The sequence below is a fragment of the Legionella maioricensis genome (assembly GCF_023618015.1).
GTDB classification, from domain to species: domain Bacteria; phylum Pseudomonadota; class Gammaproteobacteria; order Legionellales; family Legionellaceae; genus Legionella; species Legionella maioricensis.
In genome coordinates, this window is the sequence record NZ_JAJKBJ010000023.1 from 1 (window position 1) to 48,956 (window position 48,956).

The window sequence follows — 48,956 nt, forward strand, 5'->3', positions numbered from 1 at the left end:
AAATCAATTAGTTAGAATGCCTTAATTTACATGATGTTATAGAAAAATTAGTGACTAACAAAAAAATCGATTTATTGGCTACAGCCTAGTCTAGTAAAGGGTTTTATGGGTGTGCCGGGAAATTTCGTACCTTCCTGAAAAGAACCCCGTTAAGGGAGAAGGGTTGGGGATCAAGTGACACTTTCTCGAGTGAGTCCGCGGGATCCAGAGCTTTAGTATAGAGCTAGATCAGTGGATCCCTCGGACCGTACAGCGTTGTTAGAAGAGCATTTCCGCATTAATGGCTTTATTAGAAACTATTGTTGCATCGAGGGTGTATCACATTCTATTGACGCTTCAAAAGGATCTAAATTGCAGTTATCGAGTTGGGCCTGTTCAAGTGGCCTCTCAAGAGGTTTTTCTTTATTAAAAAAGTCATATTCATTCCATAATGATTCAAATTCACAGCTTTGGCGAGGTCGTTTGTTATTACCTTGCAAAAAGAAGTTGCTTTTTACAGAGGAAGAATAATTATTTGCACTTTGATCTAAACCTTTATTTATTGCTATAACTCTTAGTTCTAGCTTAGGTAGTATGATTTTGAGTATAACTTCATGATAGTTTGCTTTTAATGCATTGATTAACTGATCATACTTTTCTGCCTTAATGGTTGTTAGATGATAACTTTCTTTTATAGTAACCCCCTCAACTTTAATGATTTTATTGGTTAGTTTAAACAGTGTTAGCGGACTATAACCCGTGATCTCATGGCGACATATTTCCAGGCAAAATAGGTTATGTAATATTTGCAGCTTGATATTATTTACCCAACGAAGGTCTTCCATAGTAATTTTCCGGGCTTTTTCGACATAGGGTTTTACCTTTAGGGCTTCATTAGCATAAATGTTTTTGTTTTTTATAAGTGTATTATAAAAGTTATTTTTATAGGCTGTTGCTATGGGTTGATTGAGATTGACATTAATCATATGGCGATAAGCACTATTTGGAGTGGATATGATTTTAAATAACGTATCAACGGCTTCATCCATAAATTTTGTTTCAAATTCCTGCAGTTGTAATTTTGAAATTTCATTAGGGAATAATTCTGTTTGCAATACTTCTGCTAATTCCGATTCAATATATTGTATTTCTTCTTCTTCTCCTGCTGTTCCTATTAATTGAAGTGGGTATGTCCCTAGGATAGGATGCTCTAATATGTGCCTCACATGATCCGGGTTTAATTTTAAAAAATTAGGACCCCAGCAGCACTCAGTATCGATTTGAACAACTGTGGCTATTCCCTTCTCGGGGTCAATCGCCACACCCCAATTACCTGGATTATTATCTGTATTAACCAGGAAATGATTTAACATGTTTGCTGCCCCAAATCCTTTGAGAGTATATTTGGTGGACTCAGGGGTGTGGCCTCCGTTTGATGTTACAATTTCTTTAATTTGCTCCTGACTGAGATGTAATTGAGTCTCATCCTTATTTTTAATGGCGTTTATTTTTTCTTCAAATAACTTGAAATCAACAATTTTTGCTTTTTCATATTCCCCATCATGCTTAATATAATACAGTTCCTGAGTATCGTTCGTTTTAATAAATATATAGCTGTTTTTGTATTGTGCAGGAGATTCAGGTAGTTTGGACATCAAATGGAAGTCACACCCTACAGGATAAACCAATTGATTTTCATCAATATAAAAACCGTTATCAATTAAAATATCAGCGGAATTAAAATTGGGTATATTTTTTGATGCTGTATAAAAATTGAGAGATAGGTCAATCGCATAGGTCACAACAGGTTGTAAATCATTACCTAATTTGTGATATAAAGTTCCTGCAAGAGACGTTAGCATGGCGTGTAATTTGTTTTTAGAATGATTGCTCTCAAAACCAAATAATTCATTTTTATGGAACAGTTTAGGTATAGATCGTATACCCTCTTGATCATTTTTGAAGGTTACAATAGAAAAGTGCCATGCCCCATCTTTATCGGCTACCAAAAAATTAATTTTTCTACCGGAGTCTAAAAATTCAGCATATTCTTTTGGGTTAAGATCTGTTTCATAATTTTCAGGTAGTACATTTTCGTTAAATTGGAGTTTTATTAACATATTATTCATTCAACACTGATTAGAGGTCTTTAGATAATTCAAGTGAATTGTTAACAGGCCATGATATTAATAAGAGATTATACATAAGAACTATTATTTCCTATATTGATTCAAATAATATCATACTATCTTTTTTATGTTAATATTTGATTTATTTTATTCAACTATGTGCTTGATTAAGTGTAAAAAATAGTGGCTTTAATCATTATTCTTATTTGAGAATTTTATATTCCATCAGAGTCAATAGTCCCGAGGTGGGATAAGTAGATGTTAGTTTAAATCCACTGGATTCAATCAATTCTTGCCAATTGGTAAGGGTTCGTTGACGTCCGCCAACCAGTACCATCATGATAATATCCATTGTTTTATTCGTATGGGGTAAGGGATCATTGGGTATGATTTGTTCGGCAATAATTAACGACGAATGGTTAGGCATATGAGTATAACATGCGTGTAAAACTTGTTTGATGACGGTTTCACTGTAATCATGCAATAGTGCCTTTACAAGATAACCATCGATGTGTTGTAAATTTTTAAGTTGATCATTTAATTCCTGGATGTTCAATTGAAAATTAATATCCAGATTGTGAATGAATACAGCAGGGTAGCGTGTATTTATTGCGTTGGTTAAGCCAGCGGTTTTGTTTCCAATATTGACCAGATGTTGATGCTGACCAAAATCATATCCCTGTGTTATGGCTTTATCATCGAAGGTTGAAAGTACGGCCAATCCTTTTTCATAATTTGTTTTAGTCTCCGCATGCTGGTCAAGATAATTAAAAAAATCGATTCCATGTTGAAGTTTGAAGGCTGAAACCCCTGTTTTGAGCTCCGTATCAAGATGAGCAAATGCTTGCCACCAGGATTCATCAACCATGCACAATACCTCTTTGATTGAATGAGCGTTATCTTGTTGTAAGGGATAAGATAATGAAGTAAGCGCATAAGAATCGTCAACTTTGGTAAATAAACCATATGCAGATAAGAAACTAAGGAGCCGGTCAAGCAACTCTGGGATTGTAGATGTTTTTTTAGCGATAATCCCTACGGGAGTTAGCTTATCAGACATATGATCTGCAATACCGAGTTTTGCAATCGCTTGTATTGATCTTGATACCACATAGTCACGCGACATAATGGCCAGTTGGATATGAGCTGGGGTTGATTCGACGTCCATATCTAGTATCCTTATGAGTAAAAGAGAACTTCTTTAACGAGGCTTTGGCCATTATCATAAATGACCGCAAAGACGAGTTATTAACCATTCTTATAAAAATGACTAAAGTCCAGTTTAATTTGCCAAGCATTTTCTGGTCACAAATCGGGTAATTAAATATTAAAATTGGCCAATTAATGACATCCGTACTATGTGATTTATTTTGCGTGCAACTCATTGTTTGAATCCGCCTTGAGTGCCCCACCCTCTTAATTAGTAAAGCAAAGTGTAAATATGATTACTTTTCTGGAACCCCTAGGATCTCATTAGCTATAATTAAAAGAATTAGAAATTCGCATTTTACGTTGCTACTGCTGAATAAGGAAATATCATGCAATATATAACAGAAGAGAATATGCCGATTTTTCAGGAGGCGACACGGCTTAGAGATGAATCCATACGTCTGCATAAAGAATGGCTTGCTGAAGTTGAAGAGTCAAATAAAGGTAGAACTTCATTTGAAGATACCGAACCCAAATTTAATGAATATCTTGCTGCAACAAAGAAATGGAAGGATTTTCAAGATGTGCATGCTGAAATACTTTTAGCAAAAGTGCAAAATTAAATTAGAGGGAATAACTTTGGGTCTAATTAAAAAATTTACTAGGTTTAGTAATTCAGACTTAGGTTTTGGGTTCAAACAATAACTGTTACTAACTTGTTTTATGCAGCGCATTAATAACAGCCGTAGGGTTACTCGCAATAACTGTTAAATAGGCTCTCGCGGATGATTCTGGTGTGCGCTCGCCCCGCTCCCATTTTTCTAATGTCCTCACACTAAACCCAAATTCTTCACAAAATTTTTGTCGGCTCATATGCATTTTCTTTCTAATAGCCATAACATCTACTTGAGTAGGAACTAATACTTCATGTGTAACCGCGCCTTTTTTGTTCCCTTTAGCGTACTCAAGAGCCTCCATTGCCCCACGGATTAAACTTTCACCCAAATCACTCATGTTCATTCTCCCCATAAACCTTAACAATAGTTTTGATAATGGTTTTCAATATATTCTTTTCACTTTCGGTAATATTTTCCTTTTGATTTTTTCCGTAAGCGGTAAACAAAAAAATAGGCATATTTTGATTATGGTAATAATATATAACTCTTGCACCACCACTCTTACCTTGATTACTATCAGCTGTCCAACGAATCTTTCTAGCCCCGCCAGTTCCAGAAATAAGATTTCCTTCTGTCGGATTTTGAGCAATATGACTTATAAAGTCATCTCTGCTTTTCTTATCCATACAAGATTCAGCCTGCTTTATATATTCTGCTGTTTCAACAACAACTTGGGCTTTTTTTATTATTTTCATAATTAAATTATGACCCCAATAGGGTTGTTTGTCAACCCCAGTAGGGTTGACAAACCAAGAGCGTGTAATATATCATTTGTATTACGTAAATAAGGATTCCCTGCTTTTGAAATAGCAAGCGTAGCCTTGATGCAGCGATAGCGTAATCAAGGTTTATTTATTTCTCTTTCTCAATTAATATTTCTACTCCAACCATTCAGGGAAATATATAAAATGGTGAATTACCGAAGAAGCTTCGTTCCGGGAGGAACGTTTTTCTTTACAGTGACCTTGAGAAATAGAAAATTAAGCGTGCTTGTAGACCAAATTCATTTATTAAAAGAAGCGGTTCAAAGGATTAAAACGCAACATCCTTTTCTTATCAAAGCTTATGTAATTTTACCCGAACATCTTCATATAATTTGGCAGTTACCGCATGGGGATTCAAATTACTCTCAGCGATGGAAGAAAATCAAAGCGCTATTCTCAAAATCTGTAAATAAGTCAACTTTTCCATTGATTAAAACACGACACAATGAATATTGTCTTTGGCAACGTCGGTTTTGGGAGCATACTATTAAAGACGAAACAGATTTTGAACATCATGTGAATTATATTCACTATAATCCGCTCAAACATGGTTTGGTTGAATCCTTGCATCATTGGCCTCACTCTTCTTTTCATCATTATTTACGAATTGGAAGATTACCCAAGAATTGAGCTGATTCAAGGTTTGAAGCTAGCCGAGGATTTGGAGAATGAAACCTTGATTTCGCTGCGCTGCATCAAGGCTACATTGGCTTGAATCCTCCTTCTATAGCTTTTAAGTGCCGCTGGCAATATTTTTTGTTGGGTCAAAATGACCCAACCTACTTGCTACCCAGGATTTAATTTATCGCCATGAGATCGGAAGGCTCTTTTACAATCTTGTAAACTATACGATGAAACAGATAGAATCACCGAGACCAGGTTTTCTTGCCAACAGGGATTTTGCACCACTGGAAGCCATTGGGGAACGTGATTTTTTAGAGACCATATGAATAAAGTTAATAATCAAATGAGTGGATATATTGATGCAATGCTCTATGTGATGCTTGCATCAATTGCCTTTGTCTTTCTTGATGATCTCTGTAGTGATGTTGAACCATTGACAGCTTTGTTTGTGATGAGTGGCATTGCAATATTTTGCTTCAATTTACTCTGTTTAAGAAATTTAAAAACGGTTTACGACGCTATTTTACAAAACCCATTTTTATTTTTAATGATGTCTACGGCTCTGGGATTAGATTGGCTATGCATGGTTTATGCGACCTATCTCTCCGATCCTTTTATCACCATGACATCACTTTTTATTTCCTCAGCTTTTTTAGGGTTTTTCAGCCTTTATCGAAAAAGCGGCACGTCCTCATATCGCTGGAGCATGCTAATTTTAGTAAGTTCTATTCTAATTTTATTTTTTAAATATGAAATACAAAAGCCAGGAAGCACCCTCTTTGGAATCTTGCTAGGAATCTTGGCTGGACTTGCTTTTTACATCTACATGCTAACATCCGAACAGCTATGCGCCCGTGCTAAATTAACGTCCATTCAAGTTCTGGCAACACGCTTTTGGGTATTGTTTATTGGTTCATCACTATTTATACATCTTGATACTCTCCATGCCGCCCTCAAAGATAATGCCCGTCCATTGATTGCAGTAAGTATTGGTTCTTTAGTAATCCCTATTTTCTTTAACCAGCAGGCGATTCGGAAATTAGGAACTGCAACAACCTCTGTTATTATTAGTCTTGTCCCTATCACAACCTATTTAATCTATGCATTTTGGAATGGCAATTTAGTGTTCACAAATCTATTAATCGGCCTTGTTATTACCTCGGCCCTAGCGCTACCCCAAATAATTGGCGCACGTTCCTAACACTTTCTTTATTTCAAATAAATTTAAATCAAATCTTAGCAAGCGTAGCCTTGATGCAGCGATAGCGTAATCAAGGTTTATTTATTTCTCTTTCTCTATTAATATTTCTACTCCAACCATTCAGGGAAATATATAAAATTGGTGAATTACCGAAGAAGCTTCGTTCCGGGAGGAACGTTTTTCTTTACAGTGACCTTGAGAAATAGAAAATCAAGCGTGCTGGTAGACCAAATTCATTTATTAAAAGAAGCGGTTCAAAGGGTTAAAACGCAATATCCTTTTCTTATCAAAGCTTATGTAATTTTACCCGAACATCTTCATATGATTTGGCAGTTACCGCATGGGGATTCAAATTATTCTCAGCGATGGAAGAAAATCAAAGCACTATTCTCAAAATCTGTAAATAAGTCAACTTTTCCATTGATTAAAACACGACACAATGAATATTGTCTTTGGCAACGTCGGTTTTGGGAGCATACTATAAAAGACGAAACAGATTTTGAACATCACGTGAATTATATTCACTATAATCCGCTCAAACATGATTTGGTTGAATCCTTGCATCATTGGCCTCATTCTTCTTTTCATCATTATTTACGAATTGGAAGATTACCTAGGAATTGGGCTGATTCGAGGTTTGAAACTAGCAGAGGATTTGGAGAATGAAACCTTGATTTCGCTGCGCTGCATCAAGGCTACATTGGCTTGAATCCTCCTTCTATAGCTTTTGGTGCCGCTGGCAATATTTTTTGTTGGGTCAAAATGACCCAACTTACTTGCTTAACGATTGCAAAAGAACTTCCGGTCGAAAGGGCCCCTCCATAATTGAAGATAATTTCCTAAAACTCATTTGCGAAGCGTAAATCGATATAGTTCATGTTTTATATTTTGAGGTGGAACAGCATTTAAGTGTTTCAGGAAATGTTTTAAAAAGACGCTTTTTTTCTAATAAACGAAGCATATTAACTTTTATAAGCTTTCGACGCACGGCTACATTAGCTTCACACATATAAACTTTTATACCACGATTATGAAACTGCTCCACCAATTCGCGCAATATTGTCAATCCCGTCATATCCATAAAAGGAACGCTCTTTAAACGTAAAATAATCACTGAAGGATCGGTATGAGTCACTGCCAAGGCTCGTTCAATTTTCTCAGCTGCACCAAAAAATAGCGGTCCTTGAATTGTATAAACTAAAAGATCTTCGGGTAGTTTAATATCATGTTCATTGATTTCGTTTTGAAAATGTATCGAAGAATGAGTTTCTACAACAATAGCTTGGTTCATTCGTCGAATAAAAAGTAGAATGGCGAGAATTACGCCCGTATTAACAGCAACAACTAAGTCAGTGAATATGGTCAGAAAAAAAGTAACTAACAAAATTGTAACATCGTATTGCGGTGCACGCTTTATGGTGTAAATGAAATGTGGAATATCACTCATATTAAATGCAACTACAAACAAAATTGCCGCCAAAGTACATAATGGAATTGCTGAAGCAAATGGTGCTAAAAATATAATTATTAATAATAATGTTATCGAATGAACAATAGCGGCCAGTGGGCTATTTCCGCCATTTCGAATATTAGTAGCAGTTCTAGCAATCGCTCCTGTAGCGGCAAAGCCAGCGAATAGAGGTGCTATAAGATTCGCTAAACCTTGTCCAATAAGTTCTTGATTCGCATCATGGCGTGTATTAGACATGCCATCAGCAGCCGTAGCTGATAATAGCGACTCAATGGCACCCAATAAGGCAATAGTAAAGGCTGGACCAATTAATTGAGAAATTAATTGAATAGATAAGTTTGGCAATTGAAACGAGGGTAATGCCGATGAAATAGTTCCAAATGCACTTCCTAAGGTTGAAATGCCTTTAAATTGAAAAATTGTTTGCATCAAAGTAGCTATGACTAGCGCAATAAGGGGCCCTGGAATACGTTTTAAAAATCGAGGAGCTAGCAAAATCAATGCTAAGCTCATCATGGCCATTCCTGTTGTAGTCAAACTTAAATGCGGTAATGCCATTAAAAGTGAGTATATTTTCTGATAAAAAGGGGCATCCAAGGGTAATGAAACCGATAACCCAAAAAAATCTTTCCACTCGCCAACAAAAATAATAACACCAATTCCAGAAGTAAATCCTACAATCACTGGATCAGGAATAAATTTAATGACATCACCCAGTTTTGTTAGCCCCATGAGGATGAGTATTCCTCCAGCCAAAAGAGTAGCTATTTGTAACCCACTTATCCCATATTTAGCAGTAATGCTCGCTAAGATAACAACAAATGCTCCTGTGGGGCCTGCAATTTGAACGCGTGTACCTCCAAATAATCCAACAATAAAACCAGCAATGATAGCTGTATATAAGCCCTGTTGTGGTGGTACGCCAGAGGCTATCGCAAAAGCCATCGCTAATGGAAGCGCAACCACACCAACAATAAGTCCAGCGATTAGATTAGGCAGCCAATTTTTAAACCCTAACAAACCCGTACGATACGCTTCATAAATGGCAATCATATGGATTTACTGCTTTCAGATTTTTTTACAAAAACTGACTTTAACATCATTGAGCCAATACCCTCGTCAATATCGTGATCGCCATCAACCAATCGAAGTATTTTTACTTTGGTTCCTACTTTTATAATGGATGATGAACCCTTGATTTTTAAATCTTTAATAACCGTAACAAAATCGCCCTCCTTTAATAAGTTTCCATTCGAATCACGAACCGTAAACCTGTCGTTTTCGGTGTTTTCGTCTATTTCATTTTTTGACCATTCATACGCGCATTCTGGGCAAATATACAGCCCGTTATCTTCATAAATATATTCAGATTCCTGCGGGACGTTCATTCTATTAATCTCCATAGGGTATGTTATTAAGATTGCCTCAATTGGCATCGAACCAAAAAACCAGGGTGCTTATGGCTCGGTTCCAGAAACCAAATAACAAGGCTCCTGATCGACAGGCATCTCTTTTAGCTCTTCGGGCGTTAAGCGTGCATAGACTTCTATTCCCTATCCTGAGGATCACGCAGCCATAACTTGTGTAAAGGAGTGCCTCGCCAAGTCGTTCGTGGTGGTTTAATTATTTCCAGACCATTCGCCTTAGCACGAAAGTAACTTTCAGTAACTGTTGCTTTGTCGCTCACACCAAGCCTGATGTGATACATACTGTAAGTATCTAATGGCTTACCGCTGTCATTAACCAAGCGAGATGTGCGGTCTTTGGGTTCCGTTCCGAGAAACACCGAATAGAATACCGGGCTTTCGTCAAGATCAGATACGCGAACACTCAAATGAAATTCTAGAGGTGAACTATTCATGAGAAACCTCCTTTTAGTTAACCAGTCTGGAGTTATTAAACTAGTCAATATTAATTATTTACTGATTAAACATAGCCAACAGGCGTTCGATACCAATGGGTTCTTCCTTCAGTAGGGGAACAACTGCATACCGTGTAGCATACTGGTTAGCCACTTTATCAATTTGAATCAGTTCATTTTGTGCTCTTTGGCGTAATAGCACCGAATTTGTCTGTGTAGCTGCTATACTATTATTGATAATCCACGCCCAAGGTTCAATACCTGCACGACGCAAGTCTTCTTGTAAGTTAGCTGCCTCAAGTACTGGAGTCGTTTCCGCTAACGTGACGAGCAGCACTTTGGTCTGTTTGGGATCCTGTAATTGCATCATGGGCGTGGTAAAAGAGATCTTCTTACCACTCATCTGACGCTCAATTTCTCGGTGATATGAACCCGTAGCGTCAAGTAATAATAATGTATGCCCGGTGGGTGCTGTATCCATCACTACGAACTTTTTGCCCGCTTCACGAATAATTCTTGAAAATGCTTGAAAGACAGCGATTTCTTCAGTGCATGGTGAACGCAAATCTTCTTCCAAAAGAGCGCGATCTTGAGCATTGAGTTGTGCACCTTTTGTCTCTAGCACATGTTGTTTGTAGCGCTCCGTTTCAGCATGTGGGTCAATCCTGCTTATAGTTAAGTTGTCCAGAGCAGCAATCAAAGTTTCGCTCAAATGTCCCGCAGGATCAGAAGTGGTAAGATGCACTGGAAGTCCTCGATTTGCTAACTCAATTGCTACAGCAGCAGCAAGTGTTGTTTTACCGACCCCACCTTTTCCCATGACCATCACAAGACCATGACCACCATCTGCAATACCATCAATCAGGGTTATTAAGCGAGGATAATCGTGAGCGACATTATGCTCGCCTTGAGGAGACCATCGTTGCACAGAGAGGGTTAGTAATTGATGTAAGGATTCTAAACCCACTAAATTAAATGATTTAAGTTCCACTGTGTCACAGGGCAAATCATTAAGTACAGAAGGAATAGCCGTTAAGGCAGCCTGTTCACGAGAATAAATGGCTGCTGCTAATGCATCATGCTCCGCTTCGCTAGCTGGTAGTATGCCATTGATAATCGGAAATTGTTGCCTCATGCCAATAGCTGCCAGCTCTTCATGGGTTCTAGCAACTTCTCGCAAAGTCGCAAGCTGTGCCCTTGCCACTAGCACTAATCGTGTGCGTAATGGATCAGATAATGCTTCAACAGCCATTTTATACTGTTCACGTTGTTTTTCCAGTCCAGCTAAAGGCCCGAGGCAAGATGCATCTCCTTGGCCATTTTCAAGAAAACTATTCCAGGCACCTGGCAATTGTAACAACCGAATGGTGTGTCCGGTGGGTGCGGTATCGAAAATAATATGCTCGAACTCAGCTGTCAGTGAGGTGTCAGTAAGCAGTGCGGTAAATTCGTCAAAAGCTGCAATTTCCGTAGTACAGGCACCAGACAGTTGCTCTTCCATATCCTTGACTACTGTATCAGGGAGAACGCCACGAACCGGATTTATAATTTTATCACAATAAGCTTGCGCTGCCGATTCTGGATTAATTTCCATCGCATAGAGGCGTGCTACCGCTGGGATTGCGGTAATTTGGTTACCAATACTGACATCAAATACTTGCCCCACATTGGAGGCAGGATCAGTACTGACCAGCAATACACGCTTATTTGTTTCAGCCAGTTGAACTGCAGTAGCACAGGCTATTGATGTTTTGCCTACTCCACCTTTACCAGTAAAAAATAGGAAGCGCGGGGGTTGTTGTAGAAATTTCATCTTTTTGCATCCCTGTTTCAATAACCACTACTGAAGTAGCGACTGAGTGATTTCAATATTAGTTTCTAGCACCTACTTAATAGTTGCTCCTAAAAACCATCGCTTTCGTAACCAAAATGCTGCATTCACAAGTAAAATAAGAACCGGCACTTCAACAAGAGGACCAATTACCGTTGTAAAAGCTATGGCAGAATTAAGTCCAAAGGTGGCAATTGCAACAGCAATAGCCAATTCGAAATTATTACTGGCTGCAGTAAATGATGCTGCCGTTGTCTTTTCATAATTGGCCCCAATAAGCTTCCCCATCGCAAAACTGACAAAAAACATCACCACAAAATAAATGACCAGAGGTATGGCAATACGAATGACGTCTATAGGAAGTTGCAATACCATAGCGCCCTTTAAAGAAAACATCGCAAGAATCGTAAAAAGTAGCGCAATCAATGTAATGGGAGAAATCTTTGGTAAAAAAATGGTTTCATACCAGATTACCCCTTTTCTCTTTATCAATACAAAACGAGTCAGAAACCCTGCGAAAAAAGGTATGCCTAAATAAATAAACACGCTTTCGGCAATCGTCATAAAATTGATGTGGACTATTTGGCCACTCATGCCAACAAGTGGTGGCAAAACCGTTAGAAAAAACCAGGCGTAAACACTGAAGAACAGCAATTGAAAAATACTGTTAAATGCCACTAAGGCAGCAACATACTGATTATCCCCTTCTGCTAGCTGATTCCAGACAATCACCATGGCAATACAGCGTGCCAGACCAATAAGAATAAGCCCAGTCATATATTCGGGATATCCATGTAAAAATAAAACAGCAAGACCAAACATGAGGAAAGGACCGATAAACCAGTTTTGAATCAATGACAACAGGAGAGTTCGCCAGTCTTTAAATATCAGGGGTAATTCTTCATATTTTACTCGGGCTAATGGAGGATACATCATTAAAATAAGACCCATAGCAATAGGAATATTCGTCGAGCCAATAGATAAGGAATTTAAGAATTGCGGAGCGCTGAAAAAAAATGAACCAATAGCGATACCTGCAGCCATCGCTACGAAGATCCATAGGGTTAAATATTTATCTAAAAATGAAAGACGCCCTGTCCTGCAAGTGGTCATAACAATTCCTGCTCTATTCGTGATTTAAGTTGATTAAATATCGCCTCAAATGCAGCTTTGATTTCAATCTCGGTTCCTTTTGCTCCAATGAAGTTTCTTGGATTGACCTGGAAAAATAGGACAGCTCTCACTATTCGCCTGATCACACACCGTAACGACCAAATCAATAGCTTGTGATTTTAATTCATTCCAGGATTTACTGCGTGCCGCGTTGCATTTGATTCCATGATGCACAAGAGTTTCAATTGCTTTTGGATGCACGCTTCCAGTCGGAACGCTACCTGCGCTAAAAGCCAGATAGCGACCATTAGAGTATTGGTTAGTTATCGCCTCCGCCATAATGGAACGACACGAGTTACCGGTGCACAAAAATAGTAACTTAAGGGGTTTAGTGTTCATTATCCGCAACATCCAGATGTTTTTGATTTTGTATCACAGCAAGAGGTTGAGGTATTTTTATCAGGCATTGAACAAGAACCCTCTGCTACTTTTTCTCCAGAAAAAAACTGGGCATCCTCCATAGTATGATAGGCTTCCCATGCGATCCCTGAAGGATCACTTACCCATGATTTTTCCGATTTGGCATAACAACAGGTCGTCTCGCCATCACTATGGGTTGAAATATTAGCCTGAGAAAACTGCTTTCTCAGCGCTTCTAATTCCGTGGCATCATCCACCTGAATACCTAAGTGTTCTACACCCTGTTTTCCACGAGTTGAAATTGCAAAATTAATGCGTGGGTCATCTAGCATCCATTTGGCATAATCGGATTTTACTTTTACTGGATCAGCTCCAAACAGGGCATTATAGAAACGAATGCTATCAGCAAGATTGTCAACGCCAATATGAATATGAAAACGTTTCATGACTTACTCCTATTTAGAATTACAGCAATCAGTTATTTCAATAACCAGACAATTGTTTGTCCCGGGTTGTTGAATTTGAACTTGTTGTTTACTGCAACAGTCTTGAACCATGAATGAGATAAAATCGCGCATTAATTCAAAATTTGCAGAATAAAATACAAATCGTCCCTTACGATAAGAGGACACAATTCCGGCGTTAGATAAATGGCTTAAGTGAAACGATAAAGTATTGTGTAAAATACCTAACTCATCGCCAATCGCGCCAGCTGATAACCCTTCCGGCCCTGCTTGAACAAGCAATCGAAACACTTGTAAACGGGTTTCTTGTGAAAGGGTATCAAATATTTTTAGTGAGTTTTTTATGTCCATATTTCTAGAATAGTAGAACAATTGGAATGAGTCAAATGATAATACCAAGCTGTTTAAAATTAATTTTGCTTTCTGATGAGTACTCCACTTAATTCTGTTCCAGCCGAAACAGTATTAAGAACAGTTCCATATTTCTTAACGTTATCATGTAGTAAATCGAGTCGCTGGTCAGACTCCGTGGTATCAACGATGATTTCATACGTTATAGATCCAGGTATTTTTATTCTGCGATATTCCACTGATTAGACTTCACTTATAATTTCCTTGAATCCTCCTTCTATAGCTTTTAGATGCCTCTGGCAATATTTTTTGTTGGGTCAAAATGACCCAACCTACTTGCTATTTGAATAGATCTTCAATGAAGATAAAAACTAAAGGGGCATTAAATAAATGAACAAAATTCATTTATATTCCATTTTGGACGAGGTCATATTCCATATTAGACGGACTTACAATCCATATTGAACGAATGTAACCATATGTTTAATAATTATTTTGAAAAATTCACAACACAATAAACTACAATTTCCACAACATAATACACTATAATTTCCACAACATAATACACTATAATTTCCACAACATAATATACTATAATTTCCACAACATAATATACTATAATTTCCACAACATAATATACTATAATTTCTACTTAGACCTATAAATTGAAAATATTATGAAACCCTCAGAAAAACTGGCACAGTCACTAGAAGTTTTACAAAATCTACAAAAGCAAGGTAAGTACGCTATCCAATCAAAAGACATAAGTCGTACTCATAGGGAAAGACTTGTAGAAAATGCATTTTTAGAAGAGGTTGTAAAAGGTTGGTACGTACCTATAAAACCTGATGAACAAAAAGGCGAAAGTACGGCTTGGTATGCCTCTTTCTGGAATTTTTGCGCTTCATATTTAAATGAAAGATTTGGTGACGAATGGTGCCTTTCCCCAGAACAATCGTTACTTCTTCATTCAGAAAATTGGGCTGTGCCTAAACAACTAATGATACGCAGCCCCAACGGAACAAACCGTAATATGGAGTTGCCTCATAACACAGCCTTATTTTCAGTACAATACAAAATGCCAGCGCCTCAGGATATAGAGATTAAGCAGGACATGCGGGTTTATGCAATAGTGCCAGCATTGATCTATTGTTCACCTAAATTTTTTTCTCAATATCCTACTGAAGCACGTTCCGTTCTATCAATGTTTAATAGTGCATCTGATCTTCTGCATTATCTTTTAGATGAAGGGCATTCTTGGATAGCCGGAAGAATTTGCGGTGCGCTTCAAAATATTGGCAAATCTCACGTGGCAGAAGAGATCAAAAAAACCATGGAGAGTGCCGGATATCAAATACGGGAAGAAGATCCATTTTTAACAAATACACCGATAGATTTCTCCGCAACTTATAAGCCAGCGTATCGAAGTCGTTTGGAAGTTATGTGGCATGATATGCGCGAGACAGTCAGGGAACACTTTCCTAAACCCCGTCCGACGACAATTGATATTAAAGGATATCTAGAACAAGTTGACGAAAATTATGTCTCAGACGCTTATCATTCTCTATCCATTGAAGGTTATCAAGTAAGTCCTGACTTAATTGAAAAGGTTCGTTCTGGACAATGGAATCCTGATGCTACAGAACAGGATCGAAATCACCGTAGTGCATTAGCAGCCCGTGGATACTGGCAAGCATTTCAATCTCTGAAAAAAAGCCTTATAGAAATATTAAATGGAGAAAACCCAGGAAAAATCATACAAAAAGAACATGGAGATTGGTATAGAGAATTATTTCAACCTAGCGTTGCTGTAGGTCTTTTAAAACCAACTGATCTAGCAGGATATAGACGAAGCCCTGTATTTATACGTCAATCAAAACATATTCCTCCACGTTGGCAAATTGTTAGTGAACTAATGGAAGAATTTTTTCAGTTAATAATCCAGGAAAAGGAACCTGCTGTTAGAGTTGTTCTCGGGCATTTCTTTTTTGTTTATATCCACCCTTATTCCGATGGTAATGGCAGAATTGGACGTTTTCTGATGAATGTTATGTTAGCGAGTGGCCATTATCCATGGACTATTATTCCTGTGGAGAGAAGAAACGAATACATGGAAGCACTAGAACAGGCTAGTGTTAATCAGAATATTGTTCCCTTCACTAAATTTATTGCTAGTTGTATTTAGTACTATTGATTTTATATAAAGGCTTTATGGAGAATTACAATGGAATTTGCGAAACCAGTTAAAGTAGTGAATTATATTCACTATAATCCGCTCAAACATGGTTTGGTTGAATCCTTGCATCATTGGCCTCATTCTTCTTTTCATCATTATTTACGAATTGGAAGATTACCTAAGAATTGGGCTGATTCGAGGTTTGAAATTAGCCGAGGATTTGGAGAATGAAACCTTAATTTCGCTGCGCTGCATCAAGGCTACATTGGCTTGAATCCTCCTTCTATAGCTTTTAGATGCCTCTGGCAATATTTTTTGTTGGGTAAAAAATGCCCCAACCCACTGGCTATAGGGTTCAAAATTATCAACAGTTTATTGACAAAATAAACATTTTGACAGAAAATTTGCCCAAAAATTTTCTGGATATAAACAACGATGATATTAAAAACGATTACTATTACACTGGCGCGAATAGCCGTCTTAGCTTTATTGATGGTTAAATGTGTTGTTGCTGGAGATGTTGCGGTAATTGATTCACTGGAGCATTCCATTGGTCAGCCTAATCAGGGTCTTTCTTTAAAAAATAACAACAATGAACAAAAAATAATTCAACTCATGAGAATTCAGCTATCAGATGAGGGGAAGGAACTTTTGGCTGCGCGTATGAAGGAAATTGAGACTCATAGTGAGCAATCAACACTCACATCCAATGCAGCGCTCCCTAGTAAGGTTCAGATAGCTATGAATAATGTACCTGTACTTAATCAAGGAAGACATGGGACCTGTGTAACTTTTGCTATCACTGCAGCGCTTGACGCAGCAATGGGTAAGGGAGACTATATTAGCCAGCTTTGCAACTTGCAGTTAGGCTCTTATTTAGAAAATCACGGATATATTAAAGCAAGTGGATGGGATGGTAGCTTGCCTATTTGGGTAATCAATCAAATTGAACAGTATGGTGTAGTAAGCAAGGAAAAGCAAAAAGCGACTGGATGTGGCGGCCTAACCGAATATCCTACCGACACAAAAGATGCTCCTGCGTCTTTTATAGAGCCAGAACAATACTATCCAATGAGTGAACTCGTATTTGGTAAATCAATAACTTGGTCTAATATTTATTGGCGCATTAGTTCTTCCTGGACATTATCTGAAGTGAAAGAAGCGCTCAACGCAGGAGATAGAGCCGTTTTTGCAATCATTTTTCCACGCATCGATTTAGGTGTTGCTGGTGCGGTAGGTAGATATAAGAGCGAAAAAGATACCTGGGTGCTTACCTCAGAGATAGAAAAAGATGCCTCTGAGGCAAAAGCAGGCCATGAAATGATTATTACTGGTTATGATGACAATGCCATTGCAGTGGATAATAAAGGTAAAGAACATAAAGGATTACTTACATTGCGTAATTCCTGGGGAAGTAAATTCGGAGATAATGGAGACTTTTACATGTCATATGATTATTTTAAATTATTAATTTTTGACGTCAGACGAATTTCTCCAACTGCTCATTAAAACACTGAACTAGCAAGTAGTAGGTTGGGTCTTTTAGACCCAACAAAATCACCCTCAATTATTCCTCAAATTTTTTATTCTTAACGTCTTCCTCACATGCCCAATTGATGGGAACCATCCCTAATTTAATATCCCGATGAATACTTGAATATGGCCATTTATAGTAAATAAACCGCTCAGGGGATTTGGAGAGTGAAACCTTGATTTCGCTGCGCTGCATCAAGGCTACATTGGCTTGAATCCCCCTTCTATAGCTTTTAAGTGCCCTTAAGCAATATTCTTTGTTGGGTCAAAATGACCCAACCTACTGGCTTGCTAAGCAAACTCCGACTCGCCTGAAAATTCGGGTTTACGATACTTTGGATTGACTTTCACATGCCAGAGCGGAAGCATCAAAAAGAATGGAATCAAGCAGCAAATAAACAAGGTGAAGAAGAAATTATCCCAGCCGTAATTTTTGATAATTGCCCCCAAAGGAGCACCAGCCAGAACAGCACCTAAACAATAAGCAAAAAATCCGGCAAAGCCCGTTGCAGTCGCCGCTGCTTTTTTATGTGCTAATTCCGCACACGCCATACCAATCATCATTTGTGGTCCAAAAATAAAAAACCCAAAGAAAAAAAGAAACAACGAATCGAGGAATGGTGTATATCCTCTAGTCAACGTAAATAGCAGCAAAGTGGCAAATACCCCTGCGGTAAAGAGAACATTGATTGGATTGCGTTTACCTTGAAATATTTTATCAGAAGACCAGCCGGCAACCAGATTTCCAAAAAAACCACCAACTTCAAACCATATGACACAACTGCCTGCTGTGATTAAGGAATAATCCTTCACTTCTGTTAAGTACAGCATGCTCCAATCATTAATGGCCGTCCGGACAATGTAAATAAACAAATAAGAAATGGACAGTATCCAAATATAGGGGTTGCTTAACACATAATTCCAAAGAATTTCTTTGACTGAAAGTTCTGTTTTTTCTTGATGGTGATTTGATAAACCAGAAAAATCTTCTCGATATTGTTCTATCGCAGGCAAACCAAGCGACTGCGGAGTATCTCTTAAACGATTGAGTAGGAAAAAACCTCCTAAAATGCAGATAATCCCAGGCACAAACATGGCTGAACGCCAGCCGAAATATTGCGCGCACATAGCAACAATCAATGGAATTAATGCACCGCCCACGTTATGTGATGTATTCCAAATACTCCACCAGCGACCCCGTTCAGATTGAGAATACCAGTGTGTTAATAATTTAGTACATCCTGGCCATCCCCACCCTTGAAACCAACCATTCAATCCCCAAAAAATAGCAAATAACCACCAGGTGGAAGACAATCCAAACAAAATATTAAAAACACCTGTCAAAATCAGCCCAATGGCCATTAAATAACGCGGATTAGACTTATCGCCAAGAATTCCACTTAAAAATTTGCTGACGCCATAACTTAAACTCAGGATGCTAGCAATCATTCCCAGTTCAGTTTTAGTCATCCCCAAGGTGCTTTGTAATGCGGGCATCACGAAGGTAAAACTTTTTCGCGTGAAATAAAATAAAGCATACCCTATATACATTGCATAAAAGGTGCGGATACGCCAATAACGATATTGCTGTTTAACAATGGCTTTATCCTGAATTTCATTAAGATAAGGAGCTGGTTTTAAAAAATTTAAAAGGGCCATGATGGTCCATATCATGATAAAAAAACAGATTAGAATGTAACTCGCCAAGTATGTCAAATCTTTCTAATAAAAATGATAGCGATATCATGTCTATTGATAATTAAAAATTAAATGGAATTCTTGTGAAATTATAAATAAGCTACCACAGTTGCATTAAAAAGGGATTTATCGAAATGAAAGAAATAGTTAGTTTATTAGAACAAGATCACATTGATTTTGCTATTCATAAACGTCCTGAAGTCATAATGGTTTTAAAAAGAAAATTTCGTACTCAAAAAGATTGGATTATTGCGTCTTTCAACCAATATCAGTTTACTGAAGAAGAATCGCAAAAAGTCCAACAAGCCATTCTAAATGGTGATCTTCGAGTAACAGATCTTCTAGAACGTTCGTTTTCCCACTATTTTTGGAGTTTCCTTACTTTTAAGTGGGGAGAGATCCTTTCGGGGGGGAAAAGATTAGCTAAGGAAGAGATCTTACAAATTGCCACCTGCTCTAGCAATGGCCAAGAATTTGCAAGAACTCCCACTCAAAACAGAAACAGGCTGATAAAAGGAGTGCCATTAGTTATTGGTAAAGTCGTTACCTCCATGGCGCTTTGTATGGTATTTTGCCTGGGATTATTAAGTACTTTAGGAGCTCCCTTTGCCGTTTGCCTCGCCTTAGCGATAGTACTTTCCTTGTGTAACGGAATAGTATGTTTAGTAAGTCGTGGGCAAGCCATGCTTGATAGTGCTGGCTTTCAGCCTCAAAAGCAAAAAACGTTTAAAACCCTAGAAGAAAATATGAGAGAAAAAACCATATCCGATTATGGTCAGAAATTATTTTTTGGTGTCGTGACATTGTTGGCATGCATTTCTGCGGGCATTTCTGGATATTCGGGGCTCGTAGGACTTCTCTCTTTTTTAGGGGTAGGTATGCTCGCCTCTAACCCACTAGTTTTGACAGCAACGATTGGGTTATCTCTGGTAGCAGCTATCTCTTTTTATTCGTTTCAAGCTGTGGGCATACGTGAAAATTATGTAAAATTTAAAAATCTTTTTATTGAAGATTATAAAAAACCCTATGGTCTTTTGCGATGTGTCTTATTAGGGGCTGTCAGTACGGTCTTTTTAGCGGTCTATGCGACGCTAACTTGGTTTACTGCGGCATCAGGGGTTACTAAACTCTTAAATGCTTTTGGCGCGGATCCTAAAAACTTTTTAGGATACGCTCTTTCTATGATATGTACTTCGACAACCATGGTTGTTAATACCTTTTCACAAGTATATAAAGTTTTTAACCCGCAAACGTATCTCGATCTAAGAAAAAAATTTAAATCAATTCATCAACCGCCGGAAGAATGCCAGACCCGAGGACAAAAGATAAAGTATGTAGCCATCAATATACTCAAATTAGGTGCTTTGATAGGTGACTCTCTTGCTTATTCTGTTGCTGGTGGAATCCGAAGCGGAATTCATGTTGGTGAAACGCTGGGAGAAGCAATAGGGGCAAAACTTACATTAACCATTGTCATGGCAATATTGTCCCCAGTCATTTTAGTATTCGTATCGATAGCTTTTACTTGGCCTACCGTTTTTAATAGAAAACAATCGACTCAAAATCCTTCACAGATAGAGGAGTCATTGATAGAACCAGTGAGTCAAAGCCACACTTCCGATACACCTCAAAATAATACTCGATTACCAATATTAGAATCGCCCCCCCCTAATAATTCTAAAATTAGGCAAGCTGGGCTAAGATTTTTTGATGGAAGGTTGAGTGAAGAGGGTATGCTTACGCCCAATTGTAGCCCTACTTTAGAAAGCAGTACCGTTTTGACACCCTCATCGCCATAAATGATGTTTGGAGGCGAGCAAGGCATTGCTTTGTATTGGAATAGCAAGTGTAGGCTGGGCTGTTAAGCCCAGCGTGTTCTCTTATCTATGCCAAATTAGATTTTAATATCCTCAACACCAGCCTACTAGTCGATCACCCCGCTTCCTCTCGGCAAAGAAAACGATGAATGTTGGAATCAACCACGCTCGAGGGTTTAATACAAATTTTTGCTGGGCTTAACAGCCCTGCCTACGCTTACTAATGATATTCATGAATCAGCAAATCATCTTATGACATTTATATAAACTTGATTTTTATAGATATTATAATAAACGCTACTTGGATTGCTCAGGCTATCGTCTTAGTCTATAGTTTAATTTTTTAAATGAATAAGATATTGATAAAGGATGGCTATGGATGGGAAGGATCTGAGTACAACTGGTAAGTGCCCGGTAATGCATGGTGGTGTGACGTCTACGGGTGAGTCGAACAGGGACTGGTGGCCCAAAGCATTGAACATCGATATATTGCATCAGCATGATACCAAGACCAATCCGATGGGAAAGGACTTCAACTATCGTGAAGAACTCAAGAAACTGGATGTCGATGCGCTTAAGAAAGATTTGCATGCATTGATGACCGACAGCCAAGCATGGTGGCCTGCTGACTGGGGACACTATGGTGGTTTGATGATTCGTATGTCCTGGCATGCTGCTGGTTCGTACCGAGCCTCTGATGGGCGTGGTGGTGCTGGCACAGGTAATCAGCGTTTTTCCCCATTGAATTCTTGGCCTGATAATGTGAATTTGGACAAAGCTCGCCGATTGTTATGGCCTATTAAGAAAAAATATGGCAACAAAATTAGTTGGGCTGACTTGATCGCTCTATCAGGTACCATCGCCTACGAATCAATGGGACTTAAAACCTATGGTTTTGGTTTTGGCCGTGAAGATATTTGGCATCCAGAAAAAGACGTATACTGGGGCTCAGAAAAGGAGTGGTTGGGCGCCAAGCGTTACAATGACAACAGCCGTGAATCTCTGGAAAACCCACTGGCTGCTGTGCAAATGGGGTTGATTTATGTGAATCCAGAAGGAGTGGATGGACATCCTGACCCGCTTCGGACAGCTCAGGATGTTCGGGTAACCTTTGGGCGCATGGCGATGAACGACGAGGAAACTGTCGCACTGACTGCTGGTGGTCATACTGTTGGCAAATGTCATGGTAATGGCGATGCAAAGCTTTTAGGGCCTGCTCCTGAAGCGGCTGATATCGAAGATCAGGGCTTGGGTTGGATTAATAAAACCAGCAGAGGAATTGGTCGTAATACAGTTACAAGCGGTATTGAAGGGGCATGGACGACCCACCCCACAAAGTGGGATAACGGCTATTTCTACATGCTTCTTAATCATGATTGGGAACTGAGGAAAAGTCCGGCCGGTGCCCACCAATGGGAGCCGATTAATATTAAGGAAGAAGATAAACCGGTTGATGTCGAAGACCCCTCCATTCGTTACAATCCAATCATGACCGACGCGGACATGGCAATAAAAATGGATCCCGTCTATCGTGAAATTGCTGAGCGTTTTTCCCAAGACCCGGAGTATTTTGCCGAAGTTTTCGCTAGAGCCTGGTTCAAACTTACTCATCGTGACATGGGACCTAAGGCGCGCTACCTTGGTCCAGATGTTCCGAAGGAAGATTTGATTTGGCAAGATCCAGTTCCTATGGGAAATAAAAACTATGATTTTGTTGCTCTCAAAGCAAAAATCGCTGCCAGTGGTCTCAGTATCAGTGAAATGGTTTCTACCGCGTGGGACAGTGCGAGGACTTTCCGTAGTTCAGATATGCGGGGTGGTGCTAATGGAGCACGTATTCGATTGCTGCCTCAAAGAGACTGGGAAGGTAATGAGCCACAACGCCTTTCGAAAGTATTGCCGGTTCTAGAAGGTATTGCCGCTGATACAGGTGCGAGTGTGGCAGATGTGATTGTGCTTGCCGGAAATGTCGGTATCGAGCATGCTGCCAAGAAAGCTGGATTTGACATCACTGTTCCTTTCGCTCCTGGCCGTGGTGATGCAACTGACGAGATGACGGATGCTGCTTCTTTTGCTGTGCTGGAACCTCTTTATGATGGTTATCGTAATTGGCTTAAGAAGGATTATGCGGTGAACGCCGAAGAGCTTATGCTTGATCGCAGTCAATTGATGGGATTGACTGCCCCGGAAATGACCGTCCTTGTTGGAGGCATGCGCATGTTGGGCACGAATCACGGTGGCACTAAACATGGTGTGTTCACCAAGCACGAGAGTGTTCTGACCAATGACTTCTTTGTAAACCTGACTGATATGGCCAACATTTGGAAACCAATAGGCAATAATTTGTATGAAATTCGTGACCGAAAAACTGGTGCTCTCAAATGGACTGCTACCCGAGTAGATCTTGTTTTTGGCGCCAATTCGATTCTTCGTGCCTATGCGGAAGTGTATGCTCAAGATGATAACCAAGAAAAATTCGTGCAGGACTTTGTTGCTGCTTGGGCGAAGGTGATGAACGCAGATCGATTTGATCTGACGTAATGTTCTGCTGGTGATCACGCCATTTATAATAATGGCGTGATTTTGGATTTTGAATAAAGTCAGGCCAAGGGATCGACCTATGTTCAAGTGAAATACCATCCCGGTTGCAAGCAACCGGGCTACCTCGCTACATTGACATAGTTAAGTTACATTCCGCAGCAGTAACATTCTCCTTAAAATCTTTCAGGCTTTTACCGGTTGTATCTAAAAATAATTTTTCAAAATCAATATTAGGTTTTTTTTGCTCAATAATTTCATCCATAAAAGTAGTTTGAGCCTTTAATCTTCTCGAATCGTCCTCATCAGGTAAACTCATTGCTATTTTTTTTGTTTTATCGAGAACCGCTTGCTTAATTAATTTACTTAGCTCTGGGTCATACATATAAACGCCAGCTACTAAATCTTTATAAGATTTGGGAAAATCTGCGCCATAATTATTAACTAAAAGTTCCATTTTTATATTAAATGAAAAATCACCTATTTCAAGAATACTGTTAATGAGTTGTGCATCGATTTTGTTAGCTAGCGAAATTGCAGGAGCTATTACGTCATGAGTAACCTCAAATTTTTCTTTTACTGCCTTAACAATCACTCCTATCATTACGCTATATGAATCAAGAGTAAGTTGTTTTTTCCCCTCCCCTTGCCAACGTGACAAGTTATTTTTTACAAAAGCTTGAGATTCATCAATCATTTGTTGTGTTACTGTTTGTAACAAAAAATCATCAATTTCCTTTTCTTTCCCGTTTAGCCTATCAAGCTCTAATAAAGCTTTTTTGATCATTACTCGAACATCATCCCATTTACCCCATGTCGTGTAAGCCATGTTTTCTCCCACTAATTCATTTATAGGCGGAATTATTATTTAGTATAATAATTATGATGTCTATAAAAAAATAGACGGTCAAAATGACTGCATTAATGTTGATTTAAAAGGATTTTTTACCAAGATTTCAAAAGCTCTTTCAAGAGCTGAGGCTATTTCCGTATTACGACTTCGTCTAAGTGTCCCTTTAATTGGCGTAGAGCTATGATATGTAAATGGATGTAGAATATACGGCTCATCCCCATTTTCGGCCTCGTTAGAATAGAGTATGAAATTATTTAAAACAATAAATAACAATTTAGAGTTTAGCCTTGGTTTTTTACCCATTTTTTTGGGATACTATTTCCTGGTTCTATTTGCAATTATGGTTATAGCAATAAGTATGAACTAAATAAGGTATCAGAATACCTGTACACCAATTGGCACAAGAAGTTTAATACAAATCCGAGTTATATATGTCATTCAAACGATATAGAGGCGATCGCTGCAATAAAATTCATGCATGATATCTATGTAAAAACAAAACATAAGCACAAGATACACCTCATTTTAAATTGTAATTTTGATAAAAGGCCTGAAATAGATCTCAATGACGTGCGTGCAAAAGGTTTAATCACCTTCCGAGACCATGATGCTGAAATCGGCAAACAAATATTCGGCAGGGAGCCAATCTTCAACCAGACTTTGCAGGTAAATAAATACCCTAATCTGAAAGCCACAAAAAAACTGATCTTAATATTAAATTTTATGCTTGGAAGTAAACAGAAATTTAGATTTCTTAATACCATCAATACAAGCACACTAGTCACTCAAGCCCCCCCTTGGCAAAGGAAACGATGAGTTCTGACTCAGCCCAAACTAAAGGGGTTTTAATGCAAAGTCTCAAAGGAACTTGCTGGGCTTAACAGCCCAGCCTACACATGTTCTTGGTCGATTTTAAGAATGAAACCTTGATTTCGCTGCGCTGTATCAAGGCTACAACCGCTAATATTTCCTTAAGAATCAATATGTATAATTATCCATCGTTTGGATCATTAAAACATCTTTTCGTTTTTAATATGATATTTGAGGAGACATCAATTGGCGAAAGAGCACCTTCTTTTACTTTCGAAACTACTTACTGAATACCACCTAGAAATCCCTTTTGCTCGAGGCATGAGTGAAGAAATAGAAAAATTACTTACCCATGAAAAAATTAATTTTGATCTGATTTTAGCCTTTGCTATTCGGTATCCTGTAACGAATCTTATTCCATATTTCGTAGTGATGAAAAAGGAAGATGTTGATTGTCTCATACTTTGTGTTCGAAATATTTTCCAACAAGCAGTAGCTGAAAGAATGAATGAGCTAGAAAGCATGGACTCCTTCAGCTTGGCTCTCCTCTCTGCTGATCTTTCGCATAATAAAGAATTATTAAGGACCCAAATACTTCAACTTGATGTAGAAGAGCTGGATAAGGATCGAGAGAGAATATTAGCTGAAATTTATGAATCTTCTTATAGCCTGTTAGCCACTGGTCACGCTAAAAAGACTATGCAATTCTCAAGGATTACGAGTATGAGAGTACCCATAGACAAAGTTATGGATAATATGTTAGTTCAGTTTGCCAAATATAATACCTATTACGAAGATGCCTCGATAAAGACCAGCATTGAACAATCTGATAAGCGTTTTGATTACATCGCAGTTGGAACTGATCAAAGCGTGCAATATCATCCTGCCAGTTCATCATATTATCGATTGCACCCCCCTGTTTCTACCCTTGAAACCGATTCTCCCTGGAACTCCGCTAAAAAAGAAGTAGAGGGATTTGAACCCAAATTAATATCCGTACGTATCACTAATTGTCATAGTGTATTTATTCATGATATCGAAACCAATCGATTTTGGCTTTTACATGTTTCCCCTGGATCAATGACAGGATTAAATCCAATAGCAAGTTACCCCGTGAAAAATGCTTATATTGACTTACAACAGAACTACTTAGATAAAAATCTTGGTGTAGATCAAAACGCTAAATTAGAAGTTGTAGTTGTTGACAAACGAGGGCATTTTGATGAGGATTTATTACGAAGACGCCTACCGGGAACTATCACTTCTCTTAAGATAATAAAGCCAACTATTGAGCTACCTAATATAATTCCGGCGGGCGAAGAAAAACCATATATGTATCACGTATGCCTCAATCCCAAACAAAACCTGTTAGCTATAAAACAAAATGAGCATTATCTTGAATATCCTAATGTGTTTGATAGTTTATCTTTAGAAAATTCGATAGTAGATAATTATAGAGATGAAATTCGTTTTGCAACTTTAGCCCAAAAATTGGGGATTAATTCTGAGCGAGAGCGAGTCCGTTTATTGAAGGAAATAAATATTGGGGCAGATTCAGTAGAAAAAAGAGAAATGCAAATAGCAAACATGTAGATATAGTGGTTCACCCTTAATCTGGCATCCTGATTTTTAGAAAACGTCTGGCGTAGGTCTGGCCCCCCTGAGCCGACATTTGATCTTGTGCGCCTCAAACTTAAAAACCATTGGAAGTACTCAAGGAATTTAGTCCGCTAGCAACGTACGCTGGGCTGATAAGCCCAGCGTATTCTCATATCTATGCCCAATTTAGATTTCTTCATAAACTCTCAAGGGAACTTGCTGGGCTTAACAGCCCAGCCTACACATGCTCTTGTGCGGTTTAAGCAAGGTAGGTCAGAGCAAGGCCTATAAGCCGTCAGCTGAAGAACAAATCCCGTCGTGGACAGCGTAGCGAAGCAGGCAGGTAGATTAATTTTAACTTGATTCCCACGTCAATGGACAATTCTATAATCATAAGATAATGAAATTGATACCTCTATTAAGAGAATTTTGCAATTGCTTCTATTGCGTAGGATTGTTGATTATTGCTCGTACTTACGCCATTTTTATTGATAAAAGAACTTACATTAGAGAAGTCACGCCTTGTTTCCGCCCGTAATTCAAAATTCTTTAATAGAGCATAACCCACCGTTAGAGTAATTTCATCCCAACGCTGCGCAACACCAGTACGATAACCATCACGATCGTTAAAGAGCTCACCACGAAATGAAGTTCGCCATTTATCATTAAATTGATAATTGATATAACCTGCAACTCCTTGCCAAACAGCTTTGGCTATATTACCACTTGGAAGAGCCGCTTTAGTTTGCAGAGCCCCATCATAATTGACTACAAAACTTAGCTTTTCAGTGGCATTTAAAGTTGCTATTAAATCAATAAGCGTGCGTTGACCTGTAGGACCGCTAGATGTTCTATCAGCAATGCGCTGTTGGCCTGAATAACCATAAGCAGCTAAAGAAAACATAGGGTTAAACGTATAAGAAGCGCCCAATTCAATAGTTTTCTGACGACTGGTATCACGGATACTGTCCCAGCCATTATTTATACCACCTATCAATTTAAATTTATCGTTTGCATCATACGAAACTCTTAATCCCGTCACGGTAAAAGGCTCTGCATAACCCCAAAGAATAGAACGAGAAAAATTGGTGTCATTGTATGAAAAAATGTTTTCAGCACCAGCTAATTCAATAAAATTGCCCCCCATAAATGTTAAGGAGTCTACCGCATATTGCAAAAATGCTTGTGGAACTGCTATCCCAAACGTTTGAGTGGTATTATTAGGAAACCAACCATAGGGTGCAAAAATAATAGGGTCTCTTCCTTCTACAGGAGTAATTAAACCGCCAAATCCTTGTTGTGGTTGATAAGCCATGGTAATACCAGCTTGTTGGAGTGTAATTCCATTCGGGTTCGTGTCAAAGACACGATTATATGTGCCACTGGTGAATTTATTACTGTTTTGAAGATAGTTATAAGAACCATCAACATAACCCGAAATTTTGAAGTCAGAAGGAGTTTTCGCTGTCGTAGTAACTTGTTGCGTTTGGGCTATGGCAACCCCTGGTAATAATAAAATAAACAGGATAAAAGAAATTAACTTAAACATATTTAATAATCCTTGTCATAAAAACCTTTGATGCAACAAACAACATTGAAATTAACAAATTAGAATTAATGATAAGCACCTATTTATTTTCGCATTAAATTGGGCTTGTAAAACGAAATGCGCCACTTTTATTTTCTATATATTCAACCAATTTGACCTTCATGAACAGCAATGATTTTTTGACCAATTTAATCTATTGAGTTTACCTGCCTCTTAATCGATATTTCCTTCTATTACTCTAACCTTCGCCCGCTCTATTTTGGCAACTGTTTACTGCGTTAATAACTTAGAGGGAAACATAATCATGAAAAATTGTAAGGTTAAGGCCCGTAGCCGTCAGGCTATGGGTGCCGCATTAGTCTATAACTCGCCCCCTTAGCTTGACGGCTATGCGTCTTGCCCCGGCATTCGTTCTTTATTTTTACAACAATTTTTTCATTTAGATCCTTTGCGGCTTGAGCACATAAGTACTAAAAAACATATACAATATTATTTACAGCATTTACTATTTAGGAGATTTATAAGTAGCTCACAATGCAGCAGAAGTCTTCTTGGAGCACTAAGATGCTTTGCAGATTATAGCAATCAAGCCTAATTACCAGATACAAGGAGAGTAAAATGTCAGCCTACACCATTAAACCTCTTGTTACCGCAACAGCGGTCAATACAGGAGGACGAAACGGTCACTCGGAAACGACTGATCATTCTGTCAGTGCAAATTTTTCCGTTCCCAAAGCTATGGGTGGTCCTGGGTTACCCCATACGACCACACCCGAACATCTTTTTGCTGCTGGTTATGCAGCATGCTTTGGTGGGGCATTAGAATTTGTAGCCAGTCAGCACAAGAAAAAAGTAACAGGTGCAACCGTAACATGCCATGTCTCTGTTGGTCCTCGTGAAGGCGGCGGGTTTGGCATTGCAGTTAAGATGAATGTTAAAGTTCCCTCTCTTTCTACTGTTGAAGCAAAGGAACTGGTTCAGGAAACGCACGAAAAAGTCTGCCCCTACAGCCATGCCACACGTGGTAATATCGATTTTGAATTGGAAGTCGAGGGTATGTAATATCCGTCGAATAAGCACCAGCAGGCTAATTAGACACCGCTATCTTGATCCGTTCGCCCTGAATGGATCAAGGTGACATCTGGGTTCTTTGTCCAGGGCTGGCGTTAAGCTTAATATTGGTACAATTATTAATTAGTTCTTCGGCTACAAAATCAATAAAAGATCGTATGGCTGGAACCAAACCTCGACGAGAGGGATAGATTATATAAAGGCTTGCCATAGGTAATGACCATTCTGTCAATACAGGAACTAATAACCCGGAATCTATTTCTTTACGACAAATTTCTTGGGGCATCATGGTGATACCCAGATGTGACAGTGCCGCTTGTTTAAGAATAATCCACTCATTGCTTTCTAAAATGGGTTGAAAATTAACCGTGATTTGACGACCGTCAGTATGAGTTAAAGAAAATTGATTACTTCCCTCATGGCGTGTTTTAGCAAAACAAGGAAAATTGACCAAATCTTGTGGTGTTTGAGGCCTGCCATGATGACTTAGATAAGTGGGGCTGGCAAGCAACGAGCTAGAACTAAGCCCTAGTTTACGTACTACTAAAGTCGAATCTTCAAAGGCATTAGCTTGAAAACGAATCGCGACATCAAACCCTTCTTGAATCAGATCCACAGAACGATCCGTGGCATTTAATACAATACTGACTTCCTGATATTGTTGCATAAACCTGGTGATAATATCGGCAAAAGTCGATTGTGCAAACAATGCAGGACAGGTGACACGAATACGCCCTCGCGGTTTACTTTGTACCAGTTCCGCTGCCTCTTGCGCAGATTGAGCCTCATTAACCATAGCTTTGCAATGTTGATAAAAAATTTTTCCGATATCAGTCAAAGTAAGTTTTCTTGTGGAGCGTTGTAATAACCTTACCCCTAAACGAGTCTCTAAATCACTAATGCGCCGACTGATTTTTGATTTGGTAATACCGACACTCTGCCCTGCTTTAGTAAAGCTTTTTTGCTCCACAACCAAGCAAAAAAAATACAAATCATTGAGATCAGGTAACATTCTATTCCCAGAGATGAATTGAGTTATCTATTAATAATAGCATTTATTAGTTCCAATAATAGGACAATGAATCATAACAATACCATCTTATCATTTATTGTTCTCATACTATGATAATAATAGAACTAATAAATAAGGAATAATGAAATGAAATTATTAGCTATTGACTCAAGTATATTAACTAATACCTCTGTTTCACGACAGTTAACCCAGAGTTTTGTTACTCTCTGGCAAAAAACTCATCCTGAAACGGAAGTAGTTTATCGTGATTTACACGCCCAGCCTATTAATCATTTATCACAAAAAATTTTAGCTGCTAATGCGGCCCCATCTTCACAACTTTCAGCAGAAATAAGAGAGGAAATTAATTTATCACAGCAATTAATCTCCGAATTATTAAGTGCGTCTGTACTGGTGATTGGAGCTCCGATGTATAATTTCTCTGTTCCTTCTCAATTAAAGTCCTGGATTGATCGCATTGTTGTTGCGGGAAAAACCTTTAAATATGTGGATGGTAAGGTACAAGGATTAGCAACAGGAAAAAAAGCTTATATCTTATCAAGCCGTGGTGGTTTTTATAATGCCGAACCGATGCTAAGTCTTGAGCATCAGGAACGTTATTTAACTTCAATTTTAAATTTTATTGGAATATATGATATTACCGTTATTCGCGCAGAAGGGGTGAATTTAGGTGAAGAGATTCGCGCTCAAGCCCTACAGCAAGCAGAAACAAAGATAAAACAATTATTACAATTTCAAGTGGCATAATTAGGAGTCAATGATGAATTCATATCGTGAGCTCGAAACTATTTATAAAGCAACTCCTACTCATATGGTAGGAGACGGTTTTCGAGTCATTAATTTCATTCCTGGCAATAATGAATTGGCAAAACGATTAAATCCTTTTGTCTTATTAGATTATAATCCTTCATTTTATTTTCCCCCAACCGATAGTCCTTTTGGTGTAGGCCCGCATCCACATCGTGGTTTTGAAACGGTTACTATTGCCTATAAAGGAGCGATAGCTCATCACGATAGTGTTGGAAATCACGGAATCATAGAGGCTGGAGATGTTCAATGGATGACCGCAGGGGCAGGAATCTTACATAAAGAATACCATGCTCCACACTTCGCTAAACAAGGCGGATTACTGCAAATGGTACAATTGTGGGTCAATTTACCGCGACTCTATAAAAGTGCTCCCCCGGCTTATCAAGCATTAACACAGCAACAAATGGGGACTTATAATTTTCCAAATCAACAAGGTTTATTAAAGATTATTGCTGGCGATTATTACGGTGTCCATGGCCCTGCAAACACTTTTTCGCCTATCAATTTATTTGATATGCGTTTGGTTTCTCATGGTGAAGCTATTTTGGAATTACCTGGCGATCATAATGTGGCTATCTTGGTGCTTGAAGGAGAAATTACTATTAACCAAAAACAAAGTGCACATGACAGCCAATTACTTGTTTTTGAACTCAGTCCTGGAAAAATCAAGATAAATAGCGAAGGGAAAAATGCTGTTCTGTTGGTATTGAGTGCTGAACCCTTGCTAGAACCTATAGCACATTATGGGCCATTTGTTATGAATACCCGTGACGAATTGCAGCAAGCTTTTAATGATTTTTATCAAGGAAAATTCGGTTATCTTGAATAAAAAAAACCGGCATTGTTACAATGCACGGCTAAATAATCGAGAAAAAACAGCACATTCCCTAGGCTTGATGGTCAACATTGATAACAAAAACGTATAATTTGTGAATTGTGAAGAAAACATTTGCATTTAACTCAATATTTGGATTAATCTAAAAATGACTCACAAGGAAAAGGAGATCATCATGGGTAAAAATGCTCGTCAAAAAAATGGAAATAATAAAGTAAAACAACCTTATTCCAATCAGGAATCACAACTTTTTTTTAATCAAAGACAAATAACCCCACCATCAGAAACACAGGAAGTACAAAGAACACAGGAAATACAACAACCGGTTCAAGCAATAAGCTTGCATACTACTACTGACTTTTTATTAGCGGCCATTCTGGAAGAATTAAGAACTCAGAATTTAATTGAGCTGATGAAATTAAAAACGCAACAAGAACACGAGCAAGAGGAATTACAGGCTGCAGAAAAAATGCAAGAACAAGACAACGCCCGATTCGAGGAAATCCGACATTCAATGTATATGTGATTTAATTGTCCCCTCTTCCAAGCCAATTTACAGAGTACTTGTTAATTGGCTTTTTTATTTGCGTAGCAACTGCCTTGCATAAGATTCCTTGTTGGGTCGCGACTCAACCTACTTGATTGAAGAAGCGAAGACTCATCGATTTATCAGTTATATCCCAGCGTTTTCTACGCAAAAAAAATGTATTGATTATGCCTATAAAATACTTGACCCTATTGTTGCTATATACCTTACCTTTGTATTTAAGGAGGAAACACGATGACTCAATGGTTCGTAAAAGATCTAAGTAAATTAACCGGCATTACCGTACAAACCCTGCATCACTATGACCGCATACAATTACTCAAGCCTTCTTTACGCCTTGCTAATGGATATCGTGTTTACTCTGAAAAGGATTTATTGAAACTACAACAGATCATTGCTTTGAAGTTTTTCGGTTTTGAGTTATCACAAATTAAAACCTTACTTTCCGAAGAAAAAGGTGCACTCGAGCATTTTAGCAACCAAGTACGGGTGCTGGAGCAAAAAGCAAACGCTTTTCTCGAAGGAGCAAAAACGCTGAGAAGCATTATCAACGTCGTTGATGACAATCAATCCATTCCGTGGGAAACCATTATTCAACTCATAGAGGTATATCGCATGACGGAAAATCTGGAACACAGTTGGGTTAAAGAAATATTCTCGCCCGATGAATTGAAACAGTATGTTGAATTCGAAAAAGAAATGAAAGCGAATAAAACGCCTGAGCAAAAAGCTGCTTTTGAAAAACAGTGGCATCTGTTATTGAATGAGCTTATCAATAATCTTAAAGAAGATCCTACCTCCCAAACAGGTATTCATTTAGGAAAGAAGTATATGGATTGGGTTAATGGAATTTATGGCAAAAAATACGCTCATCTTAGGACAAAAAAGTGGGAGAAAGGATTTGGAGAGGGAAAAGGCCTTGACGATATAGGACTAACACCTGAGCTGATATCCTGGTTAGAAAAAGCCACGGACGCTTACTGGAGAGATCGGCTTTATAGCATTCTTGAACAAGTTGGCAAAGCGCCCTCTTCTACCGTTTTATCACTTTGGAACGATGCATTAGATGATATGTACGGTGAAGAAACTTCACGTAAAAAAATCATTTATGAAATGGCTTTAAATGATGAAAAGGTTAGCCTTGAGGCCAAGGCCTGGCTGAAAAATTTATTAGCCGCTTAGGCTAAACCAAATTAGATCATTGCCCTCCCCGCGCCGGCGGGAATCCATTCCTGTTTTAGTACAAAGCTAATGCAAAGATGGATCCCTCCCTACGCGGGAATGACACATTTTCAGGTAACTTGTTTGCAGTTAAACAACAAAAATCCTTTACCTGACGACTATGGGCCACGCCCCAACCGACTTACTGATAATTGTTAACCATATGATTGTTATTTTGTTTTTATTGACTGACATTTATTATTCGCGTATAAATCATAATCCGTTAGTTCTAAGTTCAAATCCTGGTGGCTCCACCAGATAAATCAGCGCTTGCACGGATTTTTCGAAATACTGAAGTGTTCATGTAGACGCAATGTAAACTGATTATAAGGAAATAGGCTTTTCCATCGCTTGGAACGTATTAAATCAAGAATATAAAAAACCGGGAGATGGATTTAGAACAGTAGACTATTAAGTTACTGGTATTAAGGATGATGAATGAATGATTTAATTTTAAAGCGCCTCGCTGTTTTGAACCTGTCATTGTCGTTGATGGCAATTGTCCCTAAAATTTCTTTTGCTCAAGCTATTTACGGCCTTGATAAGGCTAGCCATTTTAATACAACCCACCATGGGCCTTTTTCCATATATGCCGGAGCGTTTCGATCGGAACATTCTGCTAACCAATTAAGAGATAAAATAGCCGCACGCATTCATTACCCCGTTCGAGTTATTGCTACTGGTCAATTACACGCGGTTGTGATTGGCCCCCTACCTTCACCTCAAGTGGTGCGGGCCGCAGGAAACTCGTTGACAAGCACTGTGGCTTTAAAGCCGAATAAATTAAATAGAATAGCCAGAGTCTCTCATGAACAGCCTAAGCAGAATATAACCTCATCGCCATCCAGGGCGACTCCCCCCAAAGTCAGTTTGCTGCCGCCTGCCAATTCCTTAGCAAACGGGATAAGTGCTACTGTATTGATCGGTGGTAGTTCTTATACTTTGGATAAACAGCAACAAGTGTTTTTCCCAGCGGAAACATTTAGAACGGATTCCTTTGAAGTAGATGGAAATAAAATCAATTTTGCCTCTGCGATCGGTATCGCATACGAGAAAATCCTTGAGTCAGATAAGAACAAGCCCTGGAATATACTGCAGAGTATCTCTTTAGGTGTGAATGCTTATTACAATGAAAGCTCGCGAAATGGTTCGGTATATGAATATAGTTTACCGGATTTTAATAACGCCACATATGACATGAAAGTTAAAAGTTACCGGGTCATGTTGGATACCGAATGGGTTTTACATTCTTTATCCTTCGGGGTTATGCCTTTTGTTGAAGCCGGTATTGGTGGTGCCCAAAATACACTGCGCTTCCAAAATATACCGCGGCCAAATATTGGTGCTGATGGCGGGTATTATAATCTTTCCAATCATGCAAGCACTCACTTTGCTTATGAGCTTGGTGCAGGGCTTAAGATACCTGTGAATAATCATTTTATAGCATCTGCTCGTTACCTGTTTGTCGATACCGGGAAAGCTGAGAGTGGAATATCAGATAATGGGACAGGAGTACTATTGGCTAGTCCTCTCAAAACCAAGGTTCAATCACAATCCGTATTATTTGGCTTAAGTTACTTATTTGGATAACTATAAAATGAAAAAAACGCTACTAAAACAACTGTCTTTCTTATCGATATTGAGTCTATGTTGCACGCCATCGGTTTATGCAGGAAGCACTCCGCCGTTGTCTATTATTGGTCAAGAAACCGTACAGAATATGTTGCCTAACGCAACACAGACAGTCTCTTATATTATTAAAAATAATGTGCCCATTGCACCAGTCATGCTCAATATAGCTCCATCCAGGACTATGCTAACTCCTGCGTCGCCCTATACCACCTGGCAAATTACAGATGACTGTGTATACAAGGGAATGAATCATTACGTCCCCCCTAACGGGCGTTGTAATGTTACCGTGACGATTAAGGCTGGTAATACGGTGGCTCATGTGCAACAAAACCTTATTATTAATTATGGCCCCACGTTTCAAACGATCGCACCTGCCCCTGTATTGAGTTTTGATATCAGTAACAGCGCCACTGGATTCTTTTTTACGATCCAACCCGCTGGAAATAACATGGTAGTGAATACAACCCAATACCTTAGTTGGACCGTAAAAAATACCACGGCAACTAACATTACCCTTAATAATGCGGCCATCAACTTTACTGTCGCATCCCCCTTAATCGCTGCACCAACGTTTGCTAATGATTGTGGCAATATAGTTACAGCGGGCGGTGGCACTTGTAATATTTCAACCACTATTCAAGCACTCAGTACTGCAGGAGAAGTAAATCAGTATCTTTCTATTCCTTACAATTCCGGAAAGACCCTCATTGCTGACCAACCGACCAATTTCTCCATCCGTTCAACAGCGGGTACCCGTACCTTCTTGTTCGAGAATCAATGCCCCTATGATGTTTGGTTGGCTTTCGTTGGTGGCGGGCAAATTAATGGGTGTGCCACAGATACCGATTGTGACAATAAACCTAATGTGATCCCAGGAACTTTTGCCTGTGATCCAGCAGCAAATGCTGGTGGTGGTATCTGTAACTGGAAAAATCCAACGCCCTCTGGCGGTAATTATAAAGTGTCTGCTAATGGCGGCACCACAAATGTCACACTAGTTGAAAACGTTTATCCTCTTTCACCCACCCAACATCTGGTGTGGAGCGGTGTGATCGGCGGCAGAACCAGTTGCACCAGTTCTGGCTGCTCGACTGGGGATTGCGGTGGTGGTCAGGGTGGTTGTCCAGTAGGAAAAGGGTTAAACCAACCCGCACAACAAGCTGAACCGACGTTCCAGCAAGAGTCTGATTTTTATGACATCACTGGCATTAATGGCATCAATATTCCAATGTCAATCGAACCTCAGGGGGTTACGCGGGATGCATTCAATCCGTATACCTGTGGTGCACCAGGTATTGGGGTCGACCAAGTCGGTACCGGGGGAACGATTGGTGCGTGCACATGGGACTTTGTGCCTCCCAGCAACAACTTCATCTGGGTTGCTAATGGTGGCGGGATTTGCAATGTGAACACAGATTGCAATGAGGCAGGAGGTGAAGCTTGTGGTTTATCTCAAGCCAATATAGCACTTAACTCCGCACAAAAAACCTGCGGAATTTTTGAGGGTTATTGGACTGCCGATCAAGTGTGTGGTATCAATTCGAACTACTCACAAGCGCCCTATTTTTGCACCAATCCAGCGACCAATGGAACATTCACTAACATGTATCAATGCAGCGGAACGGGGTACAACCAATCCTGTTACAACTCCTCCAATTCAACAACATGCTGCGGTTGCCAAAATTGGCAGCAGGCGCCAACTAATATAGTAATTCCCTCAAACCCGACAATTGTTCCACAATGTAATAGCTCGGGAAATAATTCCAGCAATGCAGTATGGATTGCCAATGCTCTTCCAACGCTAGGTTGGTATAAAGCAGCATGCCCACCATTTTACGTCTACCCTTTTGACGATAAAAGCAGTACCTTTAGCTGCACCAATAACCCCAGTGGAGTCAATTCGACCAATTATAAAATTACTTATTGTCCTGGCGGAAAATCAGGAGCTCCCACAGGAGTCACACCCAACCCTTAAAGGGACAATACTTAAAATCGATAAAGAATTTTCCCCTCCCCTAAAAGCGTCGGGCCATGTGCTCGACGTACATGCGAATAGATACTATAGATTTACCAATGACTTAGTCGGCCTTTTCTCTAGCCCCACTTTGCGAAAACCCTTTTTGATGCAGTTTTTCTAACCGTTTTATTTTGCCCCGCAATTAACATCGCTCTTGGTTCACGTTCGGAGGGTTTATTTTTGCGTTTTAATGACTCATAAATAACTTGATATTGGTATAATCAATGCACTTTATTGAGATAAGCTTGATATCAGGCAGGGGCACCTCGCGTTTTATTGTGCCTTTTTGTAAATTATTGTCAGTTGCATCAATAAGAACTCAAATGGATGGGATTTTACTTTTGCATTAATATGTTACAATTCAGGTCTACTTGTTCTTATTTTGCCATTAAATTACTAGAGGATCATCATTAATTGAACCCAATTCGCTGGACAGAACGACAAAGTCTTCAGTACTTATTCCCATTAATTATCAGTATTTCCTTTGCCATGGATGTTTTTGTTCCAGCAATTCCAGTGATGAGTCGTTTTTTTAAAACTGATGGTAGCGTAATGCAAGCCAGTCTTTATGTATTTATGCTTACTGTAGCCTTGGGGCAATTATTTGTAGGTCCCTTGGCAGATCATTATGGACGTCGACGCATCACAATTTATGCAGCATTTCTTTTTTTTATTGGCTCAATGCTTTCAGCATTATCCCAATCTATATCCACTCTCATTGTTGCCCGAATGATTCAGGCTGTTGGAGCCTGTGGTACTTATTTGCTGTGTTTTATTATAATAAGAGACAATTTTTCAACTCCTGTTTGCGCACGTCTGTTTAGCATTTTATGTGGAATCAACTCAATGGTTGCAAGCACTGCCCCCGTTATCGGTGGGCTCTTGCTCGATCAAACCAAGAATTGGCGTAGTGGATTTTATTTTTTAACCCTACTAGGCCTTTTAATGAGTTTTGTTGCATGGCGCAATATTCCTGATTATGTTTACCCTAGGCAGGAATCACCCAATTTAAATATATTTAAGACTACAAAGTTGATTTTAACGAACTTTGATTTTCGTCAATATGCCCTTATTGCCTCTGTTAGCTTGCTCGGATTGTATTTATTTTGTGCTTTATCCCCTGGTATCCTGATCAGTCAACTGCACCTCAGTGCCACTCATTACGGTTTATGGTTCGGATTAAACGCAATGACCGTATTTCTCACTAATCTTGTTTCCGCACGTCTGACGTATTCTTATCCATTAGAAAAGATAGTACAGGGAGGATTATTTTGGATCATTTTCTCCTGTATTTTGATGATTTCCTTAAATCTTTATCAAATCAGCGTGGCCCGTTTTATGTTCCCCATGCTTTGCTTAACTTTCGGTATCGGCCTCAGTATGGGTACAGCAACGGCTCTTGCTTTAAAAGATTTTAAACAGCAGGCAGGAACTGCCACAGCGTTGTTAGGTGCTTGCCAGTTTGGTCTATCAGGTTTTATAGGCATTTTAACCGCCCAATGGAATCCAGAGCCATTGCTTCTCGCTTTTCCGGTGCTTTGTTTTAGTGCCTTAGCGTTAGTTAGAATGAAGAGAGCCGGTTTAAAGCTCCTCCTCAATCCTTAATCTATTTCATACGTAAATAGATGATTCATTTGATTGATTAATTGACAATATTCCCGACCAGTAATTCCTCTCACTACTGACAGAAACTGTCAGTACATCACCATACACTATTTCATCATAACAACTACCATTAAAGGGGAAAATATGATGCTCGAACCAAGTTCTGTTGTACTTTATGTTGATGATCTTGAAATAACTAGCAAATTTTATCAGGATTTACTAGGAATAAAACCAGAAATAACATCGCCTACATTCAATTCATTCACTTTATCAAAGGGGATGGGTTTAGGTTTAAAGGTGAAACATACTGTTGAACCTGCCCCTGATAAAAATGGTAGTGGTGAATTAGCATTCACACTTGATAATAACAGGATGGTTGATGAATTATTTGCAGAATGGCAAAGGAAAGGAGTAAACATTGCCCAACCCCCGGTTATTGTACCTTTTGGTTATACTTTTCTCGCGTTGGATCCTGATGGCAATCGACTGCGAGTTGTCGCACTCGGCAAATCTTAATACCAAATTGAATTGCTGTTGCGTGAGGTCTCATGTCAGGAGATCTCACTTCGTTCGAGATGACGCTTATTAAAAAGTTTAGTAAATACTCGCGCAATTTCTCAGCCGATATTATTAACCCGACTCCCTTTCAAAGAACAATATTACAATTTTAGGCTAGACAGTAAGGCAATATTTGTATTTTAATGTCAGCTTGATCATCTCAGGGAAGTAGAATGAACACTGTGGCCCTTAGCAGGCTTTTCTTTTTTATAATATTATTCAGTATCTGTGGAATACAGGGAGCCCAAGCGGAAGAAACGGATCAGTTTACCCTTCCACCTGGCGAATTGCTGGACATTGGTCCGACTACTAGTCGCAAATTGTTCGAAGTACTCCAAACCGTTATAGCTCAAACCAATTCAGAAATTCGAACTCTTCTCTCCAGAGCTCAGCATAGCCGGCTTGCGGCTTCAAAACTGGCATTGCGCCGTAATGATGCTTATATTGCTGATCTATTTTATACCAAAACAGGGCCGGGTTTCCCTCGCTGGATGCGCTGGAAGCGTTCGCCCAATGAAGCCAAGCCCATGCAATATAAAGAAAGATGGCCTTGGAAAACCGTTTATTGGCTCGTTTTTTCGCAGTCTCCCTTATTTATAATTGGACTTGCGCCGACGATCAACATGTATGACTATTATTTTGGTACCGACAAGCTGGGGCATTTTTTCATGCAGGGCCATACCTACTACACCATTTATATGTATTGCCTGAATCATGGCAAATCTCCGCAACAAGCTCATGCAACCATGGTGATGTATGGTCAAATTCTTGAACAGACCTATTTGGGTACTTTGATTAATGGGGTTTATTCCAATGCGGATTTATCAGCAAATTATTCCGGATGGAAATTTTATATGAATCTCGCACATAGCGTAAAAATTGGAGATCGCACCCTTCCTCCGCTTTTGGTTTTAAAAGGAAATCAATGGGAATTTGCCAGACACGTCAACAAAGATAATTTATTGAAACCCTATCTCTCAGATAATCTAAATGAAGCCTTGAATCCTTGCCGTTATACGTTTATGCGAGGTCAAATTCGTAGACAGATTAAAAAACGTTGTGCCGGTTGGATTGAACGTAAAGGCATCACGAAACAAATTGTTGAAGCAAAACTTGAAGAAACCCGCCGTTGGCATGGAGAAGTCTACGGCCACTGGCTTCCTGAAAGCAACGCAGTGACCCTCAATACTTGTTTTGGAGGCCAATAAAAAGCGATAAGCTAAACGTCATCCAGAGCGAAGCGAAGGATCTCCAGAATGAGACTCAGGCCTATTTTCAGGAGCTCCCTCATCGCAAAGCTCCTCGGGATGACTGAAGCAGCTTAAGTCAATGGCACTGCAGCTCAGCCTGGGCTTATTTTTTTATTATTTGTGCGGTAATCAGTATAAGAAGGGTTCCTGTGAGTGCCCCAAGAGCGGTTCCAATACCCAGCAACTTTAAGCTACCAATAACCGCACCTATAGCCATTCCGATAGATAGCTCGATGCTAATCCCCAGGGCCGGAAGTAAAATTTCAAAAATATTGTCTTGTGAGACTGCCTGAATTTGTTTTTTATTTTTATTAATTTTAAAGATTGCAAAACTCCCGGTAAGCACTCCTCCCAGGATCGCACCAATAATCAAACCACAGATACCGCCGATGAAAAGATCCACGTCAATACCAAACTTATGGTCTTTATATCCCGAAAAAAATCCAAATAAAGGGGCAATATAACTACCGGATAAAGCACCAATAACACCACCAGTTATTGCTCCGGGTATCGTTCCTACGGCTGCTGCAAGATATAATTTAGGATTTTTAATAAGACTTAGAACGCTGTTTTTAATATCCATGATCGCTGTTAATCCCAATATTTCAATAATAATTAATCTACCAATGATAGCGTCCATTGACAATCGAATCAGCATAATCAATAACTTCATTTCATCTTTAATTTTTAAAAATATACTGAGTTGTCGCTTTATTTTTAACCTCAAGTCCTGAGATAATAATATTTATTCACCATTTGAGCGAATTGAAATTTGTATTATTAACAAAAGGATCGTCAAGTTTTGAATAAAAATATCTTTGTCGAATTACAAATTATTTTAGTTTTACTCGGGGCACCTATTTTTGTTTTTCTGGATAGTCCCTGGTTTACTGATCATTTTTTTCAGGCACAAGATATAAATAATACGATTATGTTCCTTTTTTATTGCTGGATTTTTTTTCTTGCGGGACAAAGGTTACATTGGCTTATGCTTATAGTGATCGTTGATAGTTTTTGCGCTGAAGTGATCGGCTCAAAAATCTTAACCTTATATCAGTATCACCTTGATAATATCCCGCCATACATACCCTTAGGCCATGCGGTTACTTATGCCATCGTGTACCAAATGTCCCGTCAACGATTCATATGGAGTTATCATGTGGTTCTTGAGAAATTCCTGCATCAATTTGCTTTTATTACCTGTTTCATGTCATTAATTATCTTAAAAGATATTGCAGGTTTTCTTTGCTATTTGTTTTTTTTATTTATCGTAAGACAGAGAAAGAAACCTTTATTTTATTTGACTATGTTCGCTGTAACATACTATTTAGAGATGTTAGGTACACTGACTTCAGCATGGTCCTATTATTTTGCTCTTGGAAATCATCCTAACTATCCTTCAACATCAGTGACGCCCTGTGGTATCGCCGGTATTTATATGCTCGTTGATATTTCCAGCAATTCGATATATCTCCATGTGAAAAAATTTAAAAAAAACCTTCTCAAAAAAGAGAAGTCAAATACAACGAGGTATACCAGAACATTGAACCATTTATGAGGAAAATTCCTGGAGAAAAACCCGCCACCCTATTTTTATCGTTCAAATTTTGAGGCAGTATCCTATCACTTGCCTATTCCAAAAATTTCAATCTATTAAAAAATTTTACCGTTCATCTATCTCTATATCAGAGGTTAAAATAATATATTGACATATTTGTTTTATTTTTGTACAATTTATTTTAAGTTAAGTTTGTCGGCTAAGTGTTAACACTTAATCCAGGATTAACTTAAGTATAACGACTGATCCTCTCCATAAGGATAGATGGAGAACTGGTTTATATAATCTAGTATTAATTAATGAACGGGTTTGTCGCTGAGATAAAGGTGAAAACAAACATATCAATTTACTGATTGTTTGTTTCCTGAAGACTTTAATCGGTGATAATACAACCTGTTTTTATCCGTTGCACCAGTCTATTTTCCTTTATCTCCTCAATATCAGAACTGTTGTTATAAATAGTTTTTTAGGAGAAGAATGATGTTTTCAAAAGTAGAATCAAATCAAAAGGCTACCCCAACTGCACCTAAAGAATTTCAGTTTATTTGGGTAGGTGGCGATCTTCCTGAGAAATATCTCTTAAATCTTCGTGCAGCAGTGACCCAAGCAGAAAAAATGGGTTATAAAGTCAATTTGTGGTTGAGTAACCCAAAACAGTTCCATAAGACTGCTGCCAAAATGGATATTAACTTTTACGACAAAGTAAAGTTAAGAGACATTAATGAATTAACAGAATTTACAAATGCTACTTTTCCTGAAGAAGGCAAAAAAATATTATCTCGCATCAGACAGGAAATGGCAGGAAACAAAAATTATTCGGCTGTTGCAGACTGGCTGAGAATTTTAATTTTACTAAAGGAAGGCGGGGTTTATTCAGATATTGATCATCTCTATCTTCCACACGCCCAAGCCAATGGATTAGACATCCAGATACTTACTCAATTACCAGAAGATCTAACTCCTTTTAAAAATAAAGGGATTATTGTAAACAATATGTTTTATTGCTTAACTGAAGTCAATGGTAAAAAAGAAACAATGACTACGCCAGTAGTTAATATGGAGCGGATTAAGGAGCTTTTGGAAAAGAGCAAATCGACTAAATGCCACTTAACACCCACGGATTTTTTAAATTGCATTGGTAAACCCTGTCCCATTATTCCAGAGCATAATCGGGTCGATTGGGCTAAGGAACAATTCCCAACAAATAAAACTCAATTTGACATCGAACTACCTCATGGCATCAAGATACTTGGAAATCATTTTCCATTGAAAAATGGAAGCGCTCCCAAAATGAAAAATGCAATGATGGGTAACCTGGGTAACAGTGCCGTGATCTCTAAACCTGACAATTGTTTGATGGCAGCCCTACCGGGCTCACAAGTCTTAAAACAAACGCTGCTAAAATACCTGGAAAATTATGACAGCATCTCACATGCCCAGGATCCTGCCTTTGTTTTAAAACGCAAAGCGACTGCTGATGATTTAGCCCAAATTGAAGAAACTCGCTATCAGGATAAAGTTAAGGGACTGAAAAATGGAGAGGGTACTGAAGTTCTCGTAGACGTGAAGTCTCTCTATGTCTATAAGAACAAGGAAGGAGAATTACTCCTATTCGAACGGTCTTCTAGATATATTAGTCCTTTAGGCGTAAAAAGAGCACCAGATACAATGCTATTCAATGAAGACTATAGCAAAAGAATGATTTGCTCAAGTACCCATGCGCTTAGTCCAATTATGATAAGTATGAACGAGATGCTTCCTGAAGCGAAACTGGGCGATCTGCTAATTCCACCGTCAGCCCTGGCAGATACTATTCAACTCCATTGGGACAATACCTGGTTTGGTGATCCGTCTCTGGAAATAAAGCCGGCTTTTACAGACATTGATGCACACTATGCGAGTACTTTTGGTGTTGCAGCAGCCCTCTCAGGGGTAGGATTATTTGCTACCAGCACCGGTAAAAATAGACAAACAATCGCTGAAGAATCATTGGCTTTCTCCGAGCAAATGCATAAATCTTAAAAAACACCGCTTCTCTTCGCGACAATCAATCTGATTGATTCTAAGAAAGGGCATAAGGGAGGAGTATCATCCTCCCTTTTTTAGCGCAAATTATACAAGAGTAGCCTGTGAGGAAAACACAGGGGTAATTCAAAGTACTGTGTCACCCGAGCCAGGTTACAGATCTTGCTTTCAACCGTAGCAACTGTATCTCTAAAAAATATTTTGATTTCACATGAAAAAATTAACTCATTTTGAACAATTAATCTATAATTTAGTTATTAAAAATACATTTATGCCAGAAGAATATGACTGTTATCCACACTAAAATTCAAGCTGAAATTATTAATCAACAAAGGAAATTATTATGCGTCTACTCGGGTTTATCCACCGAAGCGGAATTCAGTTTAAAATTAAACTCCATTATTGAGAAACTACTACTAAATGATGAGCATTTTAAAGAGAGCAACCCAAGTACGTTGCGCGAAGAACTCTTAACAGGGAGTTTATATAGTGAAAATCAAGAACCAATCTTCCTGCAAAATGAAATAACTTATCAAAAAGTACTAGCAGATCTCTCTTTTCGATTAAAAAATAATCCTGAGTCATTTTTAAAGGCTTTAACAGATTATAAAAATACTTTTGGCCCAGAAAAAATGGGCTCCATTTTAAGTCGAAAATTTCTAGATATTGACCCAAAAAAACAAACCTGCCTACTCAATATCGCAATTGAAACAGCTTTTAAAAATGAAGAAAATTATTCAGATGAGCCTATTAATCAATTGTTAAAATTAGGTGTGGAAATTGATGTGGATTTTGGATATCACGGTCAACGACACCCCTTAAGAGAAGTTCCACCTTTAATTAAAGCAATCCAAAAATCCAATGAATCGGATAGTAAAAATAAACAAGCGTTTTATACAAGAATAGCGGAAAAACTAATTACCAATGGAGCTTCTATTAACAAATTAAATGATAATCCAAGCCCACTTTGGACCGCTTATAACCCTAAAAAAATTCCTGAAACCTTATCAAAGAATACCGAGTTATCCTATGACCATCAATCAGATCTATCTGGCGCTTTAAGGCAATTTAAAATTGAATCCGAAACTCATGTTAGAAATAAAGAATTTTTTGATTTATTGATTAAAAAAGGAGCAAAACTTGACGAAATGGATATCATGCAAACTTCAGTTCAAGCGCCTTATAAAATTTTTCGAGATTTTCCCAACTATAAAGCATTTCAATTGTTGTATCTTATAGATGAAGATTTAAGAAGAAATGATCTATACACCACCACTCAACGTCAGCAAATTAAAGATGAGTTCTTCAATCCCCTTTTTGAAGCAACTTATGCCACGCGAATAGAAACTGCTGAAAGATTAAAAGGGTATCAATTCGAGTTTGGCGAACCACAGCCTGATAAACCTAATTCCATTTTTATATTTATTAAAAATGAGCAATTAAATTATGGTGTTTGGGTTAATAATCAATTGAAAATAGAACGCTTGGAACCTAATGAATATTTAGATGAAGTAAATATTAGAGCCCTCATAGAATCATGCGATAAAGAAACAAAACCAGCTCAAGAAACTCACGATGCGCTAATAGAGTTTATGGAAAATAAGGGCTACATTATTCGTGAAAACGAAAGTACGATGAATCAGAAACAATTGGATCAATTGGTACAAAAAGGAGAGTTATACTCCAATGTTACCACTAGATATAGCGGCAATGTTAACGATGTTCTAGATCGAATAAGACAGAATGAATCTGGGTACATTATGAGCTTTATGTTCACCCAGGAAGAAAAACCATTCAATATGATTGAAAATCAGTGTATGGCAGGTGAATACGCTATCCCAACTCAATATATTGGTGGGAAAAGATTACAAATGTTGGAAGGTGTTGGATTTAAGTACACCCATGTAAATCCTCATATTACTTCTAAAACGGATATTTTTAGTATACCCAAACAAATTAACTTTTATGATCCCTCTCGCGATTCGACTTATCAAACTGCAACAACTTCAGACTCTAGACACTTATCGTCAATTTATGCAGTTGATTTAGAATTAAAAGTATCAGACTCTAATGCACAAAAGTTATATGAAAAAGCCCAGGAGGCAAATCAGAGAAGATTGGGGGCAATAGAAGAAAGAGCAACAAGAGAGCCTTTCGACTTGTCCCAAATCCCTTTTTTTGCAGATGACTTACCAAAAACAGCATCTGATGATGAATTATTAAAGGTTGCAAAACAAGATAAACAATACAAAAAAGCATTGCATCATTCCAAAACATATTCTGTTTTAACTGATGATTATTTGCATGCAGACATTCGTCTGATTAAAGGAGTGAATGTAAACCCCATGAATTTTGCACTTGAACCCGAAGCGTTATATTTCTATATGCAATCAGGGGTGCTTTGCGCTATTCAGTTAGAGGATCGAGTAGTAACACCAGTTAGCCTGGAAAATCTTACTGATGAAATGAGCAATAAAATAAGCCAAATGTTAATTGATGATGCTTCAGACTCTCAGCTTTCTCTTGAAGATAAGGCTGCTATTGCACGCCAGGTCGAATTTATATCTGCAAATCATATAAAGCAAACCTCTGTATATCACGGGGAATGTGTTGCTGATATTTATCAATTCGACATGATCTTGGACATAATAAATACCCGTGAAGCAGCTTCCATGACGGCAGATGAGTCCCATCGCAGAGAGCATCAGCGTGAAACAATTAAAGCAGTAGGCTCTTCAATGGATGAATATCTTCTGAATCTAAGAGCCTTACAAAAACAAAGACAGACTTTTCTTTTCACAGGACGACACGTACCCATTGCAAGAACCGATGCGGTGGCTGGTGAAACAAAAATGTTACAAATAGACGAGATTAATTCAATACGGATGTTACTTAATGAACTGATTCGCACCAGTGAACATCGAAAATCTAAGGCCCATAAGCATTTACTCGGATTGAATTCCCTAATCTCTCCCTATTTAAAATCACATCATTTAACCCACTCACTGCAAAAGCTGGCGGCACCAGGTTCTCTAGATGAACGCATTGCCCATATGACTAAAAAAGAGAAAGAATATCTATTAATCTGGTCATTAGATATGGGATTCAGAGATTTATCCAAAGAATTAATAAAACGAAATGTTCAACTATCAGGAACATTATCTTGTGAAAAAGAAGTATTAAAATCTGTGATTAGCAAAGGTTTAGTCGACGAAGCTCAATTTTTAATGGATCACGGAATCAAACTAACTGACTATGAGCTTTCCAGCCTATCCACTGTATTTGATACCAAGTTCAATTATCTGATTCATTTCAATTCCTCAATACAATACTTGGTAGACAAGCCTGAACCGGAAAATATAGTCCCTGGAAAACTATATTTCTATGTTCAAAATAATACAGAATTACACTACGTAAAAAGAGATAAATTCGGCGCTCTTAACCGCCATTCAGTTTCTGCTGGCAACGAAATTTCCCAAAATCAATTAAATGCTATTGTAAAATCAATTGCCACTTCTAATCCTTTAACCAATGATGAAAAGAGAGTACTTTCAAAAGCAGTCCCCGAAATGGAGAACTTTGGCCAATCGCCAAAGAAAATAGAGGTCCACTTTTCATCAGCCTTCCATCCCGACCAACTCAATTTCCAAGAAACAATTAAAAAATATACCGATTTTAAAGATAATTACCAAAATGCGATCAAAGATGAAGATCTGCTGCAAAATGAATCCCTCAGATTATAGCGTTAGATTGGGATAATTTTTTTTATCTTCCATGCTGGTTTGACAGACACTTGATGCTATGACAGTATTATTTTTAATGAACAATGTGAATTAAATTTAGTCCAATAGATTTTAGATCAAGGAGGATTGTCATGACAAAAGTTCAGGCTTATGCGGTCCGGGAAAAAGGAGGTCAGCTTTCTCCTTTCGAGTATGAGCTAGGGGAAATGGGTTCTGATCAGGTCGATATCAAAGTTGAGTCATGCGGAATTTGCCACTCAGACATCGCAATGATCGATAATGAATGGGGGTTTAGTAATTATCCTGTGGTGCCAGGTCATGAGGTAGTAGGTACTATCGTGGCAATGGGAGAACATGTTAAAAATCTGAGGCTTGGCCAGCGTGTGGGTCTTGGATGGTTCAGTGGAAGTTGCATGCATTGTTATCACTGTATGCGGGGTGATC

At 38.6% G+C, this 48,956-nt stretch carries 41 protein-coding genes; 24 read left to right on the forward strand and 17 right to left on the reverse strand.

Annotated features, from left to right (window positions below; genetic code table 11):
- Positions 1-296 precede the first annotated feature (296 nt).
- Positions 297-2,108: a hypothetical protein gene (locus LOX96_RS14575; RefSeq protein ID WP_250423787.1), complete on the reverse strand. Its 1,812-nt coding sequence runs from the start codon at positions 2,106-2,108 to the stop codon at positions 297-299.
- Between the two features lie 202 nt (positions 2,109-2,310).
- Positions 2,311-3,276, reverse strand: a complete 966-nt coding sequence (locus LOX96_RS14580; RefSeq protein WP_250423779.1) for a methyltransferase — start codon at positions 3,274-3,276, stop codon at positions 2,311-2,313.
- A gap of 370 nt (positions 3,277-3,646) precedes the next feature.
- Here LOX96_RS14580 and LOX96_RS14585 point away from each other — a divergent pair, with 370 nt between their 5' ends.
- Complete coding sequence (locus LOX96_RS14585) at positions 3,647-3,880, forward strand: hypothetical protein (protein ID WP_250423777.1); 234 nt, start codon at positions 3,647-3,649, stop codon at positions 3,878-3,880.
- Between the two features lie 88 nt (positions 3,881-3,968).
- Here the strand turns inward: LOX96_RS14585 and LOX96_RS14590 are convergent, their stop codons facing one another.
- The gene (locus LOX96_RS14590; RefSeq protein WP_250423775.1) at positions 3,969-4,271 is read right to left on the reverse strand and encodes a helix-turn-helix domain-containing protein; all 303 of its coding nucleotides are present in this window, start codon (positions 4,269-4,271) and stop codon (positions 3,969-3,971) included.
- The gene (locus tag LOX96_RS14595; protein WP_250423773.1) at positions 4,264-4,629 is read right to left on the reverse strand and encodes a type II toxin-antitoxin system RelE/ParE family toxin; all 366 of its coding nucleotides are present in this window, start codon (positions 4,627-4,629) and stop codon (positions 4,264-4,266) included. Before LOX96_RS14595 ends, LOX96_RS14590 begins: the two co-directional genes overlap by 8 nt.
- A 213-nt stretch (positions 4,630-4,842) precedes the next feature.
- Here LOX96_RS14595 and LOX96_RS14600 point away from each other — a divergent pair, with 213 nt between their 5' ends.
- The 3 genes from LOX96_RS14600 (at position 4,843) to LOX96_RS14610 (ending at position 7,189) form a co-directional block, all read left to right on the forward strand.
- Positions 4,843-5,328, forward strand: coding sequence for an REP-associated tyrosine transposase (locus LOX96_RS14600; protein ID WP_250423771.1), 486 nt, complete (start codon positions 4,843-4,845; stop codon positions 5,326-5,328).
- Positions 5,329-5,644: 316 nt separating this feature from the next.
- Entirely contained in the window at positions 5,645-6,523 is an 879-nt protein-coding gene (locus tag LOX96_RS14605) for a hypothetical protein (RefSeq protein ID WP_250423766.1), read from the forward strand.
- 141 nt (positions 6,524-6,664) lie between these two features.
- A complete protein-coding gene (locus tag LOX96_RS14610; protein ID WP_250423765.1) occupies positions 6,665-7,189 on the forward strand; it encodes an REP-associated tyrosine transposase in 525 nt (174 codons plus the stop codon).
- Between the two features lie 208 nt (positions 7,190-7,397).
- Here LOX96_RS14610 and LOX96_RS14615 read toward each other — a convergent pair whose 3' ends face one another.
- From LOX96_RS14615 to LOX96_RS14650, 8 genes are all read right to left on the reverse strand, one after another.
- Complete coding sequence (locus LOX96_RS14615) at positions 7,398-9,047, reverse strand: SulP family inorganic anion transporter (protein WP_250423763.1); 1,650 nt, start codon at positions 9,045-9,047, stop codon at positions 7,398-7,400.
- Positions 9,044-9,382 carry a zinc ribbon domain-containing protein YjdM gene (locus LOX96_RS14620; protein ID WP_250423761.1) on the reverse strand — a complete coding sequence of 113 codons (339 nt, stop codon included), beginning with the start codon at positions 9,380-9,382 and terminating at the stop codon, positions 9,044-9,046. Before LOX96_RS14620 ends, LOX96_RS14615 begins: the two co-directional genes overlap by 4 nt.
- Before the next feature lie 158 nt (positions 9,383-9,540).
- Positions 9,541-9,855 carry a VOC family protein gene (locus tag LOX96_RS14625; protein ID WP_250423752.1) on the reverse strand — a complete coding sequence of 105 codons (315 nt, stop codon included), beginning with the start codon at positions 9,853-9,855 and terminating at the stop codon, positions 9,541-9,543.
- Between the two features lie 58 nt (positions 9,856-9,913).
- Positions 9,914-11,668: an arsenical pump-driving ATPase gene (arsA, locus tag LOX96_RS14630; protein WP_250423751.1), complete on the reverse strand. Its 1,755-nt coding sequence runs from the start codon at positions 11,666-11,668 to the stop codon at positions 9,914-9,916.
- Between the two features lie 72 nt (positions 11,669-11,740).
- Positions 11,741-12,799 (reverse strand): ACR3 family arsenite efflux transporter, encoded by a 1,059-nt coding sequence (gene arsB / locus LOX96_RS14635; protein WP_250423748.1) that lies wholly within the window; start codon positions 12,797-12,799, stop codon positions 11,741-11,743.
- 63 nt (positions 12,800-12,862) lie between these two features.
- On the reverse strand, positions 12,863-13,198 hold the full coding sequence (locus tag LOX96_RS14640) for an arsenate reductase ArsC (protein ID WP_250423746.1): 336 nt from the start codon (positions 13,196-13,198) through the stop codon (positions 12,863-12,865).
- A complete protein-coding gene (locus tag LOX96_RS14645; protein WP_250423744.1) occupies positions 13,198-13,665 on the reverse strand; it encodes an ArsI/CadI family heavy metal resistance metalloenzyme in 468 nt (155 codons plus the stop codon). The genes LOX96_RS14640 and LOX96_RS14645 overlap by 1 nt, the downstream gene beginning before the upstream one ends.
- A gap of 9 nt (positions 13,666-13,674) precedes the next feature.
- On the reverse strand, positions 13,675-14,034 hold the full coding sequence (locus LOX96_RS14650; protein ID WP_015444991.1) for an ArsR/SmtB family transcription factor: 360 nt from the start codon (positions 14,032-14,034) through the stop codon (positions 13,675-13,677).
- Between the two features lie 676 nt (positions 14,035-14,710).
- On the opposite strand from LOX96_RS14650, the gene LOX96_RS14655 reads away from it, so the two are divergent.
- The 3 genes from LOX96_RS14655 (at position 14,711) to LOX96_RS14665 (ending at position 17,719) form a co-directional block, all read left to right on the forward strand.
- Positions 14,711-16,219 (forward strand): Fic family protein, encoded by a 1,509-nt coding sequence (locus tag LOX96_RS14655; protein WP_250423737.1) that lies wholly within the window; start codon positions 14,711-14,713, stop codon positions 16,217-16,219.
- Between the two features lie 39 nt (positions 16,220-16,258).
- Complete coding sequence (locus LOX96_RS14660; RefSeq protein WP_250423730.1) at positions 16,259-16,441, forward strand: hypothetical protein; 183 nt, start codon at positions 16,259-16,261, stop codon at positions 16,439-16,441.
- 204 nt (positions 16,442-16,645) lie between these two features.
- On the forward strand, positions 16,646-17,719 hold the full coding sequence (locus LOX96_RS14665; RefSeq protein WP_250423728.1) for a C1 family peptidase: 1,074 nt from the start codon (positions 16,646-16,648) through the stop codon (positions 17,717-17,719).
- 315 nt (positions 17,720-18,034) lie between these two features.
- Here LOX96_RS14665 and pgtP read toward each other — a convergent pair whose 3' ends face one another.
- Complete coding sequence (pgtP, locus tag LOX96_RS14670; protein ID WP_250423719.1) at positions 18,035-19,402, reverse strand: MFS transporter; 1,368 nt, start codon at positions 19,400-19,402, stop codon at positions 18,035-18,037.
- Positions 19,403-19,575: 173 nt separating this feature from the next.
- Here pgtP and LOX96_RS14675 point away from each other — a divergent pair, with 173 nt between their 5' ends.
- Both LOX96_RS14675 and katG read left to right on the forward strand, forming a co-directional pair.
- Positions 19,576-21,240 carry a hypothetical protein gene (locus LOX96_RS14675; RefSeq protein ID WP_250423717.1) on the forward strand — a complete coding sequence of 555 codons (1,665 nt, stop codon included), beginning with the start codon at positions 19,576-19,578 and terminating at the stop codon, positions 21,238-21,240.
- Between the two features lie 393 nt (positions 21,241-21,633).
- Positions 21,634-23,799, forward strand: coding sequence for a catalase/peroxidase HPI (gene katG, locus LOX96_RS14680; protein WP_250423710.1), 2,166 nt, complete (start codon positions 21,634-21,636; stop codon positions 23,797-23,799).
- Positions 23,800-23,926: 127 nt separating this feature from the next.
- On the opposite strand, the gene LOX96_RS14685 is transcribed toward katG, so the two are convergent.
- Positions 23,927-24,625 (reverse strand): hypothetical protein, encoded by a 699-nt coding sequence (locus tag LOX96_RS14685; protein WP_250423687.1) that lies wholly within the window; start codon positions 24,623-24,625, stop codon positions 23,927-23,929.
- A 1,080-nt stretch (positions 24,626-25,705) separates the two neighbouring features.
- On the opposite strand from LOX96_RS14685, the gene LOX96_RS14690 reads away from it, so the two are divergent.
- Positions 25,706-27,052, forward strand: a complete 1,347-nt coding sequence (locus tag LOX96_RS14690; protein ID WP_250423685.1) for a hypothetical protein — start codon at positions 25,706-25,708, stop codon at positions 27,050-27,052.
- A gap of 424 nt (positions 27,053-27,476) precedes the next feature.
- Here the strand turns inward: LOX96_RS14690 and LOX96_RS14695 are convergent, their stop codons facing one another.
- Positions 27,477-28,607: an outer membrane beta-barrel protein gene (locus LOX96_RS14695; RefSeq protein WP_250423683.1), complete on the reverse strand. Its 1,131-nt coding sequence runs from the start codon at positions 28,605-28,607 to the stop codon at positions 27,477-27,479.
- A gap of 618 nt (positions 28,608-29,225) precedes the next feature.
- On the opposite strand from LOX96_RS14695, the gene LOX96_RS14700 reads away from it, so the two are divergent.
- The gene (locus LOX96_RS14700; protein WP_250423681.1) at positions 29,226-29,669 is read left to right on the forward strand and encodes an organic hydroperoxide resistance protein; all 444 of its coding nucleotides are present in this window, start codon (positions 29,226-29,228) and stop codon (positions 29,667-29,669) included.
- A 67-nt stretch (positions 29,670-29,736) separates the two neighbouring features.
- Here the strand turns inward: LOX96_RS14700 and LOX96_RS14705 are convergent, their stop codons facing one another.
- Positions 29,737-30,690, reverse strand: a complete 954-nt coding sequence (locus LOX96_RS14705; protein ID WP_250423679.1) for a LysR substrate-binding domain-containing protein — start codon at positions 30,688-30,690, stop codon at positions 29,737-29,739.
- A gap of 147 nt (positions 30,691-30,837) precedes the next feature.
- Between LOX96_RS14705 and LOX96_RS14710 the strand changes: the two genes are divergently transcribed.
- The 9 genes from LOX96_RS14710 (at position 30,838) to LOX96_RS14750 (ending at position 41,144) form a co-directional block, all read left to right on the forward strand.
- Positions 30,838-31,458, forward strand: coding sequence for an FMN-dependent NADH-azoreductase (locus tag LOX96_RS14710; RefSeq protein ID WP_250423668.1), 621 nt, complete (start codon positions 30,838-30,840; stop codon positions 31,456-31,458).
- 10 nt (positions 31,459-31,468) lie between these two features.
- Positions 31,469-32,350, forward strand: a complete 882-nt coding sequence (locus LOX96_RS14715) for a pirin family protein (RefSeq protein ID WP_250423667.1) — start codon at positions 31,469-31,471, stop codon at positions 32,348-32,350.
- 181 nt (positions 32,351-32,531) lie between these two features.
- On the forward strand, positions 32,532-32,882 hold the full coding sequence (locus LOX96_RS14720) for a hypothetical protein (protein WP_250423666.1): 351 nt from the start codon (positions 32,532-32,534) through the stop codon (positions 32,880-32,882).
- A 255-nt stretch (positions 32,883-33,137) separates the two neighbouring features.
- Positions 33,138-34,085 (forward strand): MerR family transcriptional regulator, encoded by a 948-nt coding sequence (locus tag LOX96_RS14725; protein WP_250423665.1) that lies wholly within the window; start codon positions 33,138-33,140, stop codon positions 34,083-34,085.
- A gap of 477 nt (positions 34,086-34,562) precedes the next feature.
- The gene (locus LOX96_RS14730) at positions 34,563-35,714 is read left to right on the forward strand and encodes an SPOR domain-containing protein (protein ID WP_250423664.1); all 1,152 of its coding nucleotides are present in this window, start codon (positions 34,563-34,565) and stop codon (positions 35,712-35,714) included.
- A gap of 7 nt (positions 35,715-35,721) precedes the next feature.
- A complete protein-coding gene (locus tag LOX96_RS14735; protein WP_250423663.1) occupies positions 35,722-37,731 on the forward strand; it encodes a thaumatin family protein in 2,010 nt (669 codons plus the stop codon).
- Positions 37,732-38,187: 456 nt separating this feature from the next.
- Positions 38,188-39,378 carry a multidrug effflux MFS transporter gene (locus LOX96_RS14740; RefSeq protein ID WP_250423662.1) on the forward strand — a complete coding sequence of 397 codons (1,191 nt, stop codon included), beginning with the start codon at positions 38,188-38,190 and terminating at the stop codon, positions 39,376-39,378.
- A gap of 144 nt (positions 39,379-39,522) precedes the next feature.
- Positions 39,523-39,894 (forward strand): VOC family protein, encoded by a 372-nt coding sequence (locus LOX96_RS14745; protein WP_250423661.1) that lies wholly within the window; start codon positions 39,523-39,525, stop codon positions 39,892-39,894.
- Positions 39,895-40,109: 215 nt separating this feature from the next.
- On the forward strand, positions 40,110-41,144 hold the full coding sequence (locus LOX96_RS14750) for a hypothetical protein (RefSeq protein ID WP_250423660.1): 1,035 nt from the start codon (positions 40,110-40,112) through the stop codon (positions 41,142-41,144).
- A gap of 145 nt (positions 41,145-41,289) precedes the next feature.
- Here the strand turns inward: LOX96_RS14750 and LOX96_RS14755 are convergent, their stop codons facing one another.
- The gene (locus LOX96_RS14755) at positions 41,290-41,859 is read right to left on the reverse strand and encodes a hypothetical protein (RefSeq protein ID WP_250423659.1); all 570 of its coding nucleotides are present in this window, start codon (positions 41,857-41,859) and stop codon (positions 41,290-41,292) included.
- A 129-nt stretch (positions 41,860-41,988) separates the two neighbouring features.
- Between LOX96_RS14755 and LOX96_RS14760 the strand changes: the two genes are divergently transcribed.
- The 4 genes from LOX96_RS14760 to LOX96_RS14775 all read left to right on the forward strand — a co-directional run.
- Positions 41,989-42,744, forward strand: coding sequence for a hypothetical protein (locus LOX96_RS14760; RefSeq protein WP_250456375.1), 756 nt, complete (start codon positions 41,989-41,991; stop codon positions 42,742-42,744).
- Positions 42,745-43,221: 477 nt separating this feature from the next.
- On the forward strand, positions 43,222-44,766 hold the full coding sequence (locus tag LOX96_RS14765; RefSeq protein WP_250424767.1) for a TcdA/TcdB catalytic glycosyltransferase domain-containing protein: 1,545 nt from the start codon (positions 43,222-43,224) through the stop codon (positions 44,764-44,766).
- A gap of 287 nt (positions 44,767-45,053) precedes the next feature.
- Positions 45,054-48,512 carry a hypothetical protein gene (locus LOX96_RS14770; RefSeq protein ID WP_250424765.1) on the forward strand — a complete coding sequence of 1,153 codons (3,459 nt, stop codon included), beginning with the start codon at positions 45,054-45,056 and terminating at the stop codon, positions 48,510-48,512.
- Positions 48,513-48,643: 131 nt separating this feature from the next.
- Positions 48,644-48,956 (forward strand): alcohol dehydrogenase catalytic domain-containing protein (locus tag LOX96_RS14775; RefSeq protein ID WP_250456376.1); only part of this gene is annotated, 313 nt, incomplete at its 3' end.

What these genes read in the sequence shown, in the direction of transcription:
- LOX96_RS14580 (WP_250423779.1), bottom strand. Translation starts at nt 3,276, where the DNA reads ATGGACGTCGAATCAACCCCAGCTCATATCCAACTGGCCATTATGTCG.
- LOX96_RS14695 (WP_250423683.1), bottom strand. Translation starts at nt 28,607, where the DNA reads ATGTTTAAGTTAATTTCTTTTATCCTGTTTATTTTATTATTACCAGGG.
- LOX96_RS14705 (WP_250423679.1), bottom strand. Translation starts at nt 30,690, where the DNA reads ATGTTACCTGATCTCAATGATTTGTATTTTTTTTGCTTGGTTGTGGAG.
- LOX96_RS14770 (WP_250424765.1), top strand. Translation starts at nt 45,054, where the DNA reads ATGACTGTTATCCACACTAAAATTCAAGCTGAAATTATTAATCAACAA.
- LOX96_RS14650 (WP_015444991.1), bottom strand. Translation starts at nt 14,034, where the DNA reads ATGGACATAAAAAACTCACTAAAAATATTTGATACCCTTTCACAAGAA.
- LOX96_RS14730 (WP_250423664.1), top strand. Translation starts at nt 34,563, where the DNA reads ATGAATGATTTAATTTTAAAGCGCCTCGCTGTTTTGAACCTGTCATTG.
- LOX96_RS14675 (WP_250423717.1), top strand. Translation starts at nt 19,576, where the DNA reads ATGAAAGAAATAGTTAGTTTATTAGAACAAGATCACATTGATTTTGCT.
- LOX96_RS14735 (WP_250423663.1), top strand. Translation starts at nt 35,722, where the DNA reads ATGAAAAAAACGCTACTAAAACAACTGTCTTTCTTATCGATATTGAGT.
- LOX96_RS14745 (WP_250423661.1), top strand. Translation starts at nt 39,523, where the DNA reads ATGATGCTCGAACCAAGTTCTGTTGTACTTTATGTTGATGATCTTGAA.
- arsB (WP_250423748.1), bottom strand. Translation starts at nt 12,799, where the DNA reads ATGACCACTTGCAGGACAGGGCGTCTTTCATTTTTAGATAAATATTTA.
- LOX96_RS14720 (WP_250423666.1), top strand. Translation starts at nt 32,532, where the DNA reads ATGGGTAAAAATGCTCGTCAAAAAAATGGAAATAATAAAGTAAAACAA.
- arsA (WP_250423751.1), bottom strand. Translation starts at nt 11,668, where the DNA reads ATGAAATTTCTACAACAACCCCCGCGCTTCCTATTTTTTACTGGTAAA.
- LOX96_RS14615 (WP_250423763.1), bottom strand. Translation starts at nt 9,047, where the DNA reads ATGATTGCCATTTATGAAGCGTATCGTACGGGTTTGTTAGGGTTTAAA.
- LOX96_RS14625 (WP_250423752.1), bottom strand. Translation starts at nt 9,855, where the DNA reads ATGAATAGTTCACCTCTAGAATTTCATTTGAGTGTTCGCGTATCTGAT.
- LOX96_RS14595 (WP_250423773.1), bottom strand. Translation starts at nt 4,629, where the DNA reads ATGAAAATAATAAAAAAAGCCCAAGTTGTTGTTGAAACAGCAGAATAT.
- LOX96_RS14685 (WP_250423687.1), bottom strand. Translation starts at nt 24,625, where the DNA reads ATGGCTTACACGACATGGGGTAAATGGGATGATGTTCGAGTAATGATC.
- LOX96_RS14640 (WP_250423746.1), bottom strand. Translation starts at nt 13,198, where the DNA reads ATGAACACTAAACCCCTTAAGTTACTATTTTTGTGCACCGGTAACTCG.
- LOX96_RS14620 (WP_250423761.1), bottom strand. Translation starts at nt 9,382, where the DNA reads ATGAACGTCCCGCAGGAATCTGAATATATTTATGAAGATAACGGGCTG.
- LOX96_RS14750 (WP_250423660.1), top strand. Translation starts at nt 40,110, where the DNA reads ATGAACACTGTGGCCCTTAGCAGGCTTTTCTTTTTTATAATATTATTC.
- LOX96_RS14755 (WP_250423659.1), bottom strand. Translation starts at nt 41,859, where the DNA reads ATGAAGTTATTGATTATGCTGATTCGATTGTCAATGGACGCTATCATT.
- LOX96_RS14710 (WP_250423668.1), top strand. Translation starts at nt 30,838, where the DNA reads ATGAAATTATTAGCTATTGACTCAAGTATATTAACTAATACCTCTGTT.
- LOX96_RS14655 (WP_250423737.1), top strand. Translation starts at nt 14,711, where the DNA reads ATGAAACCCTCAGAAAAACTGGCACAGTCACTAGAAGTTTTACAAAAT.
- LOX96_RS14645 (WP_250423744.1), bottom strand. Translation starts at nt 13,665, where the DNA reads ATGAAACGTTTTCATATTCATATTGGCGTTGACAATCTTGCTGATAGC.
- LOX96_RS14700 (WP_250423681.1), top strand. Translation starts at nt 29,226, where the DNA reads ATGTCAGCCTACACCATTAAACCTCTTGTTACCGCAACAGCGGTCAAT.
- LOX96_RS14605 (WP_250423766.1), top strand. Translation starts at nt 5,645, where the DNA reads ATGAATAAAGTTAATAATCAAATGAGTGGATATATTGATGCAATGCTC.
- LOX96_RS14665 (WP_250423728.1), top strand. Translation starts at nt 16,646, where the DNA reads ATGATATTAAAAACGATTACTATTACACTGGCGCGAATAGCCGTCTTA.
- LOX96_RS14660 (WP_250423730.1), top strand. Translation starts at nt 16,259, where the DNA reads ATGGAATTTGCGAAACCAGTTAAAGTAGTGAATTATATTCACTATAAT.
- LOX96_RS14600 (WP_250423771.1), top strand. Translation starts at nt 4,843, where the DNA reads ATGGTGAATTACCGAAGAAGCTTCGTTCCGGGAGGAACGTTTTTCTTT.
- LOX96_RS14725 (WP_250423665.1), top strand. Translation starts at nt 33,138, where the DNA reads ATGACTCAATGGTTCGTAAAAGATCTAAGTAAATTAACCGGCATTACC.
- LOX96_RS14715 (WP_250423667.1), top strand. Translation starts at nt 31,469, where the DNA reads ATGATGAATTCATATCGTGAGCTCGAAACTATTTATAAAGCAACTCCT.
- LOX96_RS14575 (WP_250423787.1), bottom strand. Translation starts at nt 2,108, where the DNA reads ATGAATAATATGTTAATAAAACTCCAATTTAACGAAAATGTACTACCT.
- LOX96_RS14585 (WP_250423777.1), top strand. Translation starts at nt 3,647, where the DNA reads ATGCAATATATAACAGAAGAGAATATGCCGATTTTTCAGGAGGCGACA.
- LOX96_RS14590 (WP_250423775.1), bottom strand. Translation starts at nt 4,271, where the DNA reads ATGAGTGATTTGGGTGAAAGTTTAATCCGTGGGGCAATGGAGGCTCTT.
- LOX96_RS14765 (WP_250424767.1), top strand. Translation starts at nt 43,222, where the DNA reads ATGATGTTTTCAAAAGTAGAATCAAATCAAAAGGCTACCCCAACTGCA.
- pgtP (WP_250423719.1), bottom strand. Translation starts at nt 19,402, where the DNA reads ATGGCCCTTTTAAATTTTTTAAAACCAGCTCCTTATCTTAATGAAATT.
- katG (WP_250423710.1), top strand. Translation starts at nt 21,634, where the DNA reads ATGGATGGGAAGGATCTGAGTACAACTGGTAAGTGCCCGGTAATGCAT.